This is a genomic window from Actinoplanes sp. NPDC051388, from assembly GCF_055586225.1.
The window spans coordinates 55,127-111,354 of the sequence record NZ_JBVJIP010000001.1 but is presented as its reverse complement, the minus strand read 5'-3'; the positions used below and the strand labels follow the sequence as shown (position 1 = coordinate 111,354).

The 56,228-nt window shown below is 70.8% G+C and carries 55 protein-coding genes (2 of these 55 running past the window's edge); 23 read left to right on the top strand and 32 right to left on the bottom strand.

Going from position 1 to position 56,228, the window contains the following annotated elements:
• From ACZ6TI_RS00565 to ACZ6TI_RS00545, 5 genes are all read right to left on the bottom strand, one after another.
• Window positions 1–518: the start of a molybdopterin-dependent oxidoreductase gene (locus ACZ6TI_RS00565; protein WP_465342836.1), read on the bottom strand. 1,285 nt of this gene lie to the left of the window's left edge; only the first 518 of its 1,803 coding nucleotides appear in the window; its start codon is at window positions 516–518; the stop codon falls past the left edge of the window.
• Window positions 519–598: 80 nt separating this feature from the next.
• A complete protein-coding gene (locus tag ACZ6TI_RS00560) occupies window positions 599–1,231 on the bottom strand; it encodes a fasciclin domain-containing protein (protein ID WP_465342835.1) in 633 nt (210 codons plus the stop codon).
• A gap of 75 nt (window positions 1,232–1,306) precedes the next feature.
• Window positions 1,307–2,053, bottom strand: coding sequence for an anti-sigma factor (locus ACZ6TI_RS00555; RefSeq protein ID WP_465342834.1), 747 nt, complete (start codon window positions 2,051–2,053; stop codon window positions 1,307–1,309).
• On the bottom strand, window positions 2,050–2,646 hold the full coding sequence (locus ACZ6TI_RS00550) for a sigma-70 family RNA polymerase sigma factor (RefSeq protein WP_465342833.1): 597 nt from the start codon (window positions 2,644–2,646) through the stop codon (window positions 2,050–2,052). The genes ACZ6TI_RS00555 and ACZ6TI_RS00550 overlap by 4 nt, the downstream gene beginning before the upstream one ends.
• A gap of 85 nt (window positions 2,647–2,731) precedes the next feature.
• On the bottom strand, window positions 2,732–3,610 hold the full coding sequence (locus ACZ6TI_RS00545; RefSeq protein WP_465342832.1) for a Gfo/Idh/MocA family protein: 879 nt from the start codon (window positions 3,608–3,610) through the stop codon (window positions 2,732–2,734).
• A gap of 43 nt (window positions 3,611–3,653) precedes the next feature.
• On the opposite strand from ACZ6TI_RS00545, the gene ACZ6TI_RS00540 reads away from it, so the two are divergent.
• Window positions 3,654–4,019 carry a hypothetical protein gene (locus tag ACZ6TI_RS00540; protein ID WP_465342831.1) on the top strand — a complete coding sequence of 122 codons (366 nt, stop codon included), beginning with the start codon at window positions 3,654–3,656 and terminating at the stop codon, window positions 4,017–4,019.
• Window positions 4,012–4,449 carry a hypothetical protein gene (locus tag ACZ6TI_RS00535; RefSeq protein WP_465342830.1) on the top strand — a complete coding sequence of 146 codons (438 nt, stop codon included), beginning with the start codon at window positions 4,012–4,014 and terminating at the stop codon, window positions 4,447–4,449. The genes ACZ6TI_RS00540 and ACZ6TI_RS00535 overlap by 8 nt, the downstream gene beginning before the upstream one ends.
• Here ACZ6TI_RS00535 and ACZ6TI_RS00530 read toward each other — a convergent pair.
• The 7 genes from ACZ6TI_RS00530 to ACZ6TI_RS00500 all read right to left on the bottom strand — a co-directional run bounded on the left by ACZ6TI_RS00530 (window position 4,439) and on the right by ACZ6TI_RS00500 (window position 10,831).
• Complete coding sequence (locus ACZ6TI_RS00530; protein ID WP_465342829.1) at window positions 4,439–5,575, bottom strand: Fic family protein; 1,137 nt, start codon at window positions 5,573–5,575, stop codon at window positions 4,439–4,441. The genes ACZ6TI_RS00535 and ACZ6TI_RS00530 overlap by 11 nt on opposite strands.
• 67 nt (window positions 5,576–5,642) lie before the next feature.
• Window positions 5,643–6,116 (bottom strand): pyridoxamine 5'-phosphate oxidase family protein, encoded by a 474-nt coding sequence (locus tag ACZ6TI_RS00525; RefSeq protein WP_465342828.1) that lies wholly within the window; start codon window positions 6,114–6,116, stop codon window positions 5,643–5,645.
• Window positions 6,113–7,567: a glutathionylspermidine synthase family protein gene (locus ACZ6TI_RS00520; protein ID WP_465342827.1), complete on the bottom strand. Its 1,455-nt coding sequence runs from the start codon at window positions 7,565–7,567 to the stop codon at window positions 6,113–6,115. The genes ACZ6TI_RS00525 and ACZ6TI_RS00520 overlap by 4 nt, the downstream gene beginning before the upstream one ends.
• Window position 7,568: 1 nt before the next feature.
• A complete protein-coding gene (locus ACZ6TI_RS00515; protein ID WP_465342826.1) occupies window positions 7,569–8,000 on the bottom strand; it encodes a hypothetical protein in 432 nt (143 codons plus the stop codon).
• A 50-nt stretch (window positions 8,001–8,050) separates the two neighbouring features.
• Window positions 8,051–8,809 carry a 3-oxoacyl-ACP reductase FabG gene (fabG, locus tag ACZ6TI_RS00510; RefSeq protein ID WP_465342825.1) on the bottom strand — a complete coding sequence of 253 codons (759 nt, stop codon included), beginning with the start codon at window positions 8,807–8,809 and terminating at the stop codon, window positions 8,051–8,053.
• 17 nt (window positions 8,810–8,826) lie between these two features.
• Window positions 8,827–10,473 (bottom strand): alpha-amylase family protein, encoded by a 1,647-nt coding sequence (locus ACZ6TI_RS00505; RefSeq protein WP_465342824.1) that lies wholly within the window; start codon window positions 10,471–10,473, stop codon window positions 8,827–8,829.
• 7 nt (window positions 10,474–10,480) lie between these two features.
• Entirely contained in the window at window positions 10,481–10,831 is a 351-nt protein-coding gene (locus ACZ6TI_RS00500; protein ID WP_465342823.1) for a PadR family transcriptional regulator, read from the bottom strand.
• A 74-nt stretch (window positions 10,832–10,905) separates the two neighbouring features.
• On the opposite strand from ACZ6TI_RS00500, the gene ACZ6TI_RS00495 reads away from it, so the two are divergent.
• Window positions 10,906–11,553, top strand: a complete 648-nt coding sequence (locus ACZ6TI_RS00495; RefSeq protein ID WP_465342822.1) for a DedA family protein — start codon at window positions 10,906–10,908, stop codon at window positions 11,551–11,553.
• Window positions 11,554–11,572: 19 nt separating this feature from the next.
• On the opposite strand, the gene ACZ6TI_RS00490 is transcribed toward ACZ6TI_RS00495, so the two are convergent.
• The 5 genes from ACZ6TI_RS00490 to ACZ6TI_RS00470 all read right to left on the bottom strand — a co-directional run bounded on the left by ACZ6TI_RS00490 (window position 11,573) and on the right by ACZ6TI_RS00470 (window position 16,492).
• Window positions 11,573–12,763 (bottom strand): chitinase, encoded by a 1,191-nt coding sequence (locus ACZ6TI_RS00490; protein WP_465342821.1) that lies wholly within the window; start codon window positions 12,761–12,763, stop codon window positions 11,573–11,575.
• A 20-nt stretch (window positions 12,764–12,783) separates the two neighbouring features.
• A complete protein-coding gene (locus tag ACZ6TI_RS00485) occupies window positions 12,784–14,016 on the bottom strand; it encodes a chitinase (RefSeq protein ID WP_465342820.1) in 1,233 nt (410 codons plus the stop codon).
• A gap of 83 nt (window positions 14,017–14,099) precedes the next feature.
• Window positions 14,100–15,485 (bottom strand): carbohydrate-binding protein, encoded by a 1,386-nt coding sequence (locus ACZ6TI_RS00480; protein ID WP_465342819.1) that lies wholly within the window; start codon window positions 15,483–15,485, stop codon window positions 14,100–14,102.
• Window positions 15,486–15,568: 83 nt separating this feature from the next.
• A complete protein-coding gene (locus tag ACZ6TI_RS00475) occupies window positions 15,569–16,192 on the bottom strand; it encodes a YidC/Oxa1 family membrane protein insertase (protein WP_465342818.1) in 624 nt (207 codons plus the stop codon).
• Between the two features lie 45 nt (window positions 16,193–16,237).
• On the bottom strand, window positions 16,238–16,492 hold the full coding sequence (locus tag ACZ6TI_RS00470; RefSeq protein WP_465342817.1) for a DUF6412 domain-containing protein: 255 nt from the start codon (window positions 16,490–16,492) through the stop codon (window positions 16,238–16,240).
• A 68-nt stretch (window positions 16,493–16,560) separates the two neighbouring features.
• On the opposite strand from ACZ6TI_RS00470, the gene ACZ6TI_RS00465 reads away from it, so the two are divergent.
• From ACZ6TI_RS00465 to ACZ6TI_RS00455, 3 genes are all read left to right on the top strand, one after another.
• Window positions 16,561–17,709 (top strand): carboxylate-amine ligase, encoded by a 1,149-nt coding sequence (locus ACZ6TI_RS00465; RefSeq protein ID WP_465342816.1) that lies wholly within the window; start codon window positions 16,561–16,563, stop codon window positions 17,707–17,709.
• A complete protein-coding gene (locus ACZ6TI_RS00460; protein WP_465342815.1) occupies window positions 17,706–19,085 on the top strand; it encodes an FAD-dependent oxidoreductase in 1,380 nt (459 codons plus the stop codon). The genes ACZ6TI_RS00465 and ACZ6TI_RS00460 overlap by 4 nt, the downstream gene beginning before the upstream one ends.
• A gap of 142 nt (window positions 19,086–19,227) precedes the next feature.
• Window positions 19,228–20,574 carry a polysaccharide deacetylase family protein gene (locus tag ACZ6TI_RS00455; protein ID WP_465342814.1) on the top strand — a complete coding sequence of 449 codons (1,347 nt, stop codon included), beginning with the start codon at window positions 19,228–19,230 and terminating at the stop codon, window positions 20,572–20,574.
• On the opposite strand, the gene ACZ6TI_RS00450 is transcribed toward ACZ6TI_RS00455, so the two are convergent.
• Window positions 20,492–21,364 (bottom strand): Fpg/Nei family DNA glycosylase, encoded by an 873-nt coding sequence (locus ACZ6TI_RS00450; protein ID WP_465342813.1) that lies wholly within the window; start codon window positions 21,362–21,364, stop codon window positions 20,492–20,494. The two genes, ACZ6TI_RS00455 and ACZ6TI_RS00450, sit on opposite strands and share 83 nt — an antisense overlap.
• Before the next feature lie 158 nt (window positions 21,365–21,522).
• Between ACZ6TI_RS00450 and ACZ6TI_RS00445 the strand changes: the two genes are divergently transcribed.
• The 4 genes from ACZ6TI_RS00445 (at window position 21,523) to rocD (ending at window position 25,105) form a co-directional block, all read left to right on the top strand.
• Window positions 21,523–22,131: an ATP-dependent Clp protease proteolytic subunit gene (locus ACZ6TI_RS00445; protein WP_465342812.1), complete on the top strand. Its 609-nt coding sequence runs from the start codon at window positions 21,523–21,525 to the stop codon at window positions 22,129–22,131.
• A 104-nt stretch (window positions 22,132–22,235) separates the two neighbouring features.
• A complete protein-coding gene (locus tag ACZ6TI_RS00440) occupies window positions 22,236–22,880 on the top strand; it encodes a thrombospondin (RefSeq protein ID WP_465342811.1) in 645 nt (214 codons plus the stop codon).
• A gap of 219 nt (window positions 22,881–23,099) precedes the next feature.
• A complete protein-coding gene (ddaH, locus tag ACZ6TI_RS00435) occupies window positions 23,100–23,894 on the top strand; it encodes a dimethylargininase (RefSeq protein ID WP_465342810.1) in 795 nt (264 codons plus the stop codon).
• Window positions 23,891–25,105 (top strand): ornithine--oxo-acid transaminase, encoded by a 1,215-nt coding sequence (gene rocD / locus ACZ6TI_RS00430; protein WP_465342809.1) that lies wholly within the window; start codon window positions 23,891–23,893, stop codon window positions 25,103–25,105. The genes ddaH and rocD overlap by 4 nt, the downstream gene beginning before the upstream one ends.
• Here the strand turns inward: rocD and ACZ6TI_RS00425 are convergent.
• Window positions 25,102–26,250 carry an FHA domain-containing protein gene (locus ACZ6TI_RS00425; RefSeq protein ID WP_465342808.1) on the bottom strand — a complete coding sequence of 383 codons (1,149 nt, stop codon included), beginning with the start codon at window positions 26,248–26,250 and terminating at the stop codon, window positions 25,102–25,104. The genes rocD and ACZ6TI_RS00425 overlap by 4 nt on opposite strands.
• Before the next feature lie 80 nt (window positions 26,251–26,330).
• Window positions 26,331–26,624, bottom strand: a complete 294-nt coding sequence (locus ACZ6TI_RS00420; RefSeq protein WP_465342807.1) for a 4a-hydroxytetrahydrobiopterin dehydratase — start codon at window positions 26,622–26,624, stop codon at window positions 26,331–26,333.
• Window positions 26,625–26,718: 94 nt separating this feature from the next.
• On the opposite strand from ACZ6TI_RS00420, the gene ACZ6TI_RS00415 reads away from it, so the two are divergent.
• Window positions 26,719–27,510, top strand: coding sequence for a hypothetical protein (locus ACZ6TI_RS00415; RefSeq protein WP_465342806.1), 792 nt, complete (start codon window positions 26,719–26,721; stop codon window positions 27,508–27,510).
• 94 nt (window positions 27,511–27,604) lie between these two features.
• Window positions 27,605–28,411 (top strand): hypothetical protein, encoded by an 807-nt coding sequence (locus tag ACZ6TI_RS00410; RefSeq protein ID WP_465342805.1) that lies wholly within the window; start codon window positions 27,605–27,607, stop codon window positions 28,409–28,411.
• Here the strand turns inward: ACZ6TI_RS00410 and ACZ6TI_RS00405 are convergent, their stop codons facing one another.
• Together ACZ6TI_RS00405 and ACZ6TI_RS00400 are read right to left on the bottom strand one after the other, a co-directional pair.
• On the bottom strand, window positions 28,412–29,443 hold the full coding sequence (locus ACZ6TI_RS00405; RefSeq protein WP_465342804.1) for a 1-acyl-sn-glycerol-3-phosphate acyltransferase: 1,032 nt from the start codon (window positions 29,441–29,443) through the stop codon (window positions 28,412–28,414). It lies immediately after the preceding gene.
• Complete coding sequence (locus ACZ6TI_RS00400) at window positions 29,440–30,273, bottom strand: patatin-like phospholipase family protein (RefSeq protein ID WP_465342803.1); 834 nt, start codon at window positions 30,271–30,273, stop codon at window positions 29,440–29,442. The genes ACZ6TI_RS00405 and ACZ6TI_RS00400 overlap by 4 nt, the downstream gene beginning before the upstream one ends.
• A 138-nt stretch (window positions 30,274–30,411) precedes the next feature.
• Between ACZ6TI_RS00400 and ACZ6TI_RS00395 the strand changes: the two genes are divergently transcribed.
• A complete protein-coding gene (locus ACZ6TI_RS00395) occupies window positions 30,412–31,698 on the top strand; it encodes a serine hydrolase domain-containing protein (protein ID WP_465342802.1) in 1,287 nt (428 codons plus the stop codon).
• Between the two features lie 42 nt (window positions 31,699–31,740).
• Here ACZ6TI_RS00395 and ACZ6TI_RS00390 read toward each other — a convergent pair whose 3' ends face one another.
• The 10 genes from ACZ6TI_RS00390 to ACZ6TI_RS00345 form a co-directional block, all read right to left on the bottom strand.
• A complete protein-coding gene (locus tag ACZ6TI_RS00390) occupies window positions 31,741–33,114 on the bottom strand; it encodes a chitinase (RefSeq protein ID WP_465342801.1) in 1,374 nt (457 codons plus the stop codon).
• A gap of 18 nt (window positions 33,115–33,132) precedes the next feature.
• Window positions 33,133–33,819: an ABC transporter ATP-binding protein gene (locus tag ACZ6TI_RS00385; RefSeq protein WP_465342800.1), complete on the bottom strand. Its 687-nt coding sequence runs from the start codon at window positions 33,817–33,819 to the stop codon at window positions 33,133–33,135.
• A 20-nt stretch (window positions 33,820–33,839) separates the two neighbouring features.
• Window positions 33,840–34,616, bottom strand: coding sequence for a hypothetical protein (locus ACZ6TI_RS00380; RefSeq protein WP_465342799.1), 777 nt, complete (start codon window positions 34,614–34,616; stop codon window positions 33,840–33,842).
• Between the two features lie 43 nt (window positions 34,617–34,659).
• Entirely contained in the window at window positions 34,660–34,875 is a 216-nt protein-coding gene (locus ACZ6TI_RS00375) for a hypothetical protein (RefSeq protein WP_465342798.1), read from the bottom strand.
• A 41-nt stretch (window positions 34,876–34,916) separates the two neighbouring features.
• A complete protein-coding gene (locus ACZ6TI_RS00370; protein ID WP_465342797.1) occupies window positions 34,917–38,060 on the bottom strand; it encodes a cyclic nucleotide-binding protein in 3,144 nt (1,047 codons plus the stop codon).
• 228 nt (window positions 38,061–38,288) lie between these two features.
• Entirely contained in the window at window positions 38,289–39,839 is a 1,551-nt protein-coding gene (locus tag ACZ6TI_RS00365; RefSeq protein WP_465342796.1) for a S1C family serine protease, read from the bottom strand.
• Window positions 39,840–39,911: 72 nt separating this feature from the next.
• Entirely contained in the window at window positions 39,912–41,453 is a 1,542-nt protein-coding gene (locus ACZ6TI_RS00360) for a sensor histidine kinase (protein ID WP_465343513.1), read from the bottom strand.
• Window positions 41,454–41,610: 157 nt separating this feature from the next.
• On the bottom strand, window positions 41,611–42,324 hold the full coding sequence (locus tag ACZ6TI_RS00355) for a response regulator transcription factor (RefSeq protein ID WP_364314615.1): 714 nt from the start codon (window positions 42,322–42,324) through the stop codon (window positions 41,611–41,613).
• An 83-nt stretch (window positions 42,325–42,407) separates the two neighbouring features.
• Entirely contained in the window at window positions 42,408–43,217 is an 810-nt protein-coding gene (locus tag ACZ6TI_RS00350; protein WP_465342795.1) for a lysophospholipid acyltransferase family protein, read from the bottom strand.
• A complete protein-coding gene (locus ACZ6TI_RS00345) occupies window positions 43,214–43,966 on the bottom strand; it encodes a GNAT family N-acetyltransferase (protein ID WP_465342794.1) in 753 nt (250 codons plus the stop codon). Before ACZ6TI_RS00345 ends, ACZ6TI_RS00350 begins: the two co-directional genes overlap by 4 nt.
• Before the next feature lie 107 nt (window positions 43,967–44,073).
• On the opposite strand from ACZ6TI_RS00345, the gene ACZ6TI_RS00340 reads away from it, so the two are divergent.
• The 10 genes from ACZ6TI_RS00340 to ACZ6TI_RS00295 all read left to right on the top strand — a co-directional run.
• Window positions 44,074–44,721 carry a hypothetical protein gene (locus ACZ6TI_RS00340; RefSeq protein WP_465342793.1) on the top strand — a complete coding sequence of 216 codons (648 nt, stop codon included), beginning with the start codon at window positions 44,074–44,076 and terminating at the stop codon, window positions 44,719–44,721.
• A 14-nt stretch (window positions 44,722–44,735) separates the two neighbouring features.
• Entirely contained in the window at window positions 44,736–45,650 is a 915-nt protein-coding gene (locus ACZ6TI_RS00335) for an ABC transporter ATP-binding protein (protein WP_465342792.1), read from the top strand.
• Window positions 45,647–46,474 carry an ABC transporter permease gene (locus ACZ6TI_RS00330; protein WP_465342791.1) on the top strand — a complete coding sequence of 276 codons (828 nt, stop codon included), beginning with the start codon at window positions 45,647–45,649 and terminating at the stop codon, window positions 46,472–46,474. Before ACZ6TI_RS00335 ends, ACZ6TI_RS00330 begins: the two co-directional genes overlap by 4 nt.
• Before the next feature lie 172 nt (window positions 46,475–46,646).
• Window positions 46,647–50,393 (top strand): multifunctional oxoglutarate decarboxylase/oxoglutarate dehydrogenase thiamine pyrophosphate-binding subunit/dihydrolipoyllysine-residue succinyltransferase subunit, encoded by a 3,747-nt coding sequence (locus ACZ6TI_RS00325; RefSeq protein ID WP_465342790.1) that lies wholly within the window; start codon window positions 46,647–46,649, stop codon window positions 50,391–50,393.
• Between the two features lie 52 nt (window positions 50,394–50,445).
• The gene (locus ACZ6TI_RS00320) at window positions 50,446–50,625 is read left to right on the top strand and encodes a DUF6104 family protein (protein WP_465342789.1); all 180 of its coding nucleotides are present in this window, start codon (window positions 50,446–50,448) and stop codon (window positions 50,623–50,625) included.
• Entirely contained in the window at window positions 50,615–51,334 is a 720-nt protein-coding gene (locus tag ACZ6TI_RS00315) for an AAA family ATPase (RefSeq protein ID WP_465342788.1), read from the top strand. Before ACZ6TI_RS00320 ends, ACZ6TI_RS00315 begins: the two co-directional genes overlap by 11 nt.
• Before the next feature lie 51 nt (window positions 51,335–51,385).
• Entirely contained in the window at window positions 51,386–51,895 is a 510-nt protein-coding gene (locus tag ACZ6TI_RS00310; RefSeq protein ID WP_465342787.1) for a SigE family RNA polymerase sigma factor, read from the top strand.
• The gene (locus tag ACZ6TI_RS00305; RefSeq protein WP_465342786.1) at window positions 51,892–53,037 is read left to right on the top strand and encodes a hypothetical protein; all 1,146 of its coding nucleotides are present in this window, start codon (window positions 51,892–51,894) and stop codon (window positions 53,035–53,037) included. Before ACZ6TI_RS00310 ends, ACZ6TI_RS00305 begins: the two co-directional genes overlap by 4 nt.
• Window positions 53,038–53,199: 162 nt before the next feature.
• On the top strand, window positions 53,200–55,272 hold the full coding sequence (pta, locus tag ACZ6TI_RS00300; protein ID WP_465342785.1) for a phosphate acetyltransferase: 2,073 nt from the start codon (window positions 53,200–53,202) through the stop codon (window positions 55,270–55,272).
• On the top strand, window positions 55,269–56,228 hold the 5' portion of the coding sequence (locus ACZ6TI_RS00295; protein WP_465342784.1) for an acetate/propionate family kinase. Its footprint extends 138 nt past the window's final position; the window shows 960 of its 1,098 coding nt (coding positions 1–960); its start codon is at window positions 55,269–55,271; its stop codon lies off the right edge, out of view. Before pta ends, ACZ6TI_RS00295 begins: the two co-directional genes overlap by 4 nt.

Here is a 56,228-nt window from a genome sequence, read left to right as displayed (position 1 = left end):
TCAAGACCGGAGGCAGCGGGCGCGTCGAGGTCGGCGGACCGGACATCGACTGCGTGGGTGCGGGCCGCGCCGGAGGCTGCGTCCGGTGCGGGCCTGACGGCGTGCCGGATGGTCAGGACCAGGGTCACCCCGGCGATGGCCGCGGCGACCAGGGAGGGGACCACGTCGAAGGCGCCGGCCGTCGGGCGGGACAGTGCCGCCCCCGCGCCGGCCAGGCCGAACACCACGGCTCCCGCGGGAGTAACCCAGCCGTGGCGGACACTGAGCACGCCCAGCACGGCGGCGCAGAGGGCCAGCACCAGGCCGATCGAGCCGAGCAGCACGGGCTTGTCGTTGGTGCCGAGTTCGCGTACCGCGAATTCCTTGACCGGGGTCGGCGTCGCGTCGATGATCGCCCCGCCCACCGCGACCAACGGACCGGCCTGCGGCTTTGTCGCGGCCGCGAGCAGTTCACCCAGCGCCACCCCGAAAGCGGCGGACAGCACGCCCAGCAGGGCGGGAACGGCGATCCGGCGCATGACGACTCCTCGAGGCAGGTGAGGCGTGGGATGGAGCCAGGGCGCCGGCCGCGAACACGCGCGGCCGGCGCTGCCCACGGTCAGCTCTTCGGCATCAGCACGGAGTCGACGATGTAGACGGTGGCGTTGGCGGTCTGGACGTTGCCGCAGACGACAGTCGACGCGCCGTTGACCTTGAGGTCCTCGCCGCTGCCCTCGACCGTCACCGAACCGCCCTGCAGGGTCTTGTGCGTGCCGGCCAGCTGCTCCGGGGTGAGCTTCCCGGACACCACGTGGTAGGTGAGGATGCTGGTCAGGGTCTTCTTGTCGGCCAGCACCTTCTTCAGGTCGGCGGCCGGGATCTTGGCGAACGCGTCGTTGGTCGGCGCGAAGACCGTGATCGCCGGGGCGGTGTTCAGCGAATCCACCAGGCCGGCCTGCTTGACCGCGGTGACCAGTGTCGAGAGCAACGGGTTGCCGGAGGCGGCGGTGGCGACCGGCACCATGGCCATCGCCTGGAAGCTGCCCGGGTTGCTCTCGTCGGTCGGCACGGCGGCACAGCCCGGTCCGAAGTTGGTCATCGCGGTGGTCATGCTCGGCGACGCGCTGGTCGCCATCGGGGCGGCCGTGTCGGTGGTGCCGCCGCCGGCGCCCGAGCTGTCGCTGCCGCAGGCGGCCATCGAAACCGTGAACGTGGCCGCTGCGGTGAGCGCGAGAATCTTCGTCGAACGCATTGGATTGCCCCTTTTGTTGGCGAGTGTCACCAACTATTCGGAGTCAAGCCGGTTGCAGATGGGTTGGGCGGAAAGTCAGATCAGCGGGACCTGGGAAACCAGCGGCATGCTGGGCGTGGTCGACCCGCCGGCGGGCTCGGCCGTCACTCCGACCATGTCCGTCCCCGGCAGCCCGTCGACGATCTGCACGGCGCCGGTCTGGCCGACCGCCAGCGCGCCCTGCGACCTGGGCGTGGTGCCGCGGATGGTCCAGAGCTGGAAGACCTTGCCGTCCGGCGGCGGGGAGTCGGCGCCGAGCAGGATCACGCCGGCGTCGTTCACGTCCGACGACGCCACGGTCACCTTGCCGCCGCCGATCATCCGGGCGGTGCGCACGACCAGGTCCGGCGCCGCGAGAATCTGCCGGGCCCGGGCCTCCCGCTGCGCCACCGCGACGGCGATCGAGTCGGCTTCGCGTACCCGCTGCTCTTGAACCTGATAGACGGCCGTGCTCGCGCCACCGGCCAGGACCACCGCGGCGGCCGCGGCGACCAGCCAGCGGTTGCGGTTGCGCGGGCGCTGATCGACGCGCATCGGCGCGGGCGACACCGGCGCGAGCTGACGCGTGCGGGCGACCGCCGCCATCACGTCGGCGCGCAACCGCGGCGGCGGCACCGACCAGGCGCTGTCGGCCAGCCGGGCGGTGGTCTCGCGCAACTCGTCCAGCTCCATCCGGCAGCTCTCACACTCGGTGATGTGGCGATCGAACGCGGCCCGCTCGAGATCGTCGACGGCGTCCAGGGCATAGGCGCCGACCAGCGCGTGAATGTCCGTGGGGGTCATGCCGGCACCTCCACCCCGAGGCAGTCGCGCAATCGGATCAGCCCGTCGCGCATCCTGGTCTTGATCGTCGGCAGGGGCGTGGCGAGGAGTTCGGCCACCTCGCGATAGGAGTGCCCCTGGTAGTAGGCGAGCGTCACAGCCTGGCGTTGCAGCCCGGTCAGGTCGTCGAGGCAGTGCCGCACCTGCTGACGTTCCAGCCGGCCGGTGACCTCGTCGACCACCTCGTCGTGCGGGATCTCGACGCTGGCGATGCCGACCTTCATGACCCGGTCGGCGGCGGACTGCTCGGAGCGCACCCGGTCGACCGCCCGCCGGTGCGCGATGGTGAAGATCCAGGAGGTGGCCGAGCCGCGGGCGCCGTCGTAGCGGGCGGCGGTGCGCCAGACCTCGACCAGCACCTCCTGCGCGACCTCTTCGGCCTGCGCCGGATCGCGCAACACGCGGCGGATCAGGCCGTAGACGCGCGGCGCGACCAGTTCGTAGAGCTGGCCGAACGCCGCCTCGTCGCCCTTGGCGACCTCGCCGAGGAGGGCGCCGGCGTCGGGCGGAGGCGTGGGCACCGCGGAGAGATGGTCGCGGGCGCGCTCCGTCATGGTGGTCAGCCTTTCGCCGTACGTCGTCGCGATGCTCACCCGGGATTCGGCGCGTACACGCTATCGGATGGTTCGCCGAGGCGAATCAATCGGCGACGGTGACCGTGGTGCCCGTTTCCGCGGCCTTCTCGGCTGCCTCGAGGACGGCGGTCACCTCGGCGCCGAAGCCGACACCGAGTCCGCTTTCGCCGGCGATCAGCTGGTCCAGGGCGTTGCCGAAGGCCAGCACCGGCTCCCACGGGATCTCCGGCACCTCGCGGACACCGGCCTCACCGGCGAACATCGCCGCCTCCCGGGTGGCGGCCGGCGGCACGTCCACGGAAAGTGTGATCTTGCTGACCGCGCCGGACGCGTGCCGCAGCATCAGGTGGCTCATGTCCCGCGGCGCGACCATCGCGGCCACCTCGGTCACCGGCCCGAGCACCGGCAGCACCATCGCGACGGCGTGCGGCCCGACGTCCCAGAGGCCGCCGCTCTCCCGGCGCCACGGCGACTCCCCGAACGGGTTGCCCTCGTCATAGATCGTGCCAACGTGATCGACCCGGGCCTCGACCCAGCCCCCGGTCGCGATCGCCTCGTCCAGGAAATCGGCGAGCGTGGGCAGCAGGCGGCGGGTGAAGAACACCACCGAATGCCGGTCTCCCAGCGCGCTCTCGATCTCCCGGGCCTCCGCGGCGGTGAACGCCACCGGCTTCTCCAGCAGCAGGTGCTTGCCCGCGCGCGCCGCCTGCAACGCGAGCGGGGCCTGCACCGCGGGCGGCAGCGCCATCGCCACCGCATCGACATCCGCGAGCAGATCCGCAACCCCCGGGTACGCCCGCACACCGTGCTCGCCGGCCAGCGCGGCGGCCTTGCTCTCGTCGCGGCCCCACACGCCGACGAATTCGGTCCCGTCATGCGCGGCCAGCCCCGGGGCGTGTGCCATCCGAGCCCAGGGACCGGTGCCGAGCAGACCGAAGCGCATGGCCGCAAGCTAACACGGACTTCCGATCAGTACGCTGTGCCGCGTGAACGGTCCTCTGTCCGTGGCGACCATCGTGGTGGCCCTGGTGCTCGCCGCATGGTTCCTGCTGCGCTCGGCACTGAACCGCCCGCCCAGCCGGCTCGACCTGATCGCCGCCGGGGTGCTCAGCGCGCTGGTCGTGGTGCTGTGCGTGGTGGCGACGATCGGCCTCTTCGGCGACGACCGGCCGAGCGAGATCGGCACCTTCGCGGGCTACCTGATCACCGCGGTCGCCTTCACACCCACGGCGCTGGTGCTGGCCCGGATGGAGCCGACCCGCTGGGGCAACCTGATCCTCGGAGTGGCCGCGCTGGTGATGCCGGTCCTGGTGCTGCGCCTGCAGCAGATTGCGTCGGTGACCGGTGGCTGAGCCCGGCTCCTCGCCCGCCCGCACCCGCCCGCGCGACGCCGCGATCGGTTCCGGCCTGGGCCGCGTGCTGCTGCTGGTCTACGGCATCTTCGCGCTCTCCGCGAGCGCCCGCGCCCTGGTGCAGATCAGCACGCACTTCACCGAGGCGCCGCTGGCCTACCTGCTGTCCGCGGTGGCCGGCCTGGTCTACATCGCGGCCACCGCGGGCCTGGCGATCGGCGGCCCGCGCGGCCGCCTGATCGCCCTGACCAGCTGCTCGATCGAACTGATCGGCGTCCTGGTGGTCGGCACCCTGACCATCGCCGACGCGGTCGACTTCCCCGACGCCACGGTGTGGTCCCACTACGGCAGCGGCTACGGCTACGTGCCGCTGGTCCTGCCCTTCATCGGCCTGTGGTGGCTCTGGCGCCACCAGCCGGTCAAGGACTGACCGGCTCGCCGTACGGATTCCGCAGCGGGATCCGCTCGCCGACGACACCCTGCCGGATCTCCCGAAGCTCCGGCGTGCCGACGTAGTAACGCCCTCTGGTCTCGCCCTGCGGCCGAAGCAGACCACCGGTGACCATCATCCGCAGATCACGGTTGGCCGTGCCCAGCTCGACCTCCGCATCACGCTCGTAGACCGCTCGCCGGACCTTGAGCCCCAGGCTCGCCGGGTAGAGCGCATGGACCACTCGTTCCGGCAGACGTCGTTTGGTGGCCACCGATTCGAGCTCGGTCCAGCTGCGGGCGGTCTCCTCCACCCGACGCAGCACCGTGTGCGCCTGCATGTGGTGTGCGGCCAGGTTGAATCGCATCCAGGTCGAGGGGTCGCGGTCGGGGTGCCAGGATCCGGCGCCGGTCTCCGCCAGCACCGCGTAGTAGGCCTGGGTGTTCCGGCCGAGCCACTCCTCGATGCTGCTGAACTCGGGGGCGAGGATCTTCTCCCGGGCGAGCACGAGGGTCTGCAGGGCGCGCGCCATCCGGCCGTTCCCGTCACGGAACGGGTGGATCATCACCAGGTTCAGGTGGGCCATCGCGGCCCGGATGAAGACCGGACACGACCCGTCCGGCGCGGCCAGCGCCGCCACCAGCTCGCCCATGAGTTTCGGGACCTCGGCCGGGCCGGGACCCTCATAGACGGTGAGATCGCGCTCCTCGTCGTGCACGAAGATCTGGCCGGGCCGGTAACGCCCCGGGCTCTTGGACAGGTCGTGTCCGAGCATCATGAAGTGCAGGCTGCGGATCAGGGACTCGTCGAGGGCGAAGTCGCTGTCGTCGGCCAGCTGCTGAATGTAGGTCAGCGCGTTGCGATAGCCGACGATCTCCGATGACGTCCGGCGGTCGGCGTCGAGCGGTTCCTCGTCCTCCATCAGCGCGAGCGCGTCGTCGAGGCTGACGTCATAGCCCTCGATGCTGTTCGAGCCCTGCACCGCGCGCGCCTTCAGATTGCGGCGCATCTGGCCCTTCCACCGCCGCGGCTCGTGCAGATAGATGCGCAGGCGACGGCGCAGGTCATCGATCTCACCGATGACCCGGTGATCGTCTTCGCGCAGCGCGGGAGGGCGGAACAGCATGACCATCACGTTGACAGATTGACAGATAATCTGTCAACGTTGATAGATTATCTGTCAATCTGTCGACTCAGAGGGTGACCTCGCGGCGGGTGTCGATGCCGGTGCCGTAGGTGGGGTCGCCGCCTCGGATGTGGACCTCGTGCCGGGTGGCCACCGCCTTGTAGAGGCGCAGGTCCTCGTCGCCGCTCAGCTCCTCGGGGGTGAAGGCCACCGCGCCCTCGCCGACCGCCGGGTATGCCTTGGCGCACTCCGCCGGCAGGTCCGCCGCCGGCACCTCGGCGGCCGTCGCGGTCAGGTAGACCGCCCTGCCCTGGCCGACTCCCGCCGTCGAGTCGTAGATGACGATGGCCACCGGCGGGCGGGCCGCGATGTTCTGCGAATGGTGGGAGTTCGGCGACGACACCCAGTAGAACTCGCGGTAGCCGGCATGGGTGAAGTAGACCGGGGAGACGCGGGGGCGGTTGTCCGGCTCCGTCGTACCCAGGGTCAGGTAGTGGTTTTCGTCGATGACCTCGCGAGCCATCCGCGCCAGGTCGCTCACGTGATGATGTGCGGCACGAAGTTGCACTGGTCCTTGGTGATCAGCCCCTCGACGCCGAGGCCCTCGCGGATGCCCATGCCGGCCGGCTCGCCGTCGATCAGCCAGGCGCCGATCACCGGGTGCACGTCGCCCTCCAGGCCCTCGAAGGTCGGCAGCTCGCACAGCTCCTGCACCACGAAGCGGCCGTCCGCGCCGTATTCGCTCGGGTTGTCGGCGATCGCGTCGCCCTCGCGGACCAGCGTGACCGAACCGCCCTCGCGGCCCCAGATCGGCTTCTTGGCATAGCTCTTCAGCTTGGCCGCCGACGACGACTCGGCGAAATAGGACGGCAGCAGGTACTTACCGCGCTCGGGGTGGTCGCCGAACAGCTTCCACAGCACCGGCAGCAGCGCCTTGTTGCCGAGCAGCGCGGCCTTGTACGGCGGCTCGATCCACACCGTGCCCTTCTTCGTGGGATCGGCCATGTTCCGGAAGAAGGCCTTACCGCCCTCCTCGTTCCAGAACCACTCCCACGGATAGAGCATGAAGATGATGTTGATCGGCTCGGCCTTGTGCTCCTGGCCCGGCGACGGCACGAACACCACCCGGTCGCCGGCCACGTCCCAGCCGATCTGGCTCATCGCGATCAGCTCGACCGGGAAGCCCGCCTCTTCGGCCGTGGCCATCAGGTAGGCCACGTTCATCCGGTCCTCGCCGGTGGTCTCCGACGTCTCGTACGCGAAAAAGATCTTCGGCTTTTCCGGGAGCCAGGTGCGCGCCTCGCGCAGCTTGTTGATGTTCCGCCGCCACGCGCCCGGGTCGGCCGGCTCGCCGTCCGCCGCCTCCCAGCCCACCAGCCGGTCGTGAATGGAGTTCCACTGCCGCCACGGATGCTGGGTCAGGTTGGTCTGGTCGGCCCAGTGCCACTGGATCACCGCCGCCTCGACCAGCGACGTCGGCGTCTGCGCGTTGTATTCGAGCAGCCGCGGCGTGCTGCCGGCGCCGTTGTACCAGAGGTCGAAGCGCCCGTAGACGCTCGGCGAGAAGTCCGGCGTCTCCATCGGGAGGCGCATCTCCGGGTCCTTGTCGTAGTGCGTCCACGTCTCCGCGTCGCCGTCGAACCAGGTCCGGATGATCTGCTCGTGCGCGTACTCCGGGATGCCGATCTTGGTCAGGAAGCACGACTCCGGGGTGCAGATCGAGGCGAAGTAGCCCTGCTTGCGCCCCTCGACGGTGTGTCGCGGGCACTGCTGGACCATCCAGTCGCCGGCCTCCAGGCACATCGCGTTGAGCGTCGTGGTGGCGGTCTCGAGCTCCTCGATCTCGCCCTCGGTGAAGTCGTAGTACGGCCCCTCCTGCCAGTAGGACATCATCGTCCCGTCCGGCAGTTCGGTGTCGTTGTATGTCAATCCCAGGCTGTAGTTGGTCAGCCGCCAGCCGTCGCGGACCGGGCCGTAGGGAACTCGTTTCACCTCAGCTGCCGGATTTGCTGCCGGACGACGACTTGCCGGACGTCGAGGTGCCGCTGCCGCCCTTGCCGACCACGCTGGTCTTCACCGTGCCGTTGCTGATCCGCCCGGTCGACGGCAGCCCGAAGGAGGACCGCGCCGCCCGGTCGTTGTAGGCGAACTTGCTGCCGCCCGCCGGAAGCTTCGAGCCGACCGAGTAACCGGGGCGGTAGCTCGAGGAGTGCCAGATGAAGAAGGGGAGGAGACCGACGCCACCCGCGTTGTTGCCGTCGTCGTCGCAATTGTCCTCGTCGACCACCACGCCGTTCTCGTCGGCGCAGTAGAAGCCCTCATCCTGCGTGTCGTCACCGTTGTCGCATGCCGCGACGCCGCCGGCGGCCAGCAAGAGGAAGGTGCTGGTCAGCGACACGCTGCGGGAGGTCATCCGTCGTTTCACAGTCCGCTTCTCCACAGGTTCTTTTGTAGCGCCCGGGAGCAACCGGGCGATTACGCGCGGGGACCGCCGGCGACATAGATCACCTGACCGGACACGAAACCGGCGCCCTCGCTGACCAGGAAGGATACGGTGTTCGCGACGTCTTCGGGGCGCCCGGCCCGAGCCACCGGAATCTGACTGACGGCGTTTTTCACAAAAGCGTCCCAATCGACGCCCACCCGCTTGGCCGTCGCCGCGGTCATGTCGGTCTGGATGAATCCGGGCGCCACCGCGTTGGCCGTGACACCGAAGCGACCCAGCTCGATTGCCAGCGTCTTGGTGAAGCCCTGCAGTCCGGCCTTCGCGGTGGCGTAGTTCAGCTGGCCGCGGTTGCCCAGCGCGGAGGTGCTGCTCAGGCTGACGATGCGGCCGAACCCGGCGTCCACCATGTGCTTCTGCACCGCGCGGGTGAACAGGAACGCGCCGCGCAGGTGGACCGCCATCACGGTCTCCCAGTCGTCGTCGGTCATCTTGAACAGCAGGTTGTCGCGCAGCACGCCGGCGTTGTTCACCAGCACCACCGGCGGACCGAGCTCGGTGGCCACCCGCTCGACCGCGGCGGTCACCTGCTCTTTGTCGGAGACGTCCGCGCCCACCGCGAGCGCGGTGCCGCCGGCCTGCTTGATCGCGTCGACGGTCTCGGCGCAGGACGGCTCGTCGAGGTCGATCACCGCGACCGCCAGGCCGTCGGCGGCGAGCTTCCGGGCGGTGGCGGCGCCGATGCCGCGGGCACCTCCGGTGACGATCGCGACGCGGACGTTATTCGACATCAAGCCTCCCAGCTCGTTCATGCGGTGCGGCGCAGCCGGATCCAGCGGTATCCGTGACCCGCGATCTCCAACTTATCGAGTGCGCCGGGCTCGGCGTACTCCTGATCGGCCAGCACGTCGTTGGGGAAGTCCGCCTCCGCCGCCAGGCTGCTCAGGTCGACAACGCCAGGATTGTTGCACAGGTTGTGCACAAACACCATCGTCCCGGTCACGTCGTCACAGCGGTGCGCGAGCACCCCGGTCGGCAACGGCACGTCGATGTGCTTGCAGGAGCCGCTGCCCACCTCAGGCGCCTCACGCAGGGTGCGGATCATCCTCTCGAACCAGGACAACAGCGACTGCGGGTGGTGTCGCTGCTGGGTGACGTTGACCGTCTCGTATCCGTACTCGCCGCCGGTGATCACCGGACGCACGAGCTGGTCCGTCGAGGCGGTCGAGAACCCGCCGTTGGCGGTCAGATTCCACTGCATCGGGGTACGGATGGCGTTGCGCCCGTCCTGCGACAGGTCGTCGCCCATCCCGATCTCGTCGCCGTAACGCAGCACCGGGGTGCCACGGAGGCTGAACTGCAGCGCGTACGCCAGCTCGATGTGCCGCCGGTCGTTGCCCAGCATCGGGGCCAGCCGCCGCCGGATGCCGCGCCCGTACAGCTGCATGTTCTCGTCCGGCCCGAACTTCGCGAACACCTCGGCGCGCTGGTCGGCGGTGAGCCGGGACAGGTCCACCTCGTCGTGGTTGCGCAGGAAGGTCGCCCACTGGCCGCCGTCCGGCAGCTTCGGGGTGTCCTGCAGCGCGTCGATGATGCCCTCGGGGTTCTCCCGGGCCAGCGCCAGCATCAGCCGGCCGTTCAGCATGAAGTCGAAGAGCATGTGGATGCGGCTGGACGAGCCGCCGGCGTCGCTGAAGAACTTGGTCAGCTCGGCGGGCTCCACGTTGGCCTCGGCGAGCAGCACCGAGTCGCCCTTGCGCCACTGCACGTGCTGCCGCAGGTCGTTGAGGAAGTCCAGATCCTTGACCGCGTCCGGCTCGCCGGGCACGGTCTCCTCGATGATGAACGGCACCGCGTCCATCCGGAAACCCGAGACGCCGAGCTGCAGCCAGAACGAGCAGATCTTCTTGATCTCGGTGCGCACCTCGGGGTTGGTGATGTCGAGGTCCGGCTGGAACTTGTAGAACCGGTGGTAATACCAGAGGCCCGCCTTGCGGTCCTTGCTCCACGTGGTGGCCTGCTCGCCGGGGAAGACCATGCCCTGGTGGCGGTCGGCCGGCGGGGTCTCGGACCAGACATACCAATCGCGGTACGGCGAGTCCGGCGACGAGCGGGCCGACTGGAACCAGGGGTGCTGATCCGACGTGTGGTTCACCACCAGGTCGATGATCACCTTGATGCCGAGGCTCTCCGCCTGATGCAGCAGCTCGGCGAAGTCGCCCAGGGTGCCGAAGCGCGGATCGACGTTGTAGAAGTCCGAGACGTCGTAGCCGTCGTCGCGGTTGGGGGTCGGGTGGATCGGGTTGAGCCAGATGCAGGTCACGCCGAGCCGGGCCAGGTAGTCGAGCCGGCCGATCAGCCCGCGGAAGTCACCGCACCCGTCTCCGTTCGAATCCGCGTACGTGTCCACGTCGAGGCAGTAGATGACGGCCTTCTGGTACCACCGGTCGCTCATGCGTCACCTAAGTGACCGGTGCGACGGCTCCCGAAACGCCCCGGCCGCCGAGTCGGCGCTCGGCGATGGTGGCCTGCTCGCGAAGCCGCGCCGACTCGGCCGCCAGGCGCTGCTCGCCGACCCCGGTCAACCGGTAGTAACGCCGCAGCCGGGACTGCACGACCTCCTCGCGGTCGACCTCGATCAGCCCGTCGCCGCGCAGCCGGTCGAGCGCCGCATAGAGCGTGCCGGCCCGCAGCCGCACTCGGCCGCCGGTCATCCGGGAGACGTCCTCGATCACCGCATAGCCGTGCTGGGCCTCGGCGGCGAGCGCGGTCAGCACCAGGAAGGTCGGCTCGCGCATCGGCACATCTGTCATGCGGCGAGCATATACCGATCAGCGGTATATCGGTATTCAGGTTCGCTTCAGGGTTGTCGGGTAGAACTGAGCCCATGGCCGAAGCCGATCTCACCCAGGCCGGCGGGCTCATCGGATGGGTCGCGTCGGTCATCGACGCCATGGGCGAAGTAGGCGTGGGCCTGCTGGTCGCACTGGAAAACGTCATCCCGCCGATCCCCAGCGAGGTCGTGCTCTCGATGGCCGGCTACCTGGCGAACGAGGGCCGGGTGAACGTGGTGCTGGTCTGGATCACCGCCACGGCCGGTTCGGTGATCGGCGCACTGCTGCTCTACTGGCTCGGGTACGCGCTCGGCGAGGAGCGGTTGAAGCGCTGGCTGGACAAGATCCCGCTGGTCGACAGCAACGACCTGGACAAGGCGGACCGCTGGTTCGAGCGGCACGAGAAGGGCTCGGTGCTGGTCGGCCGATGCGCGCCGGTGGTGCGCAGCCTGGTGTCCATCCCGGCCGGCGCCAACCACATGCCGCTCGGCCTCTTCACCCTGCTCACCGCGATCGGCAGCGGGGTGTGGAACCTCCTCTTCGTCGGCGGCGGTTACCTGCTGGGCTCACGCTGGCAGCGGCTCGAGCAGTACAGCAACTACTTCAACTACGCGTTCTACGCGTTCCTGGTCGGCGCGGTGGTCTGGTGGGTCACGAAGAAGGTCCGGCAGCGCCGCGCGGCCGCCAGCCCGGTGGACTGACGGCCGCTCCACGGAGTTCTCAGAAGCCGGCGCTGATCTCGCTGAACTCCCAGTCCCGCTGCGGGGTGTAGCTGCACTGACCGAGGTCGCCCGCGCAGTCCCGGTCGCGGTTGACGTCCCAGAACGCGAGGCGGGCGAAGCCGTTGCTCTTCGCGTAGGCCACGATGTCCCGCCAGTTCTGCGTGGTGGTGACCTCACCGGTGTCGGACCGGCCGTTCATGCCGGAGATGCCCATGTGCGCGTAGGCCTGCGCGTCGGTCCAGCCGAAGGTCGTCTTGAGCTGGTTCTTCAGGCCCTCGGAGGCGCTCACGGTGGCGTTGTACATGTTGTTGCCGCCGCCGAAGTTGAACGGCATCTGGGTGAAGATGTCGATGTTCGCGTTCTTCGCCTTCGCCTGGTTGATCAGCCGGGTGCCGTAGTAGCTCGGGCCGTTCATCGTGGTGCCGAAGGTGACGATCGTCTTGATGCCCGGGTTGTTGCGCTTGACGATGGCCAGCGCGTCGACGATCCGGTCGGCCACCACCTCGTTCTCGAACTCGTCGCTGTTCTCGATGTCGATGTCGATCGCGGTGAAGCCGAACGCGTTGATCACCCGTTGATAGGCCCCGGCCAGCGCCTCGGCGTTCGGGCAGTTCGGCCCGAGCTTGTTGCCGGACCAGCCGCCGAAGGACGGGACCACCGTGCCGCCGCGCGCCTTGATCGTGTTGATCGTCTGCTCGTGCACTCCGCCGGTCAGCATCCCGGTGTTGTCCCAGACCGGGTTGCAGCCGCTGGCCAGCACGAACGCGAGGGTGAACGACCGGATGCCCTTTTCCATGATCGTGCCCGGCGCCGGCGTGTTGCCACCGCCCGGATAGATGTAGGGCGCGGCCGGCATCTTCGTGCCGCCGGGCGGCGGGTCGGTCGGCGGGTTCGTGGGCGGGCTGGTCGGCGGGTCGGTCGGCGGGGTGGTGCCGCCGCACTGGCCCAGGTCGGCCCAGACGTCCCACTGTCCACTGTGGGTGGCCGGGCTCTCGTTCTGGTTCCACCACTTGGCCCGGTAGTTGTGGCTGTTCTGCGAGGCGGTGTTGCCGTTCACGTAGACGGTCGACGAGTTCCACGCCGGGACACAGGCCTCGGCCGCCTGCGAGACGGTCATCGGCAGGATCGCGGTCGCGATGCCGGTCAGAGTCACCGCCGCGACGGTGAGCAGCTTGGTGCGGAGTTTCATGGGGATGTCTCCTGAGGGGGTCAGGGCAGGGTGTTCAGGTGGGGGCGCACGGTGTTGGCGAAGCCGTTGCCGGTGGTGACGTCCCAGTTGATCGACCAGGTCATCGCGCCACGGATGCCGGGATAGGTGCGCGGCGGCTTGAACGAGCCGCAGTTGGTGCCCCGGGCGAGGCAGCTCAGCGCTTGGTTGACCACGCTGGGCGAGACATAGCCGCCGCCGGCCGCGCCGCTCGACGCCGGCAGGCCCACGGCCACCTGGTCCGGCCGCAGTCCCGCCTCGAGCTGGATGCAGGTCAGCGCCACGATGAAGTTCACCGTGCCCTGCCCGTAGGCGGCGTTGTTGTCGCAGCCGAGCATCGCGCCCGAGTTGTAGAACTGGGTGTGGACGACGGTCAGGATGTCCTTGATGTTCAGCGCCAGCGCGAAGTACGAGCCGGCCGGGTTCTGCATGTCGATGGTCTGCGGCGCCATCGTGATGATCGTCGAGGCGCCGGCCCGCGCCCGGATGCTGCGCAGCGCCTGGGCCATGTAGGTCGGGTTGACCCCGTTCTCCAGGTCGATGTCGACGCCGTCGAAGCCGAACTGCTGCATCAGGCCGTACACGGAATTGGCGAAGTTGGTGGCCGCGCCGGCGTCGTTGACGCTGACCGTGCCGCGCTCGCCGCCGACCGAGAGGATCACCTTCTTGCCGCGGGCGTGCAGGGTGGTGATGTCGTTCTTGAAGTCGGCGTTGGTGTAACCGCCCACGCTCTGGCTCAGGCCCGGGTCGATGGAGAAGGTGACCGCGCCCGGCGTGCCGGTCGCGTCGGCGAAGGCCACCGCCACCAGGTCATAGGTGCCCGGCACGTCGCGCAGCCGGATCTCGTTGGCGGGATTGTCGAAGTTGTGCCAGTAGCCGGTCAGGAAGTGGGCCGGCAGGGACCCGTTGGGCGGCGGGTCCGTCGGCGGATCGGTGGGCGGGTCGGTCGGCGGCGTGGTGGGCGGATCGGTCGGCGGGGTGGTGCCACCGCAGGCGCCCTGGTCGGCCCAGACGTCCCACTGGCCACTGTGGGTGGCCGGGCTCTCGTTCTGGTTCCACCACTTGGCGCGGTAGTTGTGCCCGCTCTGGGAGGCGATGTTGCCGCCGACATAGACCGTCGACGAGGCCCACGCGGGGGCGCAGGCCTCGGCAGCGGTGGCGGAAGAGCCCAGGTAGATGGCCGAGCCGCCGGCCGCAAGGACGGCGACGAGGGCGAGGATCGGGGAACGGCGCATGGGGGGTGCCCCTTCATGGACGTCGATGTCCCTGAATTATTAGGACTGTTAACAGTGCCTGTAAAGGGGCACCCCCGAATTACTTATCGGCGGAACTGGATCCAGTTGACGTTGACGAAGTCGGCCGGCTGGCCGCTGGTGAAGGTCAGGAACACGGTGTGCGTGCCGGACACGTTGGACACGTTGCCCGGGATCGATCGCCAGGTCTGCCAGCCGCCGGTGTTGCCGAGCGCGAAGCTGCCGATCGGCGCGTTGCTCCGGCTGTCGATCCGCACCTCGATCAGGCCGCTGACGCCGCCGCCGGCGCCGGACGCGACCCGGGCCACGAAGTCCCGCACCCCGCCACTGCCGAAGTTGACGTTGTTGTACTGCAGCCAGTCGCCGTTCGCGATCCAGCCGACGTCCTGACCGCCCTCGGCGCAGGCCTCGGTCTGCGTGCCGGACTGGGCGTTGAACGACTCCGCCTGGATCAGCGAGTACGCGTCCCGGGTGCCGGACGGCGGCTCGGTGGGCGGATCGGTCGGCGGCGTGGTGCCACCGCCCCGGCTGTAGACCGCGACGTAGTCGACCAGCATCGAGCGGCCCGAGACGGTCGCGCCGGTGGGCGTGGCCGAGCCCGCGACGCCGTTCGGGAAGGCGCCGCCCATCGCCACGTTCAGCAGCAGGAAGTAGCCGTTGTGCCCGGTCATGTTGGACCAGTGCGGCTCACCGATCTGGCTCTGGGTCACGGTGTGGAACTGCTGACCGTCCACGTACCAGCGCAGCTGGTTGGGCGAGACGCCGGCGTCCCACTCGAACGAGTACGTGTGGAAGCCGGACTGGCAGGTCGAGTTCGGACACGCCCGGTTGGCCCCCAGCCCGAGCGTCTCGTTGCACGGCCCACCCGGATTGACGCCGCAGTGCAGCACGCCCCAGACCGAGTTGATCCCGTTGACGTTCTCCATCACGTCGAACTCGCCGATCGCCGGCCAGTTCTGATAGTTCCCGCGATAGGGCGCGCCCAGCGCCCAGAACGCGGGCCAGTAGCCGGCCGCCTCGGCGCCGGTCACGTTCGGCATCTGGATGCGGCCCTCGATCCGCAGCACCCCGCCGGACGGCGGCTTGAAGTTGGTGCGCTGGGTCTCGATCCGGCCCGAGGTCCACTGCCCGTTGCTGCCGCGCACCGGCGTGATCCGCAGGTTGCCGTTGCCGTCGTGGGCCAGGTTCGTGGTCGAGTTCGTGTAGGTCTGGATCTCGCCGGTGCCCCACTGGCCGGGGCCGCCGGGGTACTGCGTGCCGGTGTCGATGATCCAGTTGGCGGAGCTCGGCAGCGTGTTGGCCGAGCCGGTGAAGTCGTCGGCCCAGACCTGGGTCCAGCCGGACGGCGGCGGGGGGAGGGCGGCGTCGGCGGTCGTCGCCACCACGACCGAGCCGGCGCCGAGGGCGACGGTCACGGACGCGGCGGCGAGGAGCCGTTTGCGGATGCTCATGAAGGTGGGGCCCTTCTCTGAAAGGGGTGAGAGAGCGCTCTCAGAGAAGTTTCCAGCGTGTTTCGAGATTCTGTCAATATGCATCATTGTCGATTGCCGAGGGTCACCGGCCGACGCCACACAGCGTGCTCGACCGCCGTCCAGCCGGCCGAGGTGACCAGATAGAGGCCGGCCGCGAGCGGCAGCACCACGATCGCCGGCACGCCCACATAAGGCAGCCAGGTCATCCACTTCGGGGTGTCCGGGTTGAGCCGGCGCATCCGCCGCGCGGCCCACCACGCCAGCCCGGCGGACAGCGCGATCAGTGCGGCGAAGAGCACCGGCGCGGCGGCCAGATGAGCGGTCAGCGGCACCCCGAGCAGGCCGCCGGCGATCAGGCCGTCGTTGCTGACCCGGAACATCAGCATGAAGAACGGCGCCTGCACCAGGGCCGGCAGCAGTGCGCCGAACGGGCTCGCGCCGTTCGCCCGCTGCAGCGCCAGGGTCTCGGTGGCCAGCGTCATCGGATCGTTCTTGTGCTTCTGCTTCAGTGCCTTGATCTCCGGCGCGAGCACCGCCCGGCGGCGCTCGCCGCGCACCTGCCAATAGGTGAGCGGGCTGATCATCAGGCGGACGGCGACGGTGAACAGGACGATGGCCAGGGCCGGCGTGGAGAAGGCGGCCAGGGCGTCGATGATGGAGTGGGCAAAGCTGACGAAAAAGGACATGGGCGTACCCCAGCGATCCAGAGAGCGGAGATGGACGCGGAGCGGCTAGACAGCCGCGGGGCACGCCGACGGGGCTCGGGGCCGCGGACGGCCGGCGGCGTCGGGATCACTGAGCCGAGGTGTGGTGACCGCTCGCAGGCGGCGGTGTGGAGCGGCGACGACCGCCCGGAACAGTGGCAGTGCGACGCCCGCGGCGGCCGCGACGATCAGCAGCGCGGCGGCGACGACGGCCAGGCCGAGCATCAGCTCAGTGGTGGACGAGGCAGGGCTCAGCAGCAGCCACAGAACCTGGAACACCATGCCGGCCAGATTACCGGCCGCGGGCAAGCGTCGTTTCCCGCCGCACCACGCCGGGTAACCGGCACGCCATGGACAGCGCGACCACGGTCTCCGACGAGATCGCCCAGGAGGCCGAGTCGCAGGATCTGCTGACGCTCGGCATCGAAGAGGAATATCTGCTCGTCCACGCGGTCGAGCCACACGCGGTGGAGGCGGTCGAGGAGGTCTTCGGCGAGGTGCCCGAGGACCTGCGGGAATCGGTGCAGCACGAGTTCATGCGCAACCAGATCGAGGTGGCCGGCCCCCCGCGGCTCGACCTGCAGGAGCTCTTCGACGCGATGCGCCGGCTGCGGACCGGGCTGGCCGAGGCCGCCGATCGGGCCGGCGTACGCCTGGTCGCGGTCGGCGCGTCACCGGCCTCGGGCCCGCACTCCCGGGTGGTCGACAACCCGCGATATCACCAGATGCGGGAGCGCTTCGGCGACCTCTCCCCCGGCTACGGCATGAACGGCATGCACGTGCACGTCTCCGTGCCCGACCCGGAGACCGGCATCCAGGTGCTCAACCACCTGCGGCCGTGGCTGCCGATCCTGCAGGCGGCCACCGCCAACTCGCCGCTCTTCGGCGGCCACGACACCGGCTATGCCAGCTGGCGCTCGATGCTCTGGGAGCGCTGGCCGACCGTCGGGCCGACGCCCTATCTGGAGTCCCACGAGCAATATCAGACGATGGTCTCCGACCTGGTGGCGAGCGGCGCGATGCTGGACGAGGGAATGCTCTACTGGTACGCCCGCCTCTCCGCGCACTACCCCACCGTGGAGATCCGGATGGGCGACGTCTGCCCGACCCTGGAGGACGCGTTGCTGCTGGCCGGGCTGACCCGGGCGCTGGTGGCGCGCATCCAGACCGACGTGCGCGACGGCCGGGCCGCCCCGAACGTGCCGCACCCGTTGCTGATGGCCGCCCACTGGCGGGCCGCGCACGACGGGCTCGAGGGCGTCAACATCGACATGGCCACCCGCGAGGCGCGCCCGGCCTGGCGCCTGTTCCGGCAGCTCTTCGATCACGTGCGGGACGAGCTGGAGCGGCACGGCGATCTGGCCACGGTGACCGAGCTGATGGAGAAGCTGCACTCGCGAGGCACCGGAGCGGCAAGACAGCGCGCCGTGCTGAGCCGGCGGGGTAGCGTCGCGGACGTGGTTGACGAGATGGCCGCGGTGACTCGCGGGGCAGCATGAGACTTGTCGTCATCGGGGGCGACGCGGGCGGCATGTCGGCCGCGTCCCAGGCCCGCAAGCGACTCGGGGGCAAGCTCGACACGGTGGTGTTCGAGCGCGGCCACTTCACCTCCTATTCGGCGTGCGGCATCCCGTACTGGATAGGTGGGTTGGTCAAGGACCGCGACGCGCTCGTGGCGCGATCGCCGCAAGCCCATCGCGAGGCCGGCCTCGACGTCCGGCTGCGGCACGACGTGGTGGGCATCGACCTCGATCGGCGCGAGGTGGTCGCGCACGATCTGGAGGCCGGCGGCGAGGTGCGTGAGGGCTTCGACAATCTCGTGTACGCGACCGGCGCGAACCCGGTGACCCCACCGTGGGCGCGGGTCCGCGGCGACGGCGTGTTCGGGGTGCAGACCCTGGACGACGGCGACGCCATCCACCGGTGGCTCGACTCCGACCCCCAGCCGCGCACCGCGGTGGTGATCGGCGGCGGCTACATCGGCGTGGAGATGGCCGAGGCGATGGTCAACCGCGGGCTCGACGTGACGCTGCTGGAGAAGAGCCCGCAACCGATGAAGGCGACGGTCGACCCGGACATGGGCGCCCGGGTCCGCGAGGCGATCGCCGGCCAGGGCATCGACATCCGCACCGACACCCACGTCGAAGGGCTGGAGACGCGCGACGGCCGGGTCAGCGGGGTCCGGATCCCGGACGGCACGCTGCCGGCCGACATCGTGGTGCTGGGCCTCGGCGTGCGTCCGAACACCCAGCTGGCCGCGGACTCCGGCATCCCGCTCGGGGTCACCGGCGGGCTCAAGGTCGACCTGCGGATGCGGGTGGTCGGCGCGGACGGCCCGCTGGAGGGCATCTGGGCGGCCGGCGACTGCGTGCAGACCACCCACCTGGTCAGCGGCCGGCCGGTGCACGTGCCGCTCGGCACCCACGCCAACAAGCAGGGCCGGGTGGCCGGCATCAACCTGGGCGGCGGCTACGCCACCTTCCCCGGCGTGATCGGCACCGCGGTGACCAAGGTGTGCGACCTCGAGGTGGCCCGCACCGGACTCACCGAGAAGGAGGCCGCCGCCTGCGGGTACGCCTTCGTGACCGCGACCGTCGAGTCGACCAGCCGGGCCGGCTACTACCCGGGCGCCAGCAGCATGGCGGTCAAGATGATCGCGGAGAAGCGCACCGGGCTGCTGCTCGGCGCGCAGATCGTCGGTCGCGAGGAGGCGGCGAAGCGGATCGACGCGCTGGCCATCGCGATCTGGAACAGGATGACCGTGGAGGAGATGACCGCGCTCGACCTGAGTTACGCGCCACCGTTCGCCCCGGTCTGGGATCCGGTGCTGATCGCCGCGCGAAAGGCGACGGACGCCGTGCACGCGGCGGGTTGATTCCGGTACACGCACCGCCTTGACCGGCAACGATCACCCCGCGTGAAGCAGTGATCACCGATCTGGTATCGCGTTAGATCTTGGGAACCGGTAGTCATAACGGATGCTGCAGCCGCCTTCCGACCAAAACGCGTCGGAACGCATGCCTCGGCACGCCCTGGACGACACGCCGTCGAGCGGCCGGCACCGCCGGCCCGAGACCCTGGCGGACACCGTTGCTCCCCGGCCGCGGGTGTCGATGGAGTGGGATCCCACCGACGAGTGGCATCCCGCCGACGACCGCATCCGGGCCGCCCGGCTGGCCGCGGCCAAGCTGCACCGCAACGAGACCTCCGCCAGCGGCCACCGGCGCCGTGCGGCTTCCCGGCGCGGCAAGCACGCCCGCGCGGCCGACCCGCTGTCGATCACGGTCAAGCCGCTCACCTCGGTGCTGACGGCCGCTTCCGATCGCCCGTCGACCGGCTCGCACCGCGCCCCCGGCACCCTGCCGATCGAATCCTGGGTGCTGGCCGGGAAGCCCCGCCAGCAGGCGCTGATGGGCGCTCTGGTCGCGGTCGGCCTGGCCCTGGTGATGATCCCGGTCGCCCGGCAGGACGCGCCGTCGTCGCCGATCAACGCGGCCGGTCAGTCGGTGATCGACGGCTCGGCGCCGGCGAAGAGCACCGGCCGGCCCGCCGATCCGCCGGCCGCCGCCGGCAAGCCGGCCCAGAAGGACAAGCCGGCCGAGCAGAAGGACAAGCCGGCGGACCCGTCGGCGACCAGCCCCTCGACGCCCACGGCGACCAGGCCGAACACCGAACCCCCGCTGATCGAGGTGCCGCTCGGCGACGGACCGGCCCAGTCGCTGCGCACCACCGGAAACAAGACGGTCGCGCTCACCTTCGACGACGGACCCGACCCCGAGCACACCCCGGCCATCCTCGCGATGCTCGCGGAGTACGACATCAAGGCCACCTTCTGCCTGGTCGGCGAGCAGGTGCTCAAGCACCCCGAGGTGGTCCGGCAGATCGTCGCGGCCGGGCACACCCTGTGCAACCACACCTGGGACCACAGCCTGACCATCGGCAAGGACAAGCCGGAGAAGATCCGCGCCGACCTGCAGCGCACCCGCGACGCCATCCAGGCCGCGGCGCCGGGCACGCCGATCCCGTTCTTCCGGGCGCCGGGTGGCAACTTCACCCCGCGCCTGGTGCAGGTGGCCTACCAGGAGGGCATGCGCTCGCTCTACTGGGAGGTCGACCCGCAGGACTGGAAGCACCGGAAGGGCGAGACGGACGAGCAGCACGTCACCCGGGTGGTGGACGAGGTGCAGAAGGCGGTCAAGCCTGGCGCGATCGTGCTGTCGCACGACTACAACCAGCCGGACACGATCCTGGCGTACGCGCAGTTGCTGCCCTGGCTCGACGCTAACTTCGAGCTCGGCGTGCCGGAGGCCGGGCCGCCCGCTTCCCCGCCCGCCGCGCCACCGGCCGCTCCGCCTGGCACCTAGGGCACCAGTAGAGGTTCCGGCCGGCCAGCGGGCCACGCGCGATGGCCGTGCCGCAGATGTGGCAGGGCTGGCCGGGGCGCCGATAGACATAGACCTCGCCGCCGTGCCGGTCCACCCGCGGCGCCCGGCGCATCGCCTCCGGAGTGTGCGTGGTGTGCACGGTGTCGATCCGGCCGCGGGTCACGCCCTCCTTCATCAGCGCGCGCAGGTCGGTCCACAGCTCGTCCCAGCCGGCCGGGGTGATCGCGCGGCCCGGCAGGGTGGGCGCGAGCCCGGCCCGGAAGAGCACCTCGTTCGCATAGATCAGGCCGCAGCCGGCCACGATCGACTGGTCCATCAGCAGCGCGAAGATCGGTCGCGCGCTGGCCACGATCGTGGCGAAGGCCGGCGCGGGGTCCGCGTCGTCGCGCAGCGGGTCGGCGCCGAGCCGGGCCTTGAGGGCGACGACCTGCATCGGGTCGAAGACCTCGCACGCGGTCGGTCCGCGCAGGTCGAGCCAGTGGCCGGTGCTGATCATCCGCATCCGCACCTGGCCGATCGGCGGCGGCACCGGCGGGACGCCGTCGGTCACCTTGCCGTAGAGACCGAGGTGGACGTGCAGCACCGCGCCGGTGTCGTAGTGGTGCAGCAGGTGCTTGCCGTAGGCCTCGGTGTCGATCAGCGTGTGCCCGTCGAGCACGGCGGCGCCGGCCTCGAACCGGCCCTGCGGGCTGCTCACCTCGATCGGCCGGCCGGCGAAGAGCTCGCGGTGGCGAATGGCGAGGCGGTGGATGGTGTGTCCCTCTGGCACGGGCGAACTCTATCCAACGGGGTTCTTCTGGGGTTTTCCGCTGCGGGTTGGCTCAGTTATGCCGAGAGCGGATTCGCCCACAGGGGAATCGCTGGGCGGCCCGCGCTCGACGGGGGAAGGTGGTAGAGATCCGAACGCCAGGTGAGAGGGTGGGTCCCATGAGTGTTGACGAGACTGTGATGCGGGCCAACGGCGCATCCTTTGACGACCAGGTCTTCGAGCGGCTCCTCCGGGAGCGGATCATCTTCCTCGGGTCCGAGGTCAACGACGAGGTGACCAACCGGATCTGCGCGCAGCTGCTGCTGCTGGCCTCGGCCGACAGCGAGAAGGACATCGCGCTCTACATCAACTCGCCGGGCGGGTCGATCAGCGCGGGCATGGCCGTCTACGACACGATGCAATACGTGAAGAACGACGTCGCCACCATCGCGATGGGCATGGCGGCGTCGATGGGTCAGTTCCTGCTCTGCGCGGGCACCCCGGGCAAGCGTTACGCGCTGCCCCACGCCCGGGTGATGATGCACCAGCTCTCCGGCGGCATCGGCGGCACCGCGGCCGACATCGCCATCCAGGCCGAGAGCATGCTGCACATCAAGACGGTGATGAACGAGCGCATCGCGTTCCACAGCGGGCACACCCCCGAGGAGATCGAGCGCGACTCCGACCGGGACCGCTGGTTCACCGCCGAGGAGGCGAAGAGCTACGGCCTGATCGACCACGTGGTCCGCAAGGTCACCGACGTCGGCGCCGCATCTTCCCTGGTCTGACCTGCATCGATGGCTTGACGGACGCCCGGTTCGGCCGGGCGTCCGTTTTGCGTTGACAGGATCGGGGTAACGCCACTGCATCCCCTGACTGAGGAGGTGCTGACGTGAGGCTCCCGACGTTCTCCCGCCACGCCGAGACCGATACGACCGAAGAACGTCCCGCCGCCACCGGCTCCGGCTCGGTGGCCAAGCCCGACGACCGCACCACCACCCGGTTCACCACCGCCGGAGCGGCCGCCGACCATCAGTCCCGCTCCGGCGCCGAGCCCGGCCGCGCGACCGTCGCGCCGCGCCCGGTGATGACCCCGCCTCCGGCCCGTCCGCGGCCGGTCGACAGCACGGACGACACGCTCGAGAACCGCAAGGTCGACACCGACCGCAAGGTCGACGACACCCGCGAGGACCGCGTCGCGCCCGCCGGCCCCAAGCCGCGTGCCAGCCTGCTCGCCACGCTGGGCCTGGTGCTCGGTGTCGCCTCGGCGCTGCTGGTGCTCTCCGGCCCGCTGCTGGGCTACGGCATCGGCCTCGCCGTGCTGGCCCTGATCCTGTCGCTGAGCGGCATCCACGCCACCGGCCGCCGGCACGTCGCCGGCAAGTCCGACGCCCTGCTCGGCATGGTGCTGTCGCTCGCCGCGATCGTGGTCGGAGTGCTCGCGCTGACCGGTTCGCTCTCCTGGCTGGGCACCGACATGCAGCCTGTCAACTCGCTGCGCGAGTGGCTCGACACACAGTTTGTCGACCGTTTCTGACGGGTAGGTACAAAAACAGGAACCGGGCGGCTTCACCACCGTCCCGCCCCCAAAATTTCCGGCGGTGCGCTGGAGGCAGCAGTGAGCGGTGGCACTTTGGGCCACCGCTCACTCGTGTTTAACGAATCGCCGTTTCCGATGCCGAGAGCGCAACGATCGGTCGTGGCGCGCAAGGTTGATCTGCGGCGTAAGCAGGGCTTTCACGCATACCGTTGCGGCATGACGACCCGCCGCTTTCTGATGTGCCGGCCGACGCACTTCGCCGTCACATACCGGATCAATCCGTGGATGGACCCGACGGCGCCGTATGACAACGCCCTGGCGATCAGCCAGTGGGAGAACCTGCGCCGCACCTTCGAAGACCTGGGCCACACGGTCGAGCTGATCGACCCGCTGCCCGGCCTGCCCGACATGGTCTTCGCCGCGAACGGCGGCACCGTGGTCGACGGCAAGGCGCTCGCGGTGCAGTTCCGCGACCCGGAGCGCGCCGACGAGGCGCCGGCCTACCGGGCGTGGTTCGAGAACAACGGCTTCGAGGTGCACGATTCGAAGCACACCAACGAGGGCGAGGGCGACCTGCTGCTTGCCGGGGACGTGCTGCTGGCCGGCACCGGCTTCCGCACCGTGCACGCCGCGCATCTGCAGACCCAGGAGGTCTTCGGCCGGCCGGTGATCACGCTGCAACTCGTCGACCCGGCCTATTACCACCTCGACACCGCGCTTTGCGTGCTGGACGAGCGGACCATCGCCTACCTGCCGGCTGCGTTCTCACCGGGCTCGCAGGCCGTGCTGCGGCGGCTCTTCCCGGACGCGATCATCGCCACCCCGGCCGACGCCGCGGTGCTCGGCCTCAACGCGGTGAGCGATGGCCGGGCCGTGGTGCTGCCGGTGCAGGCCACCGCATTGACCGCCGCGCTCCGGGAGCGCGGTTACCAGACCATCGGGGTCGACCTGTCCGAGCTGCGCAAAGCCGGCGGCGGCCCGAAATGCTGCACGCTGGAGGTTCGCGCATGACGACCGTGGAGATGCGTACGCCGGAGGCGCTCGCCGAGGCCGAGCGTTACACCGCGCACAACTACCACCCGCTGCCGGTGGTGATCGCGGACGCCGAAGGCGCCTGGGTGACCGATGTGGACGGCCGCCGCTACCTCGACTTCCTGGCCGGCTACTCCGCGCTGAACTTCGGCCACCGCCACCCGGGCCTGATCGCGGCCGCACACGCCCAGCTCGACCGGGTCACGCTGACCAGCCGGGCGTTCGTGCACGACCAGTTCGCCGACTTCTGCCGCGAGCTCGCCGAGCTGTGCGGCAAGGACCTGGTGCTGCCGATGAACACCGGCGCCGAGGCGGTGGAGACCGCGATCAAGGTGGCCCGCAAGTGGGGCTACCGGGTCAAGGGTGTGCCGGACGGCATGGCGAACATCGTGGTCGCGGAGAACAACTTCCACGGGCGCACCACCACGATCGTCAGCTTCTCCACCGATCCGGACGCGCGGGACGACTTCGGGCCGTACACGCCCGGGTTCACCGTGGTGCCCTACGGCGACCTGGACGCGCTGACCGCCGCGATCGACGAGAACACCGTGGGCGTGCTGCTCGAGCCGATCCAGGGCGAGGCCGGCGTGCTGGTGCCGGAGGCGGGATACTTCGCCGGCGTACGCGCGGCCTGCACCGAGCGCAACGTGCTGCTGATCGCCGACGAGATCCAGTCCGGCCTGGGCCGCACCGGCCGCACGTTCGCGATCGAGCACGAGGACGTCGTCCCCGACATGTACGTGCTCGGCAAGGCGCTCGGCGGCGGCATCGTGCCGGTGTCCGCGGTGGCCGCGAACCGTGACGTGCTCGGCGTGCTGAAGCCGGGCGAGCACGGGTCGACCTTCGGCGGCAACCCGCTGGCCTGCGCGGTCGGCGTCGAGGTGGTGCGGCTGCTGCGGACCGGTGACTTCCAGAAGCGCTCGGCGGAGCTGGGCGAGCGGCTGCACGCCGGGCTGCGCGCGCTGATCGGCCGCGGTGTCGTCGCGGTGCGCGGCCGTGGCCTGTGGGCCGGCGTGGACATCGACCCGGCGCTGATGACCGGGCGGCAGGCGTGCGAGCGGCTCGCCGCCGAGGGCGTGCTGGTCAAGGACACGCACGGCTCGACGATCCGGCTCGCGCCGCCGCTGGTGGTGACCGAGGCCGAGCTCGACCAGGCGCTGGCCAAGCTCGAAAAGGTGCTCGCCGCTTAGCGCTCGAACTTGCGGATGGCCATGGTGGGGGCGTCGGACATCACCGAGGAGGGCTGGCTGACGCCGCCATTGGCCCACATCTTGGCCCGGCCCACGTTGACGCCCGCATAGAGCTCGACCACGTCCTCGTCGTCGAGCTTGCGGCTCTCCTGGCGGGCCAGCGTGATACGCGCGTCGTCGTCGGCCGAGCCGCCCGGGCGGATGCCGGTGCCGTTGGTGGACACGTCCTGGACGGTGAGCTCGTCGCCCTCCAGGGAGAACCTGGCGTGGCCACGGCTGATCCACTTGCGGGCGTCCTCGGTGAGCCACTGGCCCAGCATCACGCCGTCGCCGCCCTCCGGCGCCCGGCCGACCACGACCGGCGCGCCGGCGGCGACCACGAACCTGCGCCTGTTGACGTCGTCGATGCGTACCGAAAGAACCTCGATCGCGGGCCGCGGCCCCGCATCGGTGAGCTTGGACCCGTGCCGGGGGCAGCTCGGCACCCCGGCCTTCAGCGTCGGCGGCGGCTGAGCCACCGGGCTGGTCGTCTTGCGCATGTCCGCGAACGGGCTGTCCGATTCGCCACCGGCCCCGAAAGCGCCGCAGTTGGCCTCCGGGCAGCGCCACACCCGGGCGAGCAGCTTGGCGCCCATCGCCGAGGGCTCGCCGACCGCCGGGATCTCGCCGCGGCCGACCCGCGCCACCAGCACCGGGCCGCCGGCGCCGGGCACCGCGGCCAGCAACCGGCCGGGCTCGTCCACCCACTGGCGGCGATCGCGGAACAGCTCGGCACGGGACCGGGTGAGCACCGGCAGGCCGATCAGCTCGGCCACCTCCAGCACCCGGTCACCCATCTCGGGCACCACCTCGACCACGCCGTCGTCCGCCCAGCGGCGCACCACCATGCGCTCGTTGGAGGTCAGATCGGCGTCGGAGAGCAGGCTGCGCGGCGCGACCGCATAGACCGGGACGCTCTCCTCCGCGACGTGCCGGCCGAGCGCGTCGATGACCAGGCCCAGGCGCAGCATGCTGGCCGGGCGACCGCCGTCGAGATCGGCGTAACGGACCACCTCGGCCAGGTCGACGACGGCGCGGGCCAGCGCCGGGTCGGTGGTGAGCCGGGCCTCGATGGCGTCGAGGACCTTGCTGACCTCGAATCTCACGGATTACTCCCAGTACGTGCGCGGGCGGCTACCTCGAGCCATCATGCCGAATGGATCGCCGGACAGGAAATCCTGGCTGGTCAGGATGCGTCCGCGACGATCCGGTCGATGCGGTTCGCAAGCGCGATGTCACGCGTGGTGACGCCGCCGGCCGAGTGCGTGACGCATCGGAAAGTCAGCGTGCGCCAGCGGATGTCGATGTCGGGGTGGTGGTCCATCTCCTCGGCGACCACCGCGACCCGGTCGACCACGGCGATCGCGACCGGGAAGCTGCGCAGGCCGACGGTGCGGACGATCGCCTCCGGAGTGCCCTCCCAGCCGTCCAGAACCGCGACGGCGCTGCGTACGGACTCGGCGTCGAGCAGGTCAGCCATGAGCACAACCTTAATGCCCCGCGTCATTCGCGGTGGTCGGCTAGGTTGAGCGCCGTTCCAGAGACATCGAAGTTCTTCACGGGGAGTGAACGACATGAAGCTTGGTCGACTGGCGATAGCCGTCGCCCTGACCGCGGTCCTCACCGGCTGCGGGCCGGAGAAAGAAGTCACCACCGCCGATGCGACTCCGGGCGCGTCGGCCACCACCCGGGCCGAGACCCCGGCCGATCCGGCCGCCGAGCTCGCCGCCGCGGCCACCGCGCTCACCACCGAGTCGGTGCGGGTGAAGACCTCGATGGCGGTCGGGCTGAACGGCGAGGGGCAGGTGGACGAGACCGGCGACCGGCTGGAGATGAAGCTGTCCATCACCGCGCCCGGCACCGACGAGGTGTCGACCGTCGTCACCCGCAAGGTGGGCAACGACGTCTACCTGAAGTTCACCGGCGCGATGGGCTCGATGCTCAAGTCCGCGAACCGTGACAAGTGGCTGCACGTGGACGCCTCGAAGGTGCCGGACGGCAGCGCGTTCAGCCCTGAGTCGAACGACCCGAAGAGCGTGTCCAAGCTGGTGACCGCCGCGGAGCAGGTGGAGAAGACCGGCGAGCGGGAGTTCAAGGGCGTGCTGGACATGACCAAGTCGCCCAGCATGACCGACACCGCGAAGAAGTCGCTCGGGGTCAAGGCGACCGCGGTGCCGTTCACCGCGAAGGCGGACGCCGAGGGCCGGATGGTCGAGCTGGTCATCGACGTCGCGGCGATCGCGCCCGGCGCTGGAAAGATGACCACGAAGTACTCCGACTTCGGCGTGGACGTGCAGGTCGCGAAGCCGCCGGCCGCCCAGGTGGCGGAGATGCCCAAGGAGATGCTCGGCATCGTCGGGGCCTGATGATCGAGGTGTCCGTTTGCGCCTCCGCCCGGTCGGGAACTTGAGTCACTCGACCGGCGTCAATCGGACCGCCGGCCTGGCGGGAGGAATCGACATGCGGACTCGAGCAGCGTGGGGAGTTCTGGCAGCGGTCGCGCTCGCGGTGTCCGGATGCTCCGACACCGGCGCCGGCACGCCGGGCGCGAGCGCCTCGGCCGGTGCACCGATCGAAGCCGTTCCCAGCGTCTCGGCGAGCGCCGCCGATCCGGCCGCGGCGGCGGCACTCGGTCAGGCCACCGCCGCGCTGGGCAACTCGAGCTTCAAGGTGACCATGACCTCCGGGCCGTCCTTCAAGCTGACCGGTGAGATGGACGCGCCCGGCGGCAAGGGCTCGGCCGAGCTCAAGGCGGTCGGCACCAACACCGAGATCACCGTGCAGACCCGGCTGGTCGGCCAGGACCTCTACGTGCAGGTGCCCGGCATCACCAAGGCCGGCACCTGGACCAGGATCGACGTGTCCCGGCTGCCCGAGGGCGCGAACATCGGCCTGAAGCCCGGCCAGATCGACCCGGCCAACACCGCTCAGCTGCTGCAGTCCACCACCGACGTGCAGCAGACCGAGCCGCGCGCCTTTTCCGGCAACCTCGACCTGACCAAGGCAGCCGGGCTGTCGGGCGTCAACCAGGCGACCATCAGCCAGTACGGTTCGGCCGCCCAGAAGGTGCCGTTCACCGCCGGGCTGGACGACCAGGGCCGGCTCTCCGCGCTCACCATCCAGCTGCCCCCGGTCAACGGCAAGGCGGTCGAACCGCTCGAGGTGCTCTACACCGACTACGGCGTCACGGTCGGCGAGCTGCGGCCGGCGGCGGCCGAGGTGGTCGAGGCGCCGGCGGATCTCTACACCACGCTCGGCGGGAAGTAACTACGTACGTACGCGCAACGGCAGGGGCGCGGGCCGATTCTCCTCGATCCAGGCATCGATCCGCGCCCACCAGTCGTAGAGCCAGGCGATCCGGTCCTCCTCGGACTGTGGCACCTCCTCCGGCGGCACACTCCAGAAACGCATCACCAGCTGCTTGTCCATCGGCAGCTCCCGCCAGATGTCGGCGACCGTCATCATCTGGTCGAGCCCGGTGTGCGCGACGAAGATGACCCCCGCGTCCGGCGCCGCGTCGATCGCCGCGAGCAGTCCGGCCGGCTTGGGCGGCAGCACGTTGCGCAGCCGCTCGGCCTTCTTCGCCAGATCGGGCATCCCCCGGCTGCGCAGGCGCTTGATCGCGGTGACCCGGCGCCGCGGGGTGAAGTTGCCGCCCTCCGGAAAGATCACGAACGCGTCGTTGTCGTCCAGCCCGACGGCCAGCTCGCCGACCTCCTCCTCGAGCGGCCGCGAGGTGGGCTGGCCCGGCATGATGAAGCGGTTGGGCAGCCGGTTGAGCAGCACGTCCACCGCCGGATCCCACTGCAGCGTCGCCTTGAGCACGATCCGCGGCTCGCGCGCGAACCAGTTGACCAGCGCGTGGATCAGGACGAACGAGTCGCCCGGCCCGGCGTGCCGGCTGACCACGATCTCCGGGCGGCCGGGCAGCGCGGTATCCGGGTCGGTGCCGACCACGTCGATGGACAGGTGCAGCGACCAGCGGGCGATCCAGAAGAGCACGCGCAGGAAGCCGCCGGTCAGCACGTAGTGCGCGCGCTGGAAGGCGGGTGAGCGGATCTTCCACCCGAAGCCGGACGCGATCCACAGCCCGAGCAGCGCGATCAGCGCGCCGGCGTCCCAGACCAGGTAGACGATGGCCAGCCAGACCAGCCGCGGCACCCGCAGGTGACCGGGCATGAACGGGGAGATCGCGACGGCCACGATCAGCCACACCGGCAGGGTGGTGACCAGCACCAGGGCGAGCAGCGGCACCAGCGGCGCGAGCACCAGTCGCCGCACCCAGACCGGTGGCATCATGCGGATTTGACGTTCTCGTTCAGGTAGCGGCGCGACGCCGTGTAGGCCCGGCTGATCCGCCGTCCCACGGCCGCCAGGTCCCGATAGGCCCACGGCGAGTCGTCCCGGCCATCCCCGCCGCCGGTCGGCAGCACATGCACCTGCACGTCGGCGGGCAGCGCGGCCAGCTCCCGCGCGAACCGATGCCGGCGCGCGATCTCGAACGCCACCTGTGCCACCTCCCACGGCCGGCGGGGCACGGTGAGCGGCCGCTCGACCCGGCCCACTTGCAGCACGAAGATCATCTTTGCCCCGATCCGAACAGCTTCCCCAATCGGAATCGAGTTCACAATGCCGCCGTCGACGTAATGCTCACCACCCATCTCCATCGGTGGCAGCAGTCCCGGCACGGCCGACGACGCCAGCACGGCATCCACCAGCGGCCCACTGTCGAACCAGTGCTCGGCGGCCCGCTCGATGCTGGCCGCGCAGCACCGGAACGGAATCTTGAGATCGGCGAACACCGAGGTCTCGCCGAGCTCACTCTCCAGCAGCCGGCGCAAGGGCAAGGGCGAGTGCAGATGGGTACGCGCGGCGAACCGCCGCATCTGCCGACCGATGGAGTCGCCGTAGACCGCCGCGGCCTCCGGTGACGTCCACAGCCGGACCAGCTTGTCGGTCGAGGCCTCGCTGGGGTCGGCGGCCACCAGGGCGCCGTTGACCGCCCCGATCGAGGTGCCGACCACGAAGTCGGGCTTGAAGCCACCCCGGAAGAGCGCACGCAGCATGCCCACCTCGACGGCGCCGAGCACCCCGCCACCACCGAGCACGAAGGCGATCGGTCCTTCCATGCCTCCATCCTGCCCTAGCCGCCTGCGAATGATCATCGGGGCGACCGGGGCCGGGGGCCGGGTCGATCGCGGCGACAAATCCGCCGATCGGGTAGGTGCGGGTGTCGCCCGACGCCCCGGGATGTCAGGATCGTCGCCGTGCCTCTGCCTCGTCGTGCCCTGCTGGGCGCCGGTCTCGCCGCCGGTGCCGCGACGCTGGCCGGGTGCGGGCCGTCGGACCCGAGCACGGCGGCGCCGAACTGGGTGACGCCCACCTCGGCCGCGCCGCCCACGGGCGCATCCCCGTCCGGTTCGCCGTCCGCCGGCGCCCGGCCGCGATCCGCGCCCTACACCGGCGCCGTCGAGGCGGTGCTGTCCACATATCTCCGGCCCACGTCGGACAATCCGAAGCATCCCGGATATGCCGGCGCGGTGGCGCTGGTCGTGGAGGACGGCACCACGACCCTGCACATCGCGGTGGGTGACGCGGTGCGCTACGGCGCCGGGCCGGTGGAGCTGCCGAAGAGCAAGCGGGTGCCGATGCGGCCCGACGCGATCTTCGACCTGGCCTCGATCACCAAGGTCTACACCGCGCTCCTGGTGCTGCGGCTGGTCGATGCGGGCGAGGTCGAACTGGACGCGCCGGTGCGCCGCTATCTGCCGGACTTCACCGGCCCCGGCAAAGAAGAGATCACGGTCGCGATGCTGCTCGCCCACACCGGCGCGTTGCCGATCGGGGCACGGTCGGCGGGCTGGGCCGACATCCCGAAGATCGGGCTGGTCAAGGGCGGGGTGCCGGGTGACACGTTCCGGTATTCGAGCGTCGGGCTGATGGTGCTCGGGCTGCTGGTCGAGAAGCTCACCGGCCGGTCGCTGGACCGGGCGCTGCGCGATCGGATCACCGGGCCGCTGGGGCTGGACGACACCGGCTTCACGCCGCTGAAGTGGGCGACGAAGAGCCGGCTGGTGGCCACCGACGCGCGCACCTCCCGCGGCCTGCTGCGCGGCACCGTCCACGACGACGTGTGCGCCCGGCTGGGCGGCGTCGCCGGACACGCCGGGGTCTTCGGCACCGCCGCCGACGTCGCGGTCATCGGCCGGATGCTGCTGGACGGCGGGACCCACCGGGGCAAGCGGATCCTCTCCGCCGAGGTGGTACGGCAGGCGCTGACAAACGTGAACAAGGGCAAGCCGGCGATCGACGCCGAGCGCCCGGACCGATCGGCCGACCACGGCCTGGGCTTCGAGATCAACCAGCCCTGGTTCATGGGCGACCTGGCGTCACCGCGGAGCTTCGGCCACACCGGCTTCACCGGCACGTCCCTGCTGGTCGCGCCGGCCCGCGGCATGGTCGTGGTCCTGCTGACCAACCGGGCCCACCCCAACTGGTCCTGGTCCGACCCCGATGTGCACCGGGTCGCCGTGGCGAACGCCATCGCCGGCTGACGGCGGGACCCGCGCCAGAGGCAGGTCCCGCCGGGCCGTGGCTCAGGGAAGGGCGTTCAGGAACGGTTCGTGGGCGGTGCGGAACTCCCACCCGTAGAACTTGTCCCAGTTGATCGACCAGGTCATCAGGCCCCGGAAGTTCGGGTTCAGGCCGCTGCGCGGGGTGTAGCCGCCGCACGACTGGCCGCGGACCAGGCAGTTGACCGCCTGCTGGACGCCCGGCGGGGAAACGTAGCCGTTGCCGGCACTGACCGACGAGGGGGCGCCGAACGCCACCTGGTCCTCGCGCAGAGCCGGGAACATCCTGGTCGTGTCGCCGGCCACCGGGAAGCCCGCCATCAGCATGTCGGTCATCGCGATGTGGAAGTCCGCGCCGCCCATCGAGTGCCACTGGTTGTCCAGGCCCATGATCGAGCCGGAGTTGTAGTCCTGCACGTGCAGCACGGTCAGGTCGTTGCGCATCGCATGGATCACCGGCAGGTACGTCCCGGCGCGCGGGTCCTGTCCACCCCACGGTCCGGAGCCGTAGAACTGGTAGCCGAGCTGCACGAAGAACGTCTCCGGCGCCATCGTCAGCACGAAGCCGGCGCCGTAGCGGGTCTTGAGCGAGCGCAGCGCCGAGATCAGGTTGACGATCACCGGGGTGGTCGGGTTGCGGAAGTCGGTGTCACCGGTGTTCAGCGACAGCGAGTGGCCCTCGAAGTCGACGTCCACCCCGTCCAGGCCGTAGCGGTCGATGATGCCGCTGACCGAGCTGACGAACGCGTCCCGGGCGGCGGTGGTGGTGAGCTGCACCTGGCCGTTCTGTCCGCCGATGGAGAGCAGCACCTTCTTGCCGGCCTGCCGCTTGGCCCGGATCGCCGCCTTGAAGTCGGCCTCGCTCTCCACGCCGGGACACTCCGCGGCCGGGCAGAGCGTGAACTGGATGTTGCCGGAGGTCGGCGTGGTGGGCTCACCGAAGGCCAGGTTGATGATGTCCCAGTCGGCCGGCACGTCGGACATCCGCAGATAGCCCGAGCCGTTCGCGAAGCTGGCGTGCAGGTAGCCGATCAGCGCGTGCTTGGGCAGGCCGGTGTTCGGCGGCGGGTCCGTGGGTGGGTCGGTCGGCGGGTCGGTGGGCGGATCGGTCGGCGGCGTGGTCGGTGGGTCGGTCGGCGGCGTGCCGCCACCACACGCTCCCTGGTCGGCCCAGACGTCCCACTGGCCGCTGTGCGAGGCCGGGCTCTCGTTCTGCGTCCACCACTTGGCCCGGTAGTTGTGATTGTTCTGGGAGGCGAGATTGCCGCCGACGTAGACCGTCGAGGCGCTCCACGGCGCCTCGCACGCGACTGCCGCGCCCGCGTTGGACGCGAGGTAGACGACCGAACCGGTGGCCACGAGCGACGCGGCCATGGCGAGCACAAGGGATCGACGCATGCTTAATTATTAGGACTGTTAACTGATAATGTCCAGACCTTCGAACGGGGAAATGCCGGTCCAGATCGGCTTGCCCCGCCGCAGCACAACGATGCGATCGGCCATCTTCGCGGCCTCGGCGCGATCGTGCGTCACATAGACCGTGGTGATGCCGAGACGCTTGGTCAGCGCGACGATCTCACCGCGCAGCTCGACCCAGATCTTCGGATCCACATTCGACAACGGCTCGTCGAGCAGCAGCAGATCAGGTCGCCGCACGATCGCCCGGGCCATCGCGACCCGCTGGCGCTGGCCCCGGGAGAGGTGCACCGGGCGGCGACTGAGCAGGTCGTCGATGCCGAGGTGGCGCGCCGCCTCGTGCACCCGGCCGGGGATGTCCGGCGGGGCCTCGGCGCCGGCCCGCAGCGGAAAGCCGATGTTCTGCGCCACGGTCAGGTGCGGATAGATCGAGTAGCTCTGGAAGACCAAGGCGATCGTGCGCTCACGATCGGGCAGGTCGGCCACCGGCACGCCGTCGATCAGCACCGTGCCGGAGGTCGGCTCCTCCAGGCCGCCGATCAGCCGCAGCAGCGTGGTCTTGCCGCAGCCGGCCGGACCGAGCAGCACCAGGAACTCGCCGGAGCCGATCTCCAGGTCGCACTCGTCGACGGCGACGACCCCGGGATCGAACACCTTGGTGAGCGCTTGGACACGGACGGCGACCATGCACCCATGGTGGGGCCTGCTCAGTCGTTGTGCCACACGGTGCGGTCGAGCCAGCCGTTGCCGTCGTCGTCGTACATCGTCTTCTCGAAGACGCCGTCCCGGTCGCGGTCGATGGTGGCGTTGTCCACGGTCCAGTCCGCGTCCAGGTCACGGCCGATGAAGTCGGGATTGCCGTCCTTGTTGAGGTCGACCAGGATGTCCACCCCGCCGTCCTCGCGACCGACATAGGTCGCCTTGTCCCAGCGGCCGTCGCCGTCGGCGTCCACCTTGTTGTGGTAGCCCTTCGGCGGCTCGGGCGACTCGAGCTCGGCCTGCTCCGGCTGCTGGTGCTCCTCGGCCAGCTTGGACACGTGGTGCAGCTGCGCGAACTTCGGCGGCTCGCCGTCGCCCATGCCGCTGGACGGCGGATCGCCCATCCGCGACACCGCGGGCAACTCGTCCAGATCGCGGCCGGGCGCGTCACCCAGGCCGGTGCGCAGCGGGACCTCGCCACCGCCCGCGCCCTGGCCACCCACCGCCTCGGCGCTCTGCCGGGCGGCGACGCCCGCCGCCGAGCCGAACTCGGACCACTCGCCCAGCGAGGAGAACATGCCGAAGGTGCTCGACTTCGTCATCCGGTCCTCGACCACCGCGGAGACCGACTGCGAATCGGAGGTGGCGACCTGGCTGCGCAACAGCTCGGCCTCGCCGTCCTCGAGACGGTATTCGGCAAGCGCGCGCTCCGGGTCGGCGGACAGCTCCGACGCGAAGGACGGGTCGGTGAGCAGCCGCTCCAGGACGGTATCGAAGTCGCTCATGCGGTCACCGTAATTCACCACGTCGAGCGGCTCTATCGGTCTGTCAGTCCAATTCCGGCATCGCCACCGGTTGCGGGCGCGGCCGGCAGGTGCCGCACTGCACCGCGTCCTCGACCACCAGGGCCTCGGCCCGGCGGCGCGTCTCCGAGCGGCTCACCTGCAAGAGGTACGGCCCGAAGCGCGCGTGGTCCTCACACACGCCGCGTCCGCAGAACCGGCAGGACGCCCGCGCCGCCTTGGCGCAGAACCAGCAGAGCACGTCGGAGCTCCCCTTTTGATACGTCGATGGTGCGGACTTGATCAGCCGATGATGACAGGCGGCGAGCTGCTCTCCTCGACCGGAGGGCTGACCGACGTCGGCGGGTCGTCGGGCGGCGACTGTGACGTCGGCGGGTCGTCCGGGTCCGGATTCGGCGGCGGGCTCTGCGGCGTCGTGGCCGGCGGCGTGGTCCTCGGCGGCGGCGTGGTGGCCGGCGGCGGATCGTCCTGGTCATCGTCGTCGTTGCCGGGGTTGCCCGGCTGCGGGATCGGGTCCGGCAGCACCGGGTCCTCGATCGGCGGCGCGGACGACTCCTCGACCGGCGGGGAGATGATCACCGGCGGCTCGGAGGACTCCTCGCTGGGTGATTCGCTGGCCGGCGGCTCGATGGTGATGCCGTCGCCGCAGGACAGGCCGCTGTTGGTGGTGACCGCCCGGGCGCCGCCCACCTCGACCCGGCCGGTGGACACGGTGACCGACGCGGGGTCCACCGAGTACCAGGCCTTGCCCAGGTTGACCACGTCGCCCAGCGGCCGGGTGACCACCAGGTTCAGCGGCTGGTAGGCGCCGCTCGTGCTGGTCGTGTCGGCGAGCAGCCGACCGGCCTCCAGGGTCAGCGCGCCGCTCGGCTCGCGCTCCCGGCCGGCGGTGCTGGCCAGCGCCTGGACCTGGGTGTCGGATCCGGGACAGAGCACCGCCGCGGAGCCGCCGGTGAAGGTCAACCGGCCGATCGAGCCGTCCGCCACCTCGATCCGGGCGCCCGGCGCGATGAACCGTCGGTCGCCCTCGCTCATCACGATGCGCGTGCCGTCGATCCGCACCAGCAGGCGGCCGTTGTCGGCCACCAGCAGCGCCTTGTTGACCGGCATCTCGGCCCAGGCCGGGCCGGGCATCAGGTTGGCCGCGGTGAGCAGCAGCGCGAGCAGCAGGCAGAGCAGGACGAGCCACCACATCCGGCGCTCGAACCGCTTGTCCACCGCCGGATCCTCGGTGCCGTCCGGCGGTCCGGGCGGCACGATCAGCGGCGGGTAGGCGTCACCGGGGTGGATGCCGAAGGTCGGCGCGCGGCGGCCCTCGACGACCGGGGCCGAGCCGGGCGCGTCCGTGGCACCGACGAGCGGCGGCAGGTCCGAGGCGTCCGGGATGACCCAGAGACGGACCGGCGTGCGCGTCTGCGCCACCGCGCCGGGCGTGCCGTCACCGACCGGGCCGACCAGCGTGCCGCGGCGCAGCTCGGTGCCGTCCATCATGGCGATCACGCCGGACTCCACCACCACCGCGACGGTGGGTCCGGGCAGCGACACCGGCGAACCGGGCTCGAGGTCGACCGGGTAGGCCTGGGAGATCAGCGCGAGCCGCTCGTCACCGTCCAGCGCGGCCAGCGCCGGGGTGTCCGCGAACAGCGCCTCGGCCTCGGCGCGGTCCACCGGTGGCGGTCCGGGCAGCGGCCCGATCACCGTCGCCACGGTCGCCGCCGGGACGCTGAGCAGGGTGGTGCCGGCGGTGTGCCAGTCGAGCGAGGTGGACCGGCCGGTGAGCGCGTTGCCCAGGCCGACGACGCCGCCGGGACCGACGTGATGGCGCACGGTGCCGCCCGGGTCGCCCGGCCGGCGCGCCCGCAGCGCGCCGTCCACGACGACGAACACCGCGGACTGCGGCCCACCGGCCACCACAAGTTGCTGCCCGGTGCGCGGGTGCACCCACCGCGCCCGGGCGGCCAGCCCGGCCAGCGCGTGCTCCGGCAGACCGCCGAGCTCGGAGTTGCGCAGCGCCTCGAGCCGGCGCGGCAGGTCGGCCTCGCGCTCCCGCTCGGCCGCCCGGACCCGCGACTTCCGCCACCAGCGGGCGAGCCGGCCGAGGCCGAGATGCACGAGGGGCAGACAGAGGACCAGCACGATGGCGAACAGCAGCAGGCGGGAGGCGGCGCCGCCGTGCCAGAGTCCGGTCACCACCCCGGAGACCCGATCCGCCCAGATCCGGTACGCGAGATTGACCGCCACCACCAGCCACAGGACGGCGAGCACCCCGTACAGCGCGATGATCTTGCCCTCACGGTCCAGGCCGGACCACCGCGGCAGGCGACCGCGCAACCGGCCGGTCACCCAGGAGACACCGCGAGCCCGCAGGTTGGGGATCTCCAGCCAGTCCATCACCAGGTAGTAGCCGTCCAGGGCGATGAACGGGTTGAGGTTGAACAGCACGTTCAGGTACCAGGCGAAGGCCAGCTTGAAGGCCAGCCCGGCGACCGCGGGGAAGGCGAACCCGACGATCTGCATGCCGCCGGCCAGCACCAGGCCGGTGATCGGCCCGGCCGCGGTGACCAGGATGCGCGCCCGGCGGCCGGCCATCCACACGTCGGTGGTGTCCACGAAGACCGACGGAATGCCGAAATAGACCAGCAGCCCGGCGGCTGAGACGTCACGCCCGGCGTGCTTGGTGGCCAGCGCGTGGCCCATCTCGTGACAGGCCAGCGCCAGCGCGTTGAGCAGGAGCAGCAGCACCGCGCCGAGCAGATAGGACCCGTTGGTCAGGAAGAGCGCCTCGCTCCCCCGCGCCCAGGTGAGCCCGAACAGCCCGAGGCCGGCCACGCTGATCAGGGCGAGCACCACCGCCGCGGCCTTGGTGAAGAACAGCCGGCCGCCCGCGCGGTAGAGCAGGGTGACGAAGCCGTCGATGTCGGTGACCAGCATGCGGCGGCCGCGCAGGGTGGCCAGCAGACCCTGGCCGACGCGCTTGGCCAGCGGCTGCTGCACGATCTCCTGCAGCGGGCGGAACGCGTCCACCGGCAGTTCCTCGAGCATCCGGCTGCCGGCCAGGTCGGCCACCACCCGGCGGACCTGATCGGGCGCGAGCCGGCCGGCGATCCGGGCGAACTCGGCGACCAGCCGGGCCACCGTGAGCGTGCCGTCCATCAGCAGCGCGAGCTGCCACTCGTCCGGGGTGAGCCGCAGGTAGCAGGCGCGGGAGCCGTCGTCCGGCGAGCGCACCATGATGTATGCCGGGCCGCGCGCGCTGTCGAGCTCGACCGCCTCGACACCGGCCCGCAGGATCGGACGGGCCCGCGCGGGGTTGAGCCGGTCGACGACGGCGGCCCACAGCCCGGGGTCGGCGGGACCGACAGGCTCACCCGGAGCCCGGCCGGCCAGCGCCTCCCAGACGTTCATCCGGGTCTCGACGTACGTCAACTCCGCAGCCTCTCGCTCCGCGCCCGCCAGCGCGCCCGCACCGATGACGGATGGAGAGTAGGCGGAAGGGGCTCTGGAAGGCGAGCCCCGACACCAGAAAGCGCGGCTATACAAGCACAAAGAGGGGCAAAGAAAATGCGGTGGGTGATCTCGATCAACCCCCTTGACCGAGATCACCCACCGCGTGGGAGGTGACGCCGTCCGATGGCCCGGACGGCGCCGGGTCTGTCAGCCCGCGTCGGTGAGCGTGGCGGTCACCGTCTTCTGTGCACCGTCGCGGGTGAAGACGACCGTCACCTGGTCGCCGACCGCGGCGCCCTGCACCACCGAGACCAGGTCGTCGGAGTCGTTGATCGGCTTGCCGTTCACCGTGGTGATGACGTCACCCTGCTGGATGCCGGCCTTGGCCGCGGCGCCGGAGGCGGTCACGGTGCGGACCAGCGCGCCGCCGTTCTCACTCTCGGCCACGCTGACGCCGAGCGCCGGGTGGCTGACCTTCTTGCCGGCGATCAGCAGATCCGCGACCTGCTTGGCCTTGTTGGACGGAATCGCGAAGCCCACCCCGATGTTGCCGGACGCCTGCCCCGAGGTGGCGATCGCCGAGTTGATGCCGATCACCTCGCCGTTGGTGTTGACCAGCGCGCCGCCGGAGTTGCCCGGGTTGATCGGGGCGTCGGTCTGCAGCAGGCCGGACATCGAGGTGGTGCCCTGCTGCTGCTGGGTCTGGCCCTGCGGGTCCTGCTGGCCGAACGGGTTCTCCGGCTGCTGCTGCTGGTCGCCGCCGGTCTGGATGGTGCGGTCCTTGGCGCTGATGATGCCCGCGGTCACCGAGCCCTGGAGGCCGAGCGGGCTGCCCAGCGCCAGCACCGTGTCGCCCACCTGCATGTTCGCGCTGTCCCCGAAGTTGGCGTTCTTCAGGCCGGAGACGTCGGTCGCCTTGATCACAGCTAGGTCGGTGCGCGGGTCGGTGCCGACGATCGTGGCCCTGGCCTTGTTGCCGTCCGCGAAGATCACGTTCACCGTGCTGCTCTGCGCGGTGGCCACCACGTGGTTGTTGGTCAGGATGTAGCCGTCGGCGGTGAGCACCACGCCGGAGCCCTCGCCGGTCTCGGTGGTGATCGAGACGACGCTGTCCTGCACCGCGGCGGCGATCTGCGCCAGCGACGAGCGGTCGACCACCCGGGTGACCGAGGAGTTGCTGGTCGCCACGGTCGCCGAGCCGTTGCCGTCGTCCATCGCCAGCACCGTCGCGGCGCCGATGCCGCCACCGGCCAGCGCGATCAGCACGGCGGCGGCGCCGGCCACGAAGATCTTGCGACCCCGCCCGTTGCCCGGCGGGCGGGTCTCGGTGGCCACCGGCTGGGCCCAGGACGGCTGATCCGGGGCGCCGGGCTGCGGCGGCGGGTAGCCGCCGTACGGCGCATAACCGGGCTGCGGCGCGGCGTGCTGCCAAGGCTGCTGATGCGGCTGATGCGGCGGCTGCGGCTGGTGCGGCTGGTGGGGCTGCTGCCACGGCGAGGCCGGCGGGGCCGAAGCCGGGTAACCACCGGGAGCGGGCTGGGCGGAGACGGGCGCGGGCTGGGCGGAGGTCGGCGCCGGCGGTGCGTACGGCTGCTGGACGGTCGGCTGGGCCGCCGTCGGCTCGGACTCGTCCCGCGCCTGGCCGCCACCGGAGAAGGAGGCGCTGCCGCCCGCGACGGGGCCGTCCGCGGGCCGGGGCGACGACTCCGGGGATGCCGGGGTGTCGTGCCGCTGCGGGTTTGTCTCGTGCTCGGTCATGGGACCTACATTGCCCACCCGGTCTCCGACACCCCTGTGTTACACCTGGATGTTTTCTGTGAATGGCGAACGCTAGTCGGACGGGTGACTTTCCCGGTCGATTGCGGGCAAGGCGACCCGGAAGGTGGCCCCTTTGCCCGGTTCGCTCAGCACGTCCACGGTGCCGTGGTGGGCCCGCACGATGGCGGCCACGATGGCCAGTCCGAGGCCGGTGCCGGTGGCCGCGCGGTCGGTCCGGCGGGTGCGCGCCTCGTCCGCGCGATAGAACCGCTCGAACACGTGCTCACGCTGCTCGTGGGACAGGCCGGGGCCGGTGTCCACCACCTCGATCAACGCCAGGTTGCCCGGCGCGCTGGTCAGCCGCAGCGTCACCGCGGCGTCCTTCGGGGTGTGCACCAGCGCGTTGGTCATCAGGTTGCCGATCACCTGGCGCAGCCGGGCGTCGTCGCCATAGGCGATCAGCCGTTCCGGCTCGTCACGGATGTCCAGCCCGATCTCCCGCTCCGGCGCGATCACCTGGGCCGCCTCGACGGCCTCCATGGCCAGCACGGGCAACTCGACGGGCGCCAGCGTGAGCGGCCGCTCGCGGTCCAGCCGGGCGAGCAGCAGCAGGTCCTCCACCAGCAGGCCCATCCGGGACGCCTCGTCCTCGATCCGGCGCACCAGCGCGGACACGTCGCCCGGGTCGGCCACCGCGCCCTGGCGGTAGAGCTCGGCGAAGCCCCGGATCGAGGTCAGCGGGGTGCGCAGCTCGTGTGAGGCGTCCGCCACGAACTGCCGCATTTTTCCCTCCGAGCGCACCGCGCGCGCCTCGGAGACCTGCGCCGCCTCGGCCGCGTCCCGGGCCGCCGACTCGGCCGCCCGGGCCGCCGTCTCGGACTTGGCGCGCGCGGTGAACGCCGCCTCGATCTGGGTCAGCATCGCGTTGAGGGCGCGGGACAGCCGGCCGAGCTCGGTCTGCGGCTCCGCCGAGTCGGGTTCCGGGTCGGGCACCCGGCGGGTGAGGTCGCCGGCCGCGATCGCCGCCGCGGTCTGCTCGATCTCGACCAGCGGCCGCAGGCTGGTCCGCACCACCGCCGCGCCCACTGCGGCCAGCGCGATCAGCACGCCGAAGCCGACCAGCGAGTCGATCCAGATCAGCCGGGTCATGGCGAAGTCGATCTCGGACATGTTGCGGCCCACATAGAGCACGTCGCCCTGCGCGGTGCCGGTGATCACCATGCGCCAGTGCTGCTTCTTGTTCGCCGAGATCGCCGTGTACGGCATGTCCTCGGCCCGCGCCTGGATGTCCTCCAGGCTGCTGAAGACCGGCGGCAGGTCGGCCACCGTGAGCCCGGGGATGTTGGTGAAGTCGCGGTCGCCCACCCCGGTGACCGACCGCAGCAACACCACGTAGTCGCTCGGCAGCGGGGTCAGCGCGGAGGGGTTGGTCAGCGGGTAGCTGCGGGACTTGATCTCGAGCTCGTCGGCGGCCGACGTCAGCTCGGCGTCCATCCGCTCGACCAGATAGGTGCGCAGCGCGAACGTGCTGGACACGCTGATCAGAGTGAGCGCGGCGAACACCAGCGCCAGCACCGAGGCGATCAGCTTGATCCGCAGCGGGGTGCTGCGCAGCCGCCCGCTGCCGCGCGACGTGCTCGGCGGGTCAGCCCGCTGGTCCGGCGTCGGCGAATCGGGCTCGGATCGGGCCGGCTCGGATCGGGCGGGCTCGGGTTGGGCAGGCTCGGGTTGGGCAGGCTCGGGTTGGACGGAGATGGTCACCGGCAGCGTCTCAGGCGGCTGGTTTGCGGAGGACGTAGCCCACGCCGCGCAGCGTGTGGATCAGTCGCGGCTGCACGTTGTCCACCTTGCGGCGCAGATAGGAGATGTACGACTCGACGATGTTGTCGTCACCGCGGAAGTCGTATTTCCACACGTGGTCCAGGATCTGCGCCTTGGACAGCACCCGGTTCGCGTTGAGCATCAGATAACGCAGCAGCTTGAACTCGGTCGGCGAGAGCTGCACCCGCTGACCGGCCCGATAGACCTCATGGGTCTCCTCGTCGAGCTCGAGGTCGGCGAAGGTGAGCCGGGACGGCGCCTCGTCGCCGGCCGTGGTGCGCCGCAGCACCGCCCGGATCCGCGCGGTCAGCTCCTCGAGGCTGAACGGCTTGGTCACATAATCGTCGCCACCGAGCGTCAGGCCGCGGATCTTGTCGTCGGTGCCGTCCCGGGCGGTCAGGAACACCACCGGGGTGCGCGCGCCGCCCTCGCGCATCAGCCGGATCACCTCGAAGCCGTCGAGGTCGGGCAGCATCACGTCGAGCACCACGAGGTCGGGGTTGGCGCTCTTGGCGGCGGTCACCGCGGCGCTGCCGCTGGTCGCCGTGCTCACGTCGAACCCGGCGAAACGGAGGCTGGCGGAGAGCAGCTCGAGAATGTTCGCGTCGTCCTCGACGACGAGCAGCTTCGCCTCGCTCTGCTTGGGCTGGGTCTGAGTGGCCATGCGGCCCATCTTTCTCCCAGCGACTGCGCTATGCCTGCATGATGGCTGAAAGTTTTCTGTGAGCCTGGTGATTCAGTGCCGATCTAGGCAGCCAGGCCGACCGTCGCCTGGGCGGCGCGGGCCAGCATCCGCCGGTCGGCGTCCGGCATCGGGTGCAGCGCGGGCGAGCCGACGATCGTCACCGAGAGCTCGCGCAGGGCGGCCACCCGGCGCACCGAGGACCAGAGCGTGTCGTCCCCGATGAAGGCGGCGGCGGTGGAACCGTACGCGATGGCGATCGGCACCACCGGAGCGCCGGCGTCCAGGGCGGCCTGGAACACGGCGGGGCGGAACTGGCCCCGCAGGGGCCCGGGTTCTCCGCCAGGGCCGGAGGCACCCAGGCCGGAAGCAGCACAGCCGCGCGACGTACCGCAGAAGGTCGTGCCCTCCGGGAAGACCGCGACCGTGCGACCGGCCCGCAGCGCCGCGGTGACCTCGGCCACCGTGGCCTTGAGGGTCTTCGGCCGGGACCGGTCCAGGAAGATCGCGCCGCTCACCCCGGCCAGCGCGCCGATGCCCGGCCAGGCGCGCACCTCGCACTTCGCGACCATCCGCACCGGCTGCAGCGCGAGCAGCAGCGGGATGTCCAGCCAGGAGACGTGGTTGGCGACCAGCAGGCTGCCCGGGCGCGGCGCCGGGCCGCGCCACCGCAGCCGCACCCCGAGCGCGCGCAGGATGGCGCGCGCGATCACCCGGGTCCCGCGGCGCCGCCAGATCGGCACGACCACGAGCCCGGCCAGCAGCACCAGGACGAGCGCGGCGATCCGCCACGCGGTCCGCAGCGGCCGCACCAGATCGTCGCCGCCGGCCCGGCAGGCCGGCCCGCATCCGGAGACCGGCTGCCAGACGGTCATCGCGGCACCCCGAGGAAGTGCCGCCGGTAGCGCGGGTCCATCCGGTCCATCGAGAACAGCACGTAGAAGTCGGCCGAGTTGAAGTCCGGGTCGAAGGCCGGCGGGCCGCAGACCCAGCTGCCCAGCCGCAGATAGCCGCGCAGCAGCGGGGGCAGCTTGGCCGTGCTGCTTCCCTCCGGGCCGGCCCACGGATTGCGCGGCGTGACCCGCAGGGCGGGCGGCGACAGGTGCCTGGCGGACACCCGCGCCCAGACCCCGGCGGCCAGCGCGCCACCGTCGTCCAGCGGCACCGAGGCGCAGCCGCCCAGCCAGCGCAGGTTGTTCAGGTGCAGGTAGCGGGCGATGCCGGCCCACATCAGGTTGACCACCGCGCCGTCGCGGTGGTCCGGGTGCACGCACGAGCGTCCGGTCTCGACCAGTTGCTCGCGCAGCGGACGCAACCGGCTCAGGTCGAACTCGCTGTCGGCATAGCGCCGGCCGGCCCGCTCGGCGGCGGCCGGGGACAGCATCCGGTAGGTGCCGACCACCTGTCCGGTGGCCTCCTCGCGCACGATGAGGTGGTCGCAGAAGTCGTCGAAGTCGTCGATGTCACGGCCGTCGGCCGCGCCGGTGAGCCGCACGCCCAGCTCGCCCGCGAAGACGTCGTGACGCAGCCGCTGTGCGGCCGCCACCTGATCCGCGCTGTCCGCGATCAGAAGGGTGTAACCACTGGTCCCGGTGGAGGTGCCGGCGGTCAGCAGAACAGTCATACCCACTGTGTAAGGGCCGCACCTGCCGTCGGTGTGTCGGCACAGGTGGCGGCCGGTGTCGGGAAAATGAACGCCTTTGTGTCGCACCCCTGCGGCAGACTCGGGCCATGCTGATTCCGGCTCGTTTCAACGGCCCGCCCGGCACCGGCAACGGCGGCTGGTCGGCGGGCGCCTTCGCGGTCGCCGCCGGTCCCGGCCCGCAGGAGGTGACGTTGCGGGTGCCGCCGCCGCTCGACACCTCGCTGACCGCGCGGGAGGGCTCGTTCTTCGCGCCCGACGGCACGCTGGTCGCCGAGGTCGGTCCGGTCACCGAGCCGATCGAGCCGGTGCCCGCGGCGAGCTTCGACGAGGCGACCGCTGTCACGGCGAGTTATCCCGGGTTCACCGAGCATCCGTTCCCGACCTGTTATGTCTGCGGCACGGAGCGGCCGGACGGGTTGCGGTTGTTCCCCGGGCTGCTGCCCGACGGCCGCACCGCGGCGCCCTGGGTGGTGCCCGGCGACGTGCGGGCCGAGACGATGTGGGCGGCGCTCGACTGCCCGGGCGGCTGGTCCGCGCTGCACACCGGCCGTCTCTTCGTGCTCGGCCGGATCGCCGCGTCGGTCGATGCGCTGCCCGAGCCGGGCGCGGCCTGCGTCGTGGTCGGGCGCGCCGACGCGATGGCCGGCCGCAAGGCCTTCACCAGTTCCACGGTGTACGCGCCGGACGGCGCCGAACTCGCCCGGGCACGGGCCACATGGATTGCCCTGACCTGAGTACCCTGACGCGGGTGAACGGGTCGGGAGAGATCGTCGTCGAACGTCTGTCGAAGCAATACAAACAGCTCAGAGCGGTCGACGACCTGTCCTTCGAGGTGCGGCCGGGCAAGGTGACCGGCTTCCTCGGGCCCAACGGCGCGGGCAAGACGACCACCCTGCGCATGCTGCTCAGCCTGGTCAAGCCCACCTCCGGCCAGGCCACCATCGGCGGTCAGCGCTATGTGGACCTCGACCAGCCGATCCGGCACGTCGGCGCGGTGCTCGAGGCGTCCAGCGCGCACCGCGGCCGCACCGGCGTCAACCACCTGCGCATGATGTGCCGGGCCGCGGGCCTGCCGATGCAGCGCGCGGACGAGGCGCTCGCCCTGGTCGGGCTGACCCCGGCGGCCAAGCGCAAGTTCAAGGGCTACTCACTCGGCATGCGCCAGCGGCTGGGCATCGCCGCCGCCATGCTCGGCGACCCCAAGGTCCTGATCCTCGACGAGCCGGCCAACGGTCTCGACCCCGAGGGCATCCGCTGGATGCGCGATCTGCTCAAGACGCTCGCCGCCGAGGGCCGCACGGTGCTGGTCTCCAGCCACCTGCTGAGCGAGATGCAGCAGCTCGCCGACGACGTGGTGATCGTCGCGGCCGGCAAGCTGATCACCCAGGGTCCGGTCGACAGCGTGCTGGGGTCGATGGGCTCGCAGGTGCAGGTGCGGGTCCGCACCCCCGAGCCGGCCAAGCTGACCACCGCGCTGGCGCCGCTCGCCCCGGCCATCACGCCGCAGCCGGACGGCGCCCTGCTGATCGCCGGCCTCGAGCCCGCGATCGTCGGGCACGCCGCGTTCACCGCCGGCGTCGAGTTGCACGAGCTGACCGGCGAGCGCGCCGACCTGGAGCAGGTGTTCCTGCAGCTGACGGCCGGAAAGGCGGGCATTCGATGAGGCTCATCGCGGCCGAGCTGACCAAGCTCCGCACCACCTCCACCTGGTGGGTGTTCGGGCTGATCCTGCTGCCCCTGTGGGGGCTGGCGGTGCTCTACAACTGGGGCACGGCAAACATCACCAGCCAGGTCGACCCGGGCACCGACGTGCCGGCCGACCAGGCCGAGCTGATCCGGGTCACCGGCTCGGCGATCAACGTGGCGAGCACGCTCTACACCAGCGGGCAGTTCTTCGGGGTGCTGCTGGTGATGCTGCTCGGCGCGATCCTGGTGACCAACGAGTTCTTTCACCTGACCGCCACCACCACCTTTCTGATCACCCCGCACCGCGAGCGGGTGATCCTCGCCAAGCTCGCCGCGGCGGTGCTGATGGGCCTGCTGTTCTGGCTGATCACCACGGTGCTCAACCTGCTGGTGGTGCCGTTCGTGCTGCGCTCGCTGGAGGTGCCGGTGCAGCTCGGCGAGCCGGCCGTCTGGCGGTCCATCGCGCTCAACGCGCTGGCCTTCGCGCTGTGGGCGATCCTCGGCGTGGGCGCCGGCGTGCTGATCCGCAGCCAGATCGGGGCCACGCTCACCCTGTCGATCGGTTATCTGATCGGCACGATCGGCGGCAGCGTGGCGTTCTATCTGCTGGCGCAATACGTGGCCGACTTCTTCTCGAAGCTCGAGGTGCTGGTGCCGACCACCGCGTCCCAGCTGATGATCTCCGGCACCGAACTGCCCGGCAATCCACCGCGCTGGGTCGGCGCGGCGGTGCTGCTCGGCTATGCGGCAGTGACCGGCCTCATCGGCACCCTGATCATGCGGCGACGCGACGTCAGCTAGGTCTGGTCCCGAATCCACTCGGAACCACGCGTCCTCCCAGGGCGGATTCGGGACCGGACCTAGTAATTGGCATCAAGGGTGTTGGGGCGTGACACCCCGGCTGCGCGCGCGGCGTAACCTTGACACCGTTCATTCCGTCCCGTGTGACCTTCGCGTCGCGTGTTGACAAACGGTGAAAGAGGCGAACTCGGCAGTGTCGACCCAGCAGACTTCGCATGACAATCCGCTCGCGGACTTCGGTCCGAACGAGTGGATCGTCGACGAGATGTACCAGCGCTACCTGGCCGACCCCGCCAGCGTCGATCCTGCCTGGCACGATTTCTTCGCCGACTACAAGCCGGCGATGGCGACCGGATCGATCGTGACCCCGGACGAGGCCACCGCTGCGAACGCCACGGCTTCGGCCGCCAAGGCGGGCACGGATGCCCCGGCCGCCAAGAACGTGGCGGCGGTGAAGCCGACCGTACCGCCGGCGCCCAAGGCCCAGCCCGAGACCAAGCCGGCGCCGGTCGCCAAGCCGGAGCCGGCACCCAAGGCCACGACCAATGGGAAGGCCCCCGAGGGGGCCAAGGTGACCACCCTGCGCGGAGTGGCCGCCAAGATCGTGCAGAACATGGACGCCTCGCTCGAGGTGCCCACCGCGACGAGCGTGCGCGCGGTCCCGGCGAAGCTGCTGGTGGACAACCGCATCGTGATCAACAACCACCTCGCCCGCGGGCGCGGTGGCAAGGTCAGCTTCACCCACCTGATCGGCTGGGCGCTGGTCCGGTCGGTCCTGCAGCACCCGGAGATGAACAACTCGTTCGCCGAGATCGACGGCAAGCCGGCGCTGGTCGCGCCGGAGCACGTCAACCTGGGCATCGCGATCGACCTGGCCAAGAAGGACGGGTCGCGCACGCTGGTGGTCCCGTCCATCAAGAACTGCGAGAAGATGGATTTCCGCAAGTTCTGGCAGGCCTATGAGGACGTGGTGCGGCGGGCCCGGCGGGGCGAGCTCACCATGGACGACTACACCGGCACCACCATCTCGCTGACCAACCCGGGCGGCATCGGCACGGTGCACTCGATCCCGCGGCTGATGACCGGGCAGAGCGCGATCATCGGTGTCGGCGCGATGGAATACCCCGCGCCCTACTCCGGCATGTCCGACGAGACCCTGTCCGAGCACGGCGTCAGCAAGGTCACCACGCTGACCAGCACCTATGACCACCGGGTCATCCAGGGCGCGCAGTCCGGCGAGTTCCTCAAGGCGATGCACGAGTTCCTGCTCGGCGACCACGCCTTCTACGACGACATCTTCACCTCGCTGCGAATCCCCTATGAGCCGGTGCGCTGGGTGCGGGACGTCGCGCGCACCTCCGAGGGGCAGATCGACAAGGCCGCGCGGGTGGTCGAGCTGATCCACGCCTACCGTGTGCGTGGTCACCTGATGGCGGACACCGACCCGCTCGAGTTCGAGATCCGCCGGCACCCCGACCTCGACGTGCTGCAGCACGGGCTGACGCTGTGGGACCTCGACCGGGTGTTCCCGGTCGGCGGGTTCGCCGGCAAGCAGAAGATGAAGCTGCGTGACGTGCTCGGCGTGCTGCGCGACACGTACTGCCGCCGGGTCGGCATCGAGTACATGCACATCCAGGGCCCCGAGGAGCGGCGCTGGATCCAGGACCGCATCGAGATCAAATATGCGAAGCCGGACACCGACGAGCAGAAGCACGTGCTCAACCGGCTCAATGCGGCCGAGGCCTTCGAGACGTTCCTGCAGACCAAGTTCGTCGGGCAGAAGCGCTTCTCGCTGGAGGGCGGCGAGTCGCTGATCCCGCTGCTCGACGAGGTGCTCAAGGCCTCCGCGGAGGACGGCCTCGACGAGATGGTCATCGGCATGGCCCACCGCGGCCGGCTGAACGTGCTGGTCAACATCGTCGGCAAGCCGTACGAGAAGATCTTCAGCGAGTTCGAGGGTCAGATGGACCCGAAGTCGGCGCACGGCTCCGGCGACGTCAAATACCACCTGGGCCAGACCGGGAAATACACGACGCCGGACGGCGAGCACTCGACGACGGTCAGCGTGGTCGCCAACCCGTCGCACCTGGAGGCGGTGGACCCGGTGCTCGAGGGAATCGTCCGCGCCAAGCAGGACCGCCTCGACCTGGGCCTGCACGGTTACACGGTGCTGCCGCTGCTGGTGCACGGCGACGCGGCGTTCGCCGGTCAGGGCGTGGTGGCCGAGACGCTCAACCTGTCCCAACTGCGCGGCTACCGCACCGGCGGCACCGTGCACGTGGTGGTCAACAACCAGGTCGGTTTCACCACCGCGCCGGAGTACAGCCGCTCGTCGCTCTACTCGACCGACGTGGCGCGGATGATCCAGGCGCCGATCTTCCACGTGAACGGCGACGACCCCGAGGCCGTAGTCCGGGTGGCGCGGCTGGCCTTCGAATACCGCCAGGCGTTCAACAAGGACGTCGTCATCGACCTGGTCTGCTACCGCCGCCGCGGGCACAACGAGGGCGACGACCCGTCGATGACCAACCCGCGGATGTACGAGATCATCGACACCAAGCGCTCGGTGCGCAAGCTCTACACCGAGGAGCTGATCGGGCGCGGCGACATCACCGTCGACGACGCCCAGGAGCAGCTGCGGGACTACCAGCAGCAGCTCGAGCAGGTGTTCAAGGCGACCCGCGACTCGGCCGGCACGCCGCCGCGCCCGCGGGTGATGCGCCAGGACGAGCCGGAGCCGGCCGTGGAGACCGCGATCGACGCGGCCGCCGTGGCCGCCGTCGGGCAGGCGCACGTCGACCTGCCCGAGGGCTTCACCCCGCACAAGCGGGTGTCCCAGCTGCTCGAGCGGCGGGCCAAGATGTCCGCCGAGGGCGGCATCGACTGGGGCTTCGGCGAGCTGGTGGCCTTCGGGTCGCTGCTGGCGCAGGGCGTCACCGTGCGGCTGGCCGGCCAGGACTCGCGGCGTGGCACGTTCGTGTCGCGGCACGCGTCGCTGGTCGACTCGAAGACCGGCAAGGACTATCTGCCGCTGTCCACGATGGCCACCGGCAACGCCCGGTTCTTCGTGCACGACTCGCTGCTCAGCGAATACGCGGCGATGGGCTTCGAGTACGGCTACTCGGTGGAGAACCCGGACGCGCTGGTGCTCTGGGAGGCGCAGTTCGGCGACTTCGTGAACGGCGCCCAGTCGATCGTCGACGAGTTCGTCACCTCCGGCGAGGTGAAGTGGGGCCAGCAGTCGTCGCTGGTGCTGCTGCTCCCGCACGGCCAGGAGGGCCAGGGCCCGGACCACTCGTCCGGCCGGCCCGAGCGGTTCCTGCAGATGTGCGCGCAGGACAACATGCGGGTGGCCAACCCGACCACCCCGGCAAACTATTTCCACCTGCTGCGCCGCCAGGCCCTGTCGCCGAAGCGCAAGCCGCTGGTCGTCTTCTCGCCGAAGTCGCTGCTGCGGCACAAGCTGGCGGTGTCGTCGGTGGCCGACTTCACCGGCGGCACGTTCCAGCCGGTGATGCCGGACGCCGGGGTCAATGGCAACCCGCTGCAGCCGGAGGCGGTGCGCCGGGTGCTGCTCTGCTCGGGCAAGGTCTATTACGACCTGTTCCAGGCGCGGGCCGAGCGCGGCATCCAGGACACCGCGATCATCCGGATGGAGCAGATCTACCCGCTGCCGGTCGAGGAGCTCAAGGCGGTGCTCCGCCAATACCCGAACGCGGAGGACTTCGCGTGGGTGCAGGAGGAGCCGGCCAACCAGGGCGCCTGGTCGTTCGTCGCGCTCAACCTGCTCGAGCACCTCGAGGGGGTGCGGCTGCGGCGGATCTCCCGTCCGGCGGCCGCGGCGCCCGCGGTGGGCTCGGCCAAGCTGCACGACGCCGAGCAGTCGGCGCTGGCCGAGGCGGCACTCCCGCGTCCCTAGAGGTTTGGGGGCGGGGCGGTCACACCGTCTCGCCCCTCCTAGGATCCGGGGCATGTACTTCACGGATCGTGGCATCGAGGAACTGATCGAGCGGCGCGGCGAGGAGTCGGTGTCGCTCGAATGGATCGGATCGCAACTGCGGACGTTCGTCGACCAGAACCCCGAGTTCGAGACGGCGATCGAGCGTTTCGCGACCTGGCTGGCCCGCGACGACGAGGACGATGAGGACTGACCGGCCGGTTCGCCGCTTCGAGCGCGACGCCGCCGCCGAGTTCGACGCCGGCGAGTGGTGGGCCCGGATCCCGGCGGTGACGGCCGTCCTCGAGCGCGGCCTGAACATCCCGGCCGGCGTCACCTTCCTGGTCGGCGAGAACGGCTCCGGCAAGTCCACGCTGATCGAGGCGCTGGCGCAGGCGCACGGCCTGAACGCCGAGGGCGGCTCGCGCGGGGCGATGCACAGCTCCCGGGCCACCGAGTCGCCGCTGGGCGGCATGCTGCGGGTGATCCGGACCCCGGGCCGGGCCGCCAACGCCTACTTCCTACGGGCCGAGACGATGCACGGGCTCTATACCTACCTGGAGTCGCTCGGCGGCCCGGACGGCGATCTGCACGACCGCAGTCACGGCGAGGGCTTTCTGGAGCTGCTGGAGCGCAAGTTCCGCGGCTACGGCTTCTACCTGATGGACGAGCCGGAGGCGCCGCTCTCGTTCACCTCGACGCTGCGGCTGCTCGCTCACCTCGATCTGCTGCGCGACGCCGGCGCGCAGGTCGTCGTCGCGACGCACTCGCCGGTGCTGACCGCCCTGCCCGGCGCGACCATCCTGGAGCTGGGCGAGCACGGCATCCGCCGCACCGGCTGGGACGACCTCGAGCTGGTCGGGCACTGGAAGGCCTTCCTCGGGCGCCCGGAGAACTACCTGCGCACGCTGTTGAGCGATTAGCCGTGCAACACATCCGGCCGGTCGTGCGTCCTGGGTCGGAGGTGTTGACCCATGGGGGATGACAGGCTGTTCGCGGACTTCGTCCGCAATCGGGGGGCAGCGCTGTACCGCTATGGGTACCTGCTCGCCGGCAATCATCACGACGCCGACGATCTGGTGCAGGACGCGCTGATCAAGTTGCGCGCGCACTGGCCGCGGCTGGATCGGCAGGACGACCCCGTCGGGTACGTGCGCACGACCATGACCCGCCTGCACGTCTCCGCCTGGCGCCGCCGCCGGCGCGAGCTGCCCAGCGCCGCGGTGCCCGAGCGATCGGCCGACGACCCGGACCTGGGCCGGGTGGAAGCCTCGGCGCAGGCCGGCCGGGTCTGGGCCGTCCTCGCCGAACTGCCGCCACGGCAGCGGGCGGTGATCGTCCTGCGCTACTACGAGCACCTCACCGACGCGGAGATCGCCGGCGTCCTCGGGGTGGCTCGCGGCACCGTCCGCAGCCAGGCCGCCCGCGCTCTGGACAAACTCCGCGCCACCGGCATCGCAACCCTGGAAGGGGTGACCTCATGACGAGCACCGATCTGCACGACGCGATGCTCACGCTGGCCGAGCACGCTCCCGAGCCGCCCGCCGACCTGCTGGCGCGGGTGGAGACCGGGCATCGGCGACGCCGCCGCCGGCAGGCCGTCACCGCGGCCTTCGCCGCCGTGCTGCTGCTGGCCGGCGGCGCCTGGGCGGTGACCCGGCCGCCGGACGAGCGTGTCGTGCCGCCGGCCGGCTTCACCCTGCCCGCGCTGCCGGCCGATCCGCCGCTGCTGACCGAGACGTGGCCCGGCGCCACGGTGGCCGAGCAGCTGCCGAACACGCCGGACGGCAGCGAGCCGGTGGTCGTCGGCCGGGTCGATGCGGGAGCTCTGCTGGTCTGGGGTCAGGTGGCGCGGCCCGCGGCGGACGCCGTCACGACCCTGTGGAACTACGCGGTCGCCGAGAAGACCTACCGGCCGGTACTCACCCACCTGCCGGCCCGCGCCCGGGTGCCGATGGTCGCGATCACCAACACGTCCATCTTTCGCATCCAGACCGACGACCGGATCAGCCGGATCACCCTGTCTCCGGCCGGCGGCGGCTCGATGCGGGAGATCTCCACCTACGAAGGGCCGTTCGTGCCGACCGGCATCTTCGCCGACGACCGGAACGTGTACTGGTCGGATATGACCACTACGACCAAGGAGCGGCACGTCGAGCGGTTCACGCCCGGCCCCGAGGCGTTCGACAGCCTGGCGGAGTTCGACGGGCTCACGGTCGACGGCACGGTCTGGGCGCGCAACGCGGACAGCACCCGGTTCCGCAACCTCGTCACCGGGGAGGAGCGCGTGGTGATCCCACCCGCCGGCGCGGAGAAGCTGGACTGCGTGGCGGCCTTCTGCCTGGGCCGGGACCCGGCCGGGTGGTTCCTGCAGAAGCCCGGCGGGGAGGACCGCACCGCCCTGCCCTACCCCGGTGTGCCCCGGCTGGCCGGTCCGGACATGCTGCTGCTCGACGGCGGCGTGCTGCTCGACCCGGTGACCGGGAAGCTCGGCGTCGCCACCCGCGACCCGCTGTGCGGCGCCGAGGTGGGCTCACTGGCCGGCGAGGTGGTCTTCCGCTGGGGCGGCGGCGAGTGCGCCGGGCCACGCCAGACCGCCTATCTGCCGCGCAGCGGTAAAGGGTGAGTGGGCACGGACGTCGCCGGGTGGGCTCATCGGTTTGGACGCGCCAGCGGCCAGATGGGACCGCCCGGCCCTCGGTGGGAACTGCGGCCGGCACCACCCACCCCGCTGCGACAAAGAACTTGATCTTCGCTGGAAACTCGCAATCACCAGTACGGTGACCCTGTGGCGCGGAGTGTGTATGTCGCCGGGCTGGGACCCGGGGTCGGCAAGGGGACGGTGGCGCTCGGGCTGGTCGAGTTGCTGTCCCGGCAGGTGGCCCGGATCGGGGTGTTCCGGCCGCTGGTCAGCGGCACCGACGACGACGCGCTGCTGACGCTGCTGACCTCGCGTTACCTGGTGGTCGCGCCCTATGCGGAGGCCTACGGCACCACCTATGCGGAGGCGGCCGCGCTGGTCGCCGACGGGCGCCGGGAAGAGCTGATCACCCGGATCGTCGAGCGCTACCGCGAGGTCGAGCGGCAGTGCGCGTCCGTGGTCGTGGTCGGCAGCGACTTCACCGACTCGCATCACGAGGACGGGCGCGACGAACTGCCCCGCGAGCTCGCCTTCAACGCCCGGCTGGCCACCGAGTTCGGCAGCGTCGTGGTGCCGGTGATCAGCGGCGAGCAGCGCACCACCGAGTCGCTGGCGGCCGCGGCGAAGAGCGCCTATCACTCGTTCGTGGACCTGGACGCCACCGTCGTGGCCGTGGTCGCCAACCGTGGCGCCGAGGGGGTGGCCGCGCCGCAGGGGCTGCCGGTGCCGGTCTGGGCGGTGCCGGAGATGCCGGTGGTGGCCGCGCCGACGGTCGCCGAGGTGGCCGCGGCGCTGAACGCCACTGTGGTCACCGGCGGCGAGGCGGCGCTGGACCGCGACGTGCTGGGTTACGTGGTGGGCGGCGCCCACGTCCCCGCGGTGCTCGACCACCTGGTCGACGGCGCGCTGCTGATCACCCCGGGCGACCGGGCCGACGTGCTGGTCGCGGCCAGCGCCGCGCACGCGGCCGGCAACGTGACGCTGGCCGGCCTGGTGCTGACCATCGGCGAGTTCCCCGACCCGCGGGCCCTGCGGGTGATCGAGCGGCTGAACACCGGCCTGGCCATGCTGGTGGTAGCGAGCGACAGCTACCACACCATCGCCGCCGCCGACCGGATCGAGTCCACCCTCAGCGTCGCCACCCCGCGCAAGATCGAGGCCGCGCTGGGCGCGTTCGAGAAGTACGTGGACACCGCCGAACTGTCCCAGGTGCTCGACGTGGCGCGGTCCAGCCGGGTGACGCCGCTGATGTTCGAGAACGACCTGATCGACAGGGCCCGCGCCGACCGCCGCCACCTGGTGCTGCCCGAGGGCACCGACGAACGGATCCTGCGGGCCACCGAGACGTTGCTGCGCCGCGGCGTGGCGCAGCTGACCCTGCTCGGCGACCCGGCCGATATCGAGCGCCGGGCCCGCGAGCTCGGCGTGGACATCGGCGCCGCGCGGCTGATCGACCCGGCCACCAGCCAGTGGCGCGACCAGTTCGCCGAGAAGTATGCCGAGCTGCGCAAACACCGGGCGGTGACGCTCGACCTGGCCTATGACGTGGTGCGGGACGTGAACTACTTCGGCACCATGATGGTGTTCTCCGGGCTGGCCGACGGCATGGTGTCCGGCGCGAACCACACCACCGCGGCGACGATCCGGCCCGCCTTCGAGATCATCAAGACCGTGCCGGAGGTGTCGGTGGCGTCCAGCGTGTTCTTCATGCTGCTGGCCGACCGGGTGCTGGTCTATGGCGACTGCGCGGTCAATCCCGACCCGGACGCCGCCCAGCTCGCCGACATCGCGCTCTCCTCCGCACAGACCGCCGCGGCGTTCGGCATCGAGCCACGGGTGGCGATGCTGTCCTATTCGACCGGCAGCTCGGGCGCGGGCGCCGACGTGGAGAAGGTCGCGGCGGCCACCGCGCTGGTGCGGGAGCGCCGGCCGGATCTGCCGGTGGAGGGCCCGATCCAGTACGACGCGGCGATCGACCCCGCGGTGGCGGCGACCAAGCTGCCGGAGAGCACGGTGGCCGGCCGGGCGACGGTGTTCGTGTTCCCCGATCTGAACACCGGCAACAACACGTACAAGGCGGTGCAGCGGTCGGCGAACGCGGTGGCGGTCGGGCCGGTGATGCAGGGTCTGCGCCGGCCGGTGAACGACCTGTCCCGCGGGGCCACGGTCAAGGACATCGTGAACACCGTCGCGATCACCGCGATCCAGGCGGCGTCGTGAGGGTCCTGGTGCTCAACTCGGGCTCGTCGTCGGTCAAGTACCGGCTGTTCGACGGGGAGAAGACCGAGGCCAAGGGGCTGGTCGAGCGGATCGGCGAGGCGGACGGCGACGCACCGGACCACGAGTCGGCGCTGCGCCGGATCATGGACTCGGTGCGGCTCGACGGGCTGGGCGCGGTCGGTCACCGGGTGGTGCACGGCGGGGCCGAGTTCAGCCGGCCGACGCTGATCGACGACGCCGTGGTGGCCACGATCGAGCGGCTGGTGCCGCTGGCGCCGCTGCACAACCCGCCGGCGCTGGCCGGCATCGCGGTAGCCCGCAAGCTGCTGCCGGACGTGCCGCAGGTCGCGGTCTTCGACACCGCGTTCCACCAGAGCATTCCGCCGGAGGGCGTGACCTGGGCGATCGACGCCGACCTGGCGCAGCGCTGGCAGGTGCGGCGCTACGGCTTCCACGGGACGTCGCACGCCTATGTGGCCCGGCAGACCGCGGCGCTGCTGGGCAACGCCGATGCGAACGTCGTCACGCTGCACCTGGGCAACGGCGCCAGCGCATGCGCGGTCCGGGCCGGCCGCAGCGTGGCCACGTCGATGGGCATGTCGCCGCAGGGCGGCCTGGTGATGGGTACGCGCAGCGGCGACCTCGACCCCACCGTGGTCTTCCACCTGCACCGGGTGGCCGGGCTGCCGCTCGACGAGATCGAGGACTCCCTGACCCGCCATGCCGGGCTGCTCGGCCTGGGCGGGGTCAACGACATGCGCGAGCTTCTGCGGCGACGCGCGGACGGTGACGAGCGGGCCGCGCTGGCCTTCGACGTCTACTGCCGCCGCATCCGCGAATACGTCGGCGCCTATCTGGCCGTGCTGGGCCGGGTGGACGCGATCACCTTCACCGGCGGGGTGGGCGAGAACGCGGCGCCGGTGCGCACGGCGGCGCTGGGTGGCCTCGAAGCCCTG

Bases quoted from the DNA above. Each gene is read 5' to 3' on its own strand.
- ACZ6TI_RS00345 (WP_465342794.1), bottom strand. From the start codon at position 43,966: ATGACTGTTCTGCTGACCGCCGGCACCTCCACCGGGACCAGTGGTTAC.
- ACZ6TI_RS00470 (WP_465342817.1), bottom strand. From the start codon at position 16,492: ATGGTGTTCCAGGTTCTGTGGCTGCTGCTGAGCCCTGCCTCGTCCACC.
- ACZ6TI_RS00445 (WP_465342812.1), top strand. From the start codon at position 21,523: ATGAGTGTTGACGAGACTGTGATGCGGGCCAACGGCGCATCCTTTGAC.
- ACZ6TI_RS00310 (WP_465342787.1), top strand. From the start codon at position 51,386: ATGGGGGATGACAGGCTGTTCGCGGACTTCGTCCGCAATCGGGGGGCA.
- ACZ6TI_RS00455 (WP_465342814.1), top strand. From the start codon at position 19,228: ATGCCTCGGCACGCCCTGGACGACACGCCGTCGAGCGGCCGGCACCGC.
- ACZ6TI_RS00505 (WP_465342824.1), bottom strand. From the start codon at position 10,473: ATGAGCGACCGGTGGTACCAGAAGGCCGTCATCTACTGCCTCGACGTG.
- ACZ6TI_RS00315 (WP_465342788.1), top strand. From the start codon at position 50,615: ATGAGGACTGACCGGCCGGTTCGCCGCTTCGAGCGCGACGCCGCCGCC.
- ddaH (WP_465342810.1), top strand. From the start codon at position 23,100: ATGACGACCCGCCGCTTTCTGATGTGCCGGCCGACGCACTTCGCCGTC.
- ACZ6TI_RS00380 (WP_465342799.1), bottom strand. From the start codon at position 34,616: ATGAGCGACTTCGATACCGTCCTGGAGCGGCTGCTCACCGACCCGTCC.
- ACZ6TI_RS00500 (WP_465342823.1), bottom strand. From the start codon at position 10,831: ATGACAGATGTGCCGATGCGCGAGCCGACCTTCCTGGTGCTGACCGCG.
- ACZ6TI_RS00465 (WP_465342816.1), top strand. From the start codon at position 16,561: ATGGACAGCGCGACCACGGTCTCCGACGAGATCGCCCAGGAGGCCGAG.
- ACZ6TI_RS00330 (WP_465342791.1), top strand. From the start codon at position 45,647: ATGAGGCTCATCGCGGCCGAGCTGACCAAGCTCCGCACCACCTCCACC.
- ACZ6TI_RS00420 (WP_465342807.1), bottom strand. From the start codon at position 26,624: ATGGCTGACCTGCTCGACGCCGAGTCCGTACGCAGCGCCGTCGCGGTT.
- ACZ6TI_RS00385 (WP_465342800.1), bottom strand. From the start codon at position 33,819: ATGGTCGCCGTCCGTGTCCAAGCGCTCACCAAGGTGTTCGATCCCGGG.
- ACZ6TI_RS00490 (WP_465342821.1), bottom strand. From the start codon at position 12,763: ATGAAACTCCGCACCAAGCTGCTCACCGTCGCGGCGGTGACTCTGACC.
- ACZ6TI_RS00390 (WP_465342801.1), bottom strand. From the start codon at position 33,114: ATGCGTCGATCCCTTGTGCTCGCCATGGCCGCGTCGCTCGTGGCCACC.
- ACZ6TI_RS00485 (WP_465342820.1), bottom strand. From the start codon at position 14,016: ATGCGCCGTTCCCCGATCCTCGCCCTCGTCGCCGTCCTTGCGGCCGGC.
- ACZ6TI_RS00560 (WP_465342835.1), bottom strand. From the start codon at position 1,231: ATGCGTTCGACGAAGATTCTCGCGCTCACCGCAGCGGCCACGTTCACG.
- ACZ6TI_RS00415 (WP_465342806.1), top strand. From the start codon at position 26,719: ATGAAGCTTGGTCGACTGGCGATAGCCGTCGCCCTGACCGCGGTCCTC.
- ACZ6TI_RS00550 (WP_465342833.1), bottom strand. From the start codon at position 2,646: ATGACGGAGCGCGCCCGCGACCATCTCTCCGCGGTGCCCACGCCTCCG.
- ACZ6TI_RS00555 (WP_465342834.1), bottom strand. From the start codon at position 2,053: ATGACCCCCACGGACATTCACGCGCTGGTCGGCGCCTATGCCCTGGAC.
- ACZ6TI_RS00365 (WP_465342796.1), bottom strand. From the start codon at position 39,839: ATGACCGAGCACGAGACAAACCCGCAGCGGCACGACACCCCGGCATCC.
- ACZ6TI_RS00350 (WP_465342795.1), bottom strand. From the start codon at position 43,217: ATGACCGTCTGGCAGCCGGTCTCCGGATGCGGGCCGGCCTGCCGGGCC.
- ACZ6TI_RS00405 (WP_465342804.1), bottom strand. From the start codon at position 29,443: ATGATGCCACCGGTCTGGGTGCGGCGACTGGTGCTCGCGCCGCTGGTG.
- ACZ6TI_RS00400 (WP_465342803.1), bottom strand. From the start codon at position 30,273: ATGGAAGGACCGATCGCCTTCGTGCTCGGTGGTGGCGGGGTGCTCGGC.
- ACZ6TI_RS00410 (WP_465342805.1), top strand. From the start codon at position 27,605: ATGCGGACTCGAGCAGCGTGGGGAGTTCTGGCAGCGGTCGCGCTCGCG.
- ACZ6TI_RS00475 (WP_465342818.1), bottom strand. From the start codon at position 16,192: ATGTCCTTTTTCGTCAGCTTTGCCCACTCCATCATCGACGCCCTGGCC.
- ACZ6TI_RS00320 (WP_465342789.1), top strand. From the start codon at position 50,446: ATGTACTTCACGGATCGTGGCATCGAGGAACTGATCGAGCGGCGCGGC.
- fabG (WP_465342825.1), bottom strand. From the start codon at position 8,809: ATGTCGAATAACGTCCGCGTCGCGATCGTCACCGGAGGTGCCCGCGGC.
- ACZ6TI_RS00355 (WP_364314615.1), bottom strand. From the start codon at position 42,324: ATGGCCACTCAGACCCAGCCCAAGCAGAGCGAGGCGAAGCTGCTCGTC.
- ACZ6TI_RS00480 (WP_465342819.1), bottom strand. From the start codon at position 15,485: ATGAGCATCCGCAAACGGCTCCTCGCCGCCGCGTCCGTGACCGTCGCC.
- ACZ6TI_RS00305 (WP_465342786.1), top strand. From the start codon at position 51,892: ATGACGAGCACCGATCTGCACGACGCGATGCTCACGCTGGCCGAGCAC.
- rocD (WP_465342809.1), top strand. From the start codon at position 23,891: ATGACGACCGTGGAGATGCGTACGCCGGAGGCGCTCGCCGAGGCCGAG.
- ACZ6TI_RS00530 (WP_465342829.1), bottom strand. From the start codon at position 5,575: ATGCTGTTCCGCCCTCCCGCGCTGCGCGAAGACGATCACCGGGTCATC.
- ACZ6TI_RS00340 (WP_465342793.1), top strand. From the start codon at position 44,074: ATGCTGATTCCGGCTCGTTTCAACGGCCCGCCCGGCACCGGCAACGGC.
- ACZ6TI_RS00545 (WP_465342832.1), bottom strand. From the start codon at position 3,610: ATGCGCTTCGGTCTGCTCGGCACCGGTCCCTGGGCTCGGATGGCACAC.
- ACZ6TI_RS00460 (WP_465342815.1), top strand. From the start codon at position 17,706: ATGAGACTTGTCGTCATCGGGGGCGACGCGGGCGGCATGTCGGCCGCG.
- ACZ6TI_RS00495 (WP_465342822.1), top strand. From the start codon at position 10,906: ATGGCCGAAGCCGATCTCACCCAGGCCGGCGGGCTCATCGGATGGGTC.